General features: G+C 68.7%; 56 protein-coding genes and 2 riboswitches (2 of these 58 running past the window's edge). Of the genes, 23 read left to right on the top strand and 33 right to left on the bottom strand.

Features of this window, described 5'->3' with window-relative positions; all coding sequences use genetic code 11:
- A protein-coding gene (hmpA, locus tag ACU5AP_RS09010; protein WP_128719568.1) for an NO-inducible flavohemoprotein crosses the window boundary here: on the top strand, positions 1-1,188 show its 3' portion. 15 nt of this gene lie to the left of the window's left edge; 1,188 of the gene's 1,203 nt are visible here — the last part of the coding sequence; the start codon falls outside the window, past its left edge; the stop codon is at positions 1,186-1,188.
- A 47-nt stretch (positions 1,189-1,235) separates the two neighbouring features.
- Here hmpA and ACU5AP_RS09005 read toward each other — a convergent pair whose 3' ends face one another.
- The 3 genes from ACU5AP_RS09005 to ispH form a co-directional block, all read right to left on the bottom strand.
- On the bottom strand, positions 1,236-1,475 hold the full coding sequence (locus ACU5AP_RS09005) for a DUF6356 family protein (RefSeq protein ID WP_128719567.1): 240 nt from the start codon (positions 1,473-1,475) through the stop codon (positions 1,236-1,238).
- Positions 1,476-1,585: 110 nt separating this feature from the next.
- Positions 1,586-2,041, bottom strand: coding sequence for an Lrp/AsnC family transcriptional regulator (locus ACU5AP_RS09000; protein ID WP_128719566.1), 456 nt, complete (start codon positions 2,039-2,041; stop codon positions 1,586-1,588).
- A gap of 34 nt (positions 2,042-2,075) precedes the next feature.
- The gene (gene ispH, locus ACU5AP_RS08995) at positions 2,076-3,047 is read right to left on the bottom strand and encodes a 4-hydroxy-3-methylbut-2-enyl diphosphate reductase (RefSeq protein ID WP_278448308.1); all 972 of its coding nucleotides are present in this window, start codon (positions 3,045-3,047) and stop codon (positions 2,076-2,078) included.
- Between the two features lie 159 nt (positions 3,048-3,206).
- On the opposite strand from ispH, the gene ACU5AP_RS08990 reads away from it, so the two are divergent.
- The 4 genes from ACU5AP_RS08990 to ACU5AP_RS08975 all read left to right on the top strand — a co-directional run bounded on the left by ACU5AP_RS08990 (position 3,207) and on the right by ACU5AP_RS08975 (position 8,081).
- Positions 3,207-3,854 carry a hypothetical protein gene (locus ACU5AP_RS08990; protein WP_003163727.1) on the top strand — a complete coding sequence of 216 codons (648 nt, stop codon included), beginning with the start codon at positions 3,207-3,209 and terminating at the stop codon, positions 3,852-3,854.
- A gap of 3 nt (positions 3,855-3,857) precedes the next feature.
- Positions 3,858-5,657: an arginine--tRNA ligase gene (argS, locus tag ACU5AP_RS08985; protein ID WP_128719564.1), complete on the top strand. Its 1,800-nt coding sequence runs from the start codon at positions 3,858-3,860 to the stop codon at positions 5,655-5,657.
- A 39-nt stretch (positions 5,658-5,696) separates the two neighbouring features.
- Positions 5,697-6,707 carry an adenosine deaminase gene (locus tag ACU5AP_RS08980; RefSeq protein WP_312120671.1) on the top strand — a complete coding sequence of 337 codons (1,011 nt, stop codon included), beginning with the start codon at positions 5,697-5,699 and terminating at the stop codon, positions 6,705-6,707.
- Positions 6,708-6,779: 72 nt separating this feature from the next.
- Positions 6,780-8,081, top strand: a complete 1,302-nt coding sequence (locus tag ACU5AP_RS08975; protein ID WP_446681105.1) for a Y-family DNA polymerase — start codon at positions 6,780-6,782, stop codon at positions 8,079-8,081.
- Here ACU5AP_RS08975 and pncA read toward each other — a convergent pair.
- On the bottom strand, positions 8,072-8,710 hold the full coding sequence (pncA, locus tag ACU5AP_RS08970) for a bifunctional nicotinamidase/pyrazinamidase (RefSeq protein WP_446681104.1): 639 nt from the start codon (positions 8,708-8,710) through the stop codon (positions 8,072-8,074). The genes ACU5AP_RS08975 and pncA overlap by 10 nt on opposite strands.
- 4 nt (positions 8,711-8,714) lie before the next feature.
- A complete protein-coding gene (locus tag ACU5AP_RS08965) occupies positions 8,715-9,683 on the bottom strand; it encodes a class 1 fructose-bisphosphatase (RefSeq protein WP_446681103.1) in 969 nt (322 codons plus the stop codon).
- Positions 9,684-9,798: 115 nt separating this feature from the next.
- Positions 9,799-9,895: riboswitch (glycine riboswitch) on the top strand.
- Positions 9,896-10,059: 164 nt separating this feature from the next.
- On the opposite strand from ACU5AP_RS08965, the gene gcvT reads away from it, so the two are divergent.
- From gcvT to ACU5AP_RS08935, 6 genes are all read left to right on the top strand, one after another.
- Positions 10,060-11,172, top strand: a complete 1,113-nt coding sequence (gcvT, locus tag ACU5AP_RS08960) for a glycine cleavage system aminomethyltransferase GcvT (protein WP_312120682.1) — start codon at positions 10,060-10,062, stop codon at positions 11,170-11,172.
- A gap of 14 nt (positions 11,173-11,186) precedes the next feature.
- Positions 11,187-11,552 carry a glycine cleavage system protein GcvH gene (gcvH, locus tag ACU5AP_RS08955; protein ID WP_003163734.1) on the top strand — a complete coding sequence of 122 codons (366 nt, stop codon included), beginning with the start codon at positions 11,187-11,189 and terminating at the stop codon, positions 11,550-11,552.
- A gap of 121 nt (positions 11,553-11,673) precedes the next feature.
- Positions 11,674-13,020: an aminomethyl-transferring glycine dehydrogenase subunit GcvPA gene (gene gcvPA, locus ACU5AP_RS08950; RefSeq protein WP_446681102.1), complete on the top strand. Its 1,347-nt coding sequence runs from the start codon at positions 11,674-11,676 to the stop codon at positions 13,018-13,020.
- Positions 13,021-13,035: 15 nt separating this feature from the next.
- Positions 13,036-14,613: an aminomethyl-transferring glycine dehydrogenase subunit GcvPB gene (gene gcvPB / locus ACU5AP_RS08945; RefSeq protein WP_164917997.1), complete on the top strand. Its 1,578-nt coding sequence runs from the start codon at positions 13,036-13,038 to the stop codon at positions 14,611-14,613.
- Between the two features lie 174 nt (positions 14,614-14,787).
- Entirely contained in the window at positions 14,788-15,192 is a 405-nt protein-coding gene (locus ACU5AP_RS08940) for a PGPGW domain-containing protein (protein ID WP_052747942.1), read from the top strand.
- 118 nt (positions 15,193-15,310) lie between these two features.
- Positions 15,311-15,781 carry a DUF6789 family protein gene (locus ACU5AP_RS08935; protein ID WP_128719558.1) on the top strand — a complete coding sequence of 157 codons (471 nt, stop codon included), beginning with the start codon at positions 15,311-15,313 and terminating at the stop codon, positions 15,779-15,781.
- A 102-nt stretch (positions 15,782-15,883) separates the two neighbouring features.
- Here the strand turns inward: ACU5AP_RS08935 and ACU5AP_RS08930 are convergent, their stop codons facing one another.
- The 10 genes from ACU5AP_RS08930 to ACU5AP_RS08885 all read right to left on the bottom strand — a co-directional run bounded on the left by ACU5AP_RS08930 (position 15,884) and on the right by ACU5AP_RS08885 (position 23,339).
- On the bottom strand, positions 15,884-16,399 hold the full coding sequence (locus ACU5AP_RS08930) for a F0F1 ATP synthase subunit B (RefSeq protein WP_087140837.1): 516 nt from the start codon (positions 16,397-16,399) through the stop codon (positions 15,884-15,886).
- Between the two features lie 2 nt (positions 16,400-16,401).
- On the bottom strand, positions 16,402-17,007 hold the full coding sequence (locus ACU5AP_RS08925) for a F0F1 ATP synthase subunit B family protein (RefSeq protein ID WP_083673914.1): 606 nt from the start codon (positions 17,005-17,007) through the stop codon (positions 16,402-16,404).
- Between the two features lie 74 nt (positions 17,008-17,081).
- Positions 17,082-17,306, bottom strand: a complete 225-nt coding sequence (locus tag ACU5AP_RS08920) for a F0F1 ATP synthase subunit C (RefSeq protein ID WP_046651755.1) — start codon at positions 17,304-17,306, stop codon at positions 17,082-17,084.
- 59 nt (positions 17,307-17,365) lie between these two features.
- On the bottom strand, positions 17,366-18,151 hold the full coding sequence (locus ACU5AP_RS08915; protein WP_046651757.1) for a F0F1 ATP synthase subunit A: 786 nt from the start codon (positions 18,149-18,151) through the stop codon (positions 17,366-17,368).
- 14 nt (positions 18,152-18,165) lie between these two features.
- Positions 18,166-18,531 carry an AtpZ/AtpI family protein gene (locus ACU5AP_RS08910; RefSeq protein WP_046651759.1) on the bottom strand — a complete coding sequence of 122 codons (366 nt, stop codon included), beginning with the start codon at positions 18,529-18,531 and terminating at the stop codon, positions 18,166-18,168.
- A 154-nt stretch (positions 18,532-18,685) separates the two neighbouring features.
- Positions 18,686-19,366, bottom strand: coding sequence for an SMC-Scp complex subunit ScpB (scpB, locus tag ACU5AP_RS08905; protein ID WP_446681101.1), 681 nt, complete (start codon positions 19,364-19,366; stop codon positions 18,686-18,688).
- On the bottom strand, positions 19,363-20,187 hold the full coding sequence (locus tag ACU5AP_RS08900; RefSeq protein ID WP_446681100.1) for a segregation and condensation protein A: 825 nt from the start codon (positions 20,185-20,187) through the stop codon (positions 19,363-19,365). Before ACU5AP_RS08900 ends, scpB begins: the two co-directional genes overlap by 4 nt.
- Positions 20,188-20,203: 16 nt before the next feature.
- Positions 20,204-21,253, bottom strand: a complete 1,050-nt coding sequence (gene nagZ / locus ACU5AP_RS08895) for a beta-N-acetylhexosaminidase (RefSeq protein WP_446681099.1) — start codon at positions 21,251-21,253, stop codon at positions 20,204-20,206.
- 13 nt (positions 21,254-21,266) lie between these two features.
- Positions 21,267-22,064, bottom strand: a complete 798-nt coding sequence (locus tag ACU5AP_RS08890) for an SPOR domain-containing protein (RefSeq protein WP_128719555.1) — start codon at positions 22,062-22,064, stop codon at positions 21,267-21,269.
- Positions 22,065-22,151: 87 nt separating this feature from the next.
- Complete coding sequence (locus ACU5AP_RS08885; RefSeq protein ID WP_128719554.1) at positions 22,152-23,339, bottom strand: deoxyguanosinetriphosphate triphosphohydrolase; 1,188 nt, start codon at positions 23,337-23,339, stop codon at positions 22,152-22,154.
- Between the two features lie 108 nt (positions 23,340-23,447).
- On the opposite strand from ACU5AP_RS08885, the gene ACU5AP_RS08880 reads away from it, so the two are divergent.
- The 3 genes from ACU5AP_RS08880 to ypfJ all read left to right on the top strand — a co-directional run bounded on the left by ACU5AP_RS08880 (position 23,448) and on the right by ypfJ (position 25,173).
- Positions 23,448-23,795 carry a HesB/IscA family protein gene (locus ACU5AP_RS08880; protein ID WP_164918055.1) on the top strand — a complete coding sequence of 116 codons (348 nt, stop codon included), beginning with the start codon at positions 23,448-23,450 and terminating at the stop codon, positions 23,793-23,795.
- Positions 23,796-23,849: 54 nt separating this feature from the next.
- A complete protein-coding gene (locus ACU5AP_RS08875) occupies positions 23,850-24,236 on the top strand; it encodes a hypothetical protein (RefSeq protein WP_223850954.1) in 387 nt (128 codons plus the stop codon).
- Positions 24,237-24,321: 85 nt separating this feature from the next.
- The gene (gene ypfJ / locus ACU5AP_RS08870) at positions 24,322-25,173 is read left to right on the top strand and encodes a KPN_02809 family neutral zinc metallopeptidase (protein WP_128719551.1); all 852 of its coding nucleotides are present in this window, start codon (positions 24,322-24,324) and stop codon (positions 25,171-25,173) included.
- A gap of 22 nt (positions 25,174-25,195) precedes the next feature.
- Here ypfJ and ACU5AP_RS08865 read toward each other — a convergent pair whose 3' ends face one another.
- Together ACU5AP_RS08865 and ACU5AP_RS08860 are read right to left on the bottom strand one after the other, a co-directional pair.
- Entirely contained in the window at positions 25,196-26,500 is a 1,305-nt protein-coding gene (locus ACU5AP_RS08865; RefSeq protein WP_446681098.1) for a DUF418 domain-containing protein, read from the bottom strand.
- A gap of 65 nt (positions 26,501-26,565) precedes the next feature.
- Complete coding sequence (locus ACU5AP_RS08860) at positions 26,566-27,510, bottom strand: aspartyl protease family protein (protein ID WP_164917996.1); 945 nt, start codon at positions 27,508-27,510, stop codon at positions 26,566-26,568.
- A gap of 177 nt (positions 27,511-27,687) precedes the next feature.
- Here ACU5AP_RS08860 and thrC point away from each other — a divergent pair, with 177 nt between their 5' ends.
- The gene (gene thrC / locus ACU5AP_RS08855; RefSeq protein ID WP_128719549.1) at positions 27,688-29,082 is read left to right on the top strand and encodes a threonine synthase; all 1,395 of its coding nucleotides are present in this window, start codon (positions 27,688-27,690) and stop codon (positions 29,080-29,082) included.
- A 22-nt stretch (positions 29,083-29,104) separates the two neighbouring features.
- On the opposite strand, the gene ACU5AP_RS08850 is transcribed toward thrC, so the two are convergent.
- The 3 genes from ACU5AP_RS08850 to ACU5AP_RS08840 form a co-directional block, all read right to left on the bottom strand.
- Positions 29,105-29,572, bottom strand: coding sequence for a hypothetical protein (locus ACU5AP_RS08850; RefSeq protein ID WP_003163752.1), 468 nt, complete (start codon positions 29,570-29,572; stop codon positions 29,105-29,107).
- 115 nt (positions 29,573-29,687) lie between these two features.
- Positions 29,688-30,650 (bottom strand): homoserine kinase, encoded by a 963-nt coding sequence (locus ACU5AP_RS08845; protein WP_128719547.1) that lies wholly within the window; start codon positions 30,648-30,650, stop codon positions 29,688-29,690.
- Between the two features lie 2 nt (positions 30,651-30,652).
- A complete protein-coding gene (locus ACU5AP_RS08840; RefSeq protein ID WP_128719546.1) occupies positions 30,653-32,389 on the bottom strand; it encodes an amino acid kinase family protein in 1,737 nt (578 codons plus the stop codon).
- Positions 32,390-32,842: 453 nt separating this feature from the next.
- Positions 32,843-32,969: riboswitch (SAM riboswitch) on the top strand.
- 76 nt (positions 32,970-33,045) lie between these two features.
- Between ACU5AP_RS08840 and metX the strand changes: the two genes are divergently transcribed.
- Both metX and metB read left to right on the top strand, forming a co-directional pair.
- Positions 33,046-34,155, top strand: a complete 1,110-nt coding sequence (metX, locus tag ACU5AP_RS08835; protein WP_446681097.1) for a homoserine O-succinyltransferase MetX — start codon at positions 33,046-33,048, stop codon at positions 34,153-34,155.
- Positions 34,152-35,330: a cystathionine gamma-synthase gene (gene metB / locus ACU5AP_RS08830; RefSeq protein WP_128719544.1), complete on the top strand. Its 1,179-nt coding sequence runs from the start codon at positions 34,152-34,154 to the stop codon at positions 35,328-35,330. Before metX ends, metB begins: the two co-directional genes overlap by 4 nt.
- A gap of 49 nt (positions 35,331-35,379) precedes the next feature.
- Here the strand turns inward: metB and ACU5AP_RS08825 are convergent, their stop codons facing one another.
- The 3 genes from ACU5AP_RS08825 to dusA all read right to left on the bottom strand — a co-directional run bounded on the left by ACU5AP_RS08825 (position 35,380) and on the right by dusA (position 39,207).
- Positions 35,380-37,203, bottom strand: coding sequence for a methyl-accepting chemotaxis protein (locus ACU5AP_RS08825; protein WP_128719543.1), 1,824 nt, complete (start codon positions 37,201-37,203; stop codon positions 35,380-35,382).
- Positions 37,204-37,301: 98 nt separating this feature from the next.
- A complete protein-coding gene (locus ACU5AP_RS08820; protein ID WP_446681096.1) occupies positions 37,302-38,129 on the bottom strand; it encodes a sulfite exporter TauE/SafE family protein in 828 nt (275 codons plus the stop codon).
- 67 nt (positions 38,130-38,196) lie between these two features.
- The gene (gene dusA / locus ACU5AP_RS08815) at positions 38,197-39,207 is read right to left on the bottom strand and encodes a tRNA dihydrouridine(20/20a) synthase DusA (protein WP_446681095.1); all 1,011 of its coding nucleotides are present in this window, start codon (positions 39,205-39,207) and stop codon (positions 38,197-38,199) included.
- 376 nt (positions 39,208-39,583) lie between these two features.
- Between dusA and ACU5AP_RS08810 the strand changes: the two genes are divergently transcribed.
- Positions 39,584-40,381 (top strand): site-specific integrase, encoded by a 798-nt coding sequence (locus ACU5AP_RS08810; protein ID WP_446681094.1) that lies wholly within the window; start codon positions 39,584-39,586, stop codon positions 40,379-40,381.
- Between the two features lie 465 nt (positions 40,382-40,846).
- Here ACU5AP_RS08810 and ACU5AP_RS08805 read toward each other — a convergent pair whose 3' ends face one another.
- From ACU5AP_RS08805 to ACU5AP_RS08770, 8 genes are all read right to left on the bottom strand, one after another.
- Complete coding sequence (locus ACU5AP_RS08805; protein ID WP_313520959.1) at positions 40,847-41,305, bottom strand: cation diffusion facilitator family transporter; 459 nt, start codon at positions 41,303-41,305, stop codon at positions 40,847-40,849.
- Between the two features lie 111 nt (positions 41,306-41,416).
- Positions 41,417-42,016: a cation transporter gene (locus ACU5AP_RS08800; protein ID WP_021696229.1), complete on the bottom strand. Its 600-nt coding sequence runs from the start codon at positions 42,014-42,016 to the stop codon at positions 41,417-41,419.
- Positions 42,016-45,237, bottom strand: a complete 3,222-nt coding sequence (locus ACU5AP_RS08795) for an efflux RND transporter permease subunit (protein ID WP_305484305.1) — start codon at positions 45,235-45,237, stop codon at positions 42,016-42,018. Before ACU5AP_RS08795 ends, ACU5AP_RS08800 begins: the two co-directional genes overlap by 1 nt.
- A gap of 8 nt (positions 45,238-45,245) precedes the next feature.
- Complete coding sequence (locus ACU5AP_RS08790; protein ID WP_446681093.1) at positions 45,246-46,247, bottom strand: efflux RND transporter periplasmic adaptor subunit; 1,002 nt, start codon at positions 46,245-46,247, stop codon at positions 45,246-45,248.
- Between the two features lie 186 nt (positions 46,248-46,433).
- Positions 46,434-47,690: a TolC family protein gene (locus ACU5AP_RS08785; protein ID WP_446681092.1), complete on the bottom strand. Its 1,257-nt coding sequence runs from the start codon at positions 47,688-47,690 to the stop codon at positions 46,434-46,436.
- 48 nt (positions 47,691-47,738) lie between these two features.
- Positions 47,739-48,068 (bottom strand): hypothetical protein, encoded by a 330-nt coding sequence (locus ACU5AP_RS08780; RefSeq protein WP_446681091.1) that lies wholly within the window; start codon positions 48,066-48,068, stop codon positions 47,739-47,741.
- A 68-nt stretch (positions 48,069-48,136) separates the two neighbouring features.
- Positions 48,137-48,787, bottom strand: coding sequence for a class I SAM-dependent methyltransferase (locus ACU5AP_RS08775; protein ID WP_446681090.1), 651 nt, complete (start codon positions 48,785-48,787; stop codon positions 48,137-48,139).
- Positions 48,784-49,434 (bottom strand): cation transporter, encoded by a 651-nt coding sequence (locus ACU5AP_RS08770; protein WP_021696236.1) that lies wholly within the window; start codon positions 49,432-49,434, stop codon positions 48,784-48,786. The genes ACU5AP_RS08775 and ACU5AP_RS08770 overlap by 4 nt, the downstream gene beginning before the upstream one ends.
- Before the next feature lie 159 nt (positions 49,435-49,593).
- On the opposite strand from ACU5AP_RS08770, the gene lspA reads away from it, so the two are divergent.
- Genes lspA through ACU5AP_RS08750 form a run of 4 tightly spaced genes read left to right on the top strand, consistent with a single transcriptional unit; the run spans position 49,594 to position 53,140 of the window.
- Positions 49,594-50,115 (top strand): signal peptidase II, encoded by a 522-nt coding sequence (gene lspA / locus ACU5AP_RS08765; RefSeq protein ID WP_313520841.1) that lies wholly within the window; start codon positions 49,594-49,596, stop codon positions 50,113-50,115.
- Positions 50,115-50,657, top strand: a complete 543-nt coding sequence (locus ACU5AP_RS08760) for an MAPEG family protein (RefSeq protein ID WP_021696238.1) — start codon at positions 50,115-50,117, stop codon at positions 50,655-50,657. The genes lspA and ACU5AP_RS08760 overlap by 1 nt, the downstream gene beginning before the upstream one ends.
- Before the next feature lie 54 nt (positions 50,658-50,711).
- The gene (locus ACU5AP_RS08755; protein WP_446681089.1) at positions 50,712-51,146 is read left to right on the top strand and encodes a MerR family transcriptional regulator; all 435 of its coding nucleotides are present in this window, start codon (positions 50,712-50,714) and stop codon (positions 51,144-51,146) included.
- A 56-nt stretch (positions 51,147-51,202) separates the two neighbouring features.
- Positions 51,203-53,140: an FTR1 family protein gene (locus ACU5AP_RS08750; protein WP_446681088.1), complete on the top strand. Its 1,938-nt coding sequence runs from the start codon at positions 51,203-51,205 to the stop codon at positions 53,138-53,140.
- A 105-nt stretch (positions 53,141-53,245) separates the two neighbouring features.
- Here the strand turns inward: ACU5AP_RS08750 and ACU5AP_RS08745 are convergent, their stop codons facing one another.
- Both ACU5AP_RS08745 and ACU5AP_RS08740 read right to left on the bottom strand, forming a co-directional pair.
- Entirely contained in the window at positions 53,246-53,449 is a 204-nt protein-coding gene (locus tag ACU5AP_RS08745) for a helix-turn-helix domain-containing protein (RefSeq protein WP_040344536.1), read from the bottom strand.
- Between the two features lie 48 nt (positions 53,450-53,497).
- Positions 53,498-53,719: a helix-turn-helix domain-containing protein gene (locus ACU5AP_RS08740; RefSeq protein WP_313520836.1), complete on the bottom strand. Its 222-nt coding sequence runs from the start codon at positions 53,717-53,719 to the stop codon at positions 53,498-53,500.
- 83 nt (positions 53,720-53,802) lie between these two features.
- Here ACU5AP_RS08740 and ACU5AP_RS08735 point away from each other — a divergent pair, with 83 nt between their 5' ends.
- A protein-coding gene (locus tag ACU5AP_RS08735; protein ID WP_313520834.1) for an RNA polymerase sigma factor crosses the window boundary here: on the top strand, positions 53,803-54,003 show its beginning. 288 nt of this gene lie beyond the right edge of the window; the window shows 201 of its 489 coding nt (coding positions 1-201); it begins with the start codon at positions 53,803-53,805; its stop codon lies off the right edge, out of view.

The raw sequence follows: 54,003 nt of genomic DNA, 5'->3' as shown, positions 1-54,003 counted from the left end.
AGCGAGCGCACGATCGCGCTTGTCAAAGCCACTGTCCCCGCGCTCGAGGCCCACGGCCTCGACATCGTCCGCGAGATGTATTCGCGGATGTTCCAGAACCCCGAGATCCGCGACCTGTTCAACCAGTCGCACCAGGGCGACGTCGGCTCGCAACCGCGCGCCCTGACCGGCGCCATCCTGGCCTACGCCAAGAACATCGACAACCTGAGCGCCCTGGCCGCCGCGGTCGAGCGCATCGCCCAGAAGCACGTCGGCCTGCAGATCCTGCCCGAACACTATCCCCATGTCGGAAACGCCCTGCTGGGCGCCATCGCCCATGTGCTGGGCGAGGCCGCGACCGAAGAGATCATGACCGCCTGGGGCGAGGCCTACTGGTTCCTGGCCGACATCCTGATCACCCGCGAGGCGGCCATCTATGAAGACCTGGCGGCGGCTCACGGCGGCTGGAACGGCTGGCGCGCCTTCGAGGTGGTCGAGGTGCGTCCCGAAAGCTCGGTCATCACCTCCTTCGTGCTGAAGCCCAAGGACGGCGGCCCGGTGCTGCGTCACCGACCGGGCCAGTATCTGACCTTCTGGTTCGATGTTCCCGGCCATGCGCCGATCAAGCGCAACTACTCCATCTCCTGCGCGCCGAACGACGAGACCTATCGCATCTCGGTCAAGCGCGAGGACAAGGGTCTGGCCTCGGGCTGGCTGCACGACAACGCCCGCGTCGGCATGGTGCTGAAGGTCGGGGCTCCGGCGGGCGACTTCTTCCTGCCCGAAACGCCGCAGCGCCCGGTCGTCCTGCTGTCCGGCGGCGTCGGCCTGACGCCCATGGTGTCGATGCTGGAGACGCTGGTGGCGGAGAAGACGGACACCGAGGTCCACTATGTCCACGGCGCCTATGATGCAGGAGCCCACGCCATGGGGCCGCACATCCGCGCCCTGACGGCGGCCCATCCGCGCGCGCGCAGCACCGTCTTCTATGAAGCCCCGGCCAATGACGGCGACGGCCATGATCACGCGGGACGCATCTCTGGCGCCTGGCTGAGCCAGCAGACGCCGATCCAGGAGGCCGACTACTATCTGTGCGGCCCGCGCCCCTTCCTGCGCGCCCTAGTGTCGGACCTGCGCGACGCTGGCGTCCCGGCCGACCGCATCCACTATGAGTTCTTCGGTCCGGCGGACGAAATCCTCGCCGCCTGAGAACTCACGTCGAATCTGGGCCGTCCACGAGGCGGCCCAGGCTTCGCTCAATCCGGCTCGGTCGCCGCCAGACGAGCGGGATCGACGCGGTGCGTCACCATGCGGCGATGCAGATCGGTGATCACCCCGCTGCCCGTCTTGACGCACAGGCCCGGAAACACGGCGTGGACGAAGCATGCCAGCGAGCCGACGAACATGGCCGCGCCGAACGAGGCGGCGACGCCCATGTGCTCCGTATAGCTCTCTCCGACCGAGGCCGGGTGATCGACGAACAGACGCTTGAGCATGAACCCTCCGCTACAGGCGACGGAGGATATCTCGATATTCAGAGAGGATCATTTCTTTTCAATCTCCGAAACCAGCCAGAATAGAGAATATTATTCTCTCCACAGGCCGGTCAGAGCGGCAAGGCCGTCGTAAACTTGATCTGCTCCATGGCGAAGCTGGAGGAGACGTCGTCCAGCGGGGCGATGGCGATCAACCGGCGATAGAAGCGGTCATAGGCGGCGATGTCCTTGACCAGCACCTTGAGCAGATAGTCGACCTCGCCGCTCATCCGGTAGAATTCGACCACCTCGGGCAGGGCGGCGGCCTGCTTGAAGGTCTCCAGCCATTCGGCGTCGTGCCGCCGCGTCTTCACCGAAACGAAGACCACCAGCGGCAGGTCCAGCGCCTCGCGGTCCAGAAGAGCCACGCGCGAGGCGATGATCCCCGTATCCTGAAGCCGCTTCACCCGCTTCCAGCAAGGCGTCTGCGTCAGGCCCACCCGCTCGGCCAGCTCGGCGATGGGCACGGTGGCGTCGTCCTGCAGTATGGCCAGCAGGCGACGGTCGATGGCGTCCAGTCCGCTCATGTCCCGGCCCTCCCCGGCCGTTCCAGGCGCCGCCTCAGGTCGTCAAGGCGCGGGGCAGTTTGAAGGTCACGGTCTCACGGGCGCCGTCGTCCTCGGTCACGGTCACGTCGAAACGGGCGCGCAGGGCGTCGATCACGCCCTGCACCAGCGGTTCGGGCGCCGAGGCCCCGGCGGTCAGGCCCACCGTCTCGACCCCGTCGAACCAGGCCCAGTCCAGATCGCCCGCGTCATCGACCAGCCGCGCGTCCCCGGCCCCGGCCTTCAGCGCCACATCCACCAGCCGCGCCGAGTTGGACGAATTCTTCGACCCGACCACCAGCACCAGGCCGCAACCCTCGCCCAGCCGCTTGACCGCCTCCTGGCGATTGGTGGTGGCGTAGCAGATGTCTTCCTTGTGCGGGTCGGGCAGTTCGGGGAAGCGCCGCTTCAGCGCCGCCAGAATCTCGGCCGTGTCGTCCACCGATAGCGTCGTCTGGGTGGCGTAGGCCAGCGGCTGATCGCCGGGGCGCTGAAAGGCCTCCGCATCCTCGACCGTCTCGACCAGGCTGATGGCCCCGGCGGGCAGCTGCCCCATGGTGCCGACGACCTCGGGGTGGCCCGCATGGCCGATCAGGATGACGTGGCGGCCCGCCGCGAAATTGCGCTCGGCCTCGACGTGGACCTTGGACACCAGCGGGCAGGTGGCGTCCAGAAACAGCATCTCGCGCGAGCGGGCCGTCGCGGGCACCGACTTGGGCACGCCGTGGGCCGAGAAGACGACCGGCCGATCGTCCGGACACTCGTCCAGTTCCTTGACGAAGACGGCGCCCAGCCCCTTCAGCCGGTCGACGACGTGGCGGTTGTGAACGATCTCATGGCGCACATAGACGGGGGCGCCGTATTTCTCGATCGCGCGCTCGACGATCTGGATGGCCCGGTCCACCCCGGCGCAGAACCCCCGTGGCGTCGCCATGCGGACGGACAGGGGGCGGCGTTGAAACTGTGAGGGCGGGACAGGCGCGTTCATGGCCCGGAACCTAGTCCTTCGCGCGCGCTCTCGCCACCTTCATCGCCGGGTGATGCGCGCGCCGTTTGCCGCGCCTCGCTTTAGCCGCTATCACCACCCAGCGTGGCCCGTTCGGGCGTCTGATCGGCCCCGCCTTCATCGACTGCCGGAAAGCTCCTGATGCGTCGCGTCCTGACCGCCCTCGCCGCCCTCTCCCTCACGGCCGCGCTGATCCCTCACGCCGCCGCGGCCCAGAGCGGTCGCCCCCAAGGCGGCCAGCAGGGCGGCCAGAAGGCCGAGCAGGCGCCGTCGCGTCCCATGCGCATTGCGCCGCTGAGCCGTCGCGCCAACGCCGGTCCGTGCCCCTATGTGAAGATTCTCTACGACGCGGCCCGCTTCGTCGAACTGTCCAACTATGAGCAGCCCACGACCAACGGCGTCGGCTTCACCGGCGAGATCGAAGGCGTCAGCTCCGACTGCGTCTATCGCGAGTCCGACCCGATCCGTCTGGACGTCAACCTGCTGTTCAGCCTGGGCAAGGGCCCGCAGGCCGAGGGCGACGCCCGCACCTATCGCTACTGGATCGCCGTGACCGAGCGGAACTCCGCCGTCCTGGCCAAGGAATATTTCGACCTGCCGGTGACCTTCGGCGGCGCCGACCGCACCCAGGCCGAGGCCAGCCAGACCATCGTCATCCCGCGCGCCGACGCCACCACCAGCGGCGGCAATTTCGAAGTCCTGATCGGCTTCGACGTCACGCCCCAGATGGCCGAGTTCAACCGATCCGGCAGCCGATTCCGTCCGACTGCGGGCCAACAGACCAACTAAGACATGACCGACCTCAAGACTTCTCTCAGCGAAGCGGTCGGGTCCGCCTTCGCCGCCGAAGGCGTGGACAAGGCCCTGGCCCGCGTCACCGCGTCCGACCGTCCCGATCTGGCCGACTTCCAGTCGAACGGCGCCCTGGCCGCCGCCAAGGCGCTGAAGGCCAATCCGCGCGAACTAGCCGCCAAGGTGGCCGAGCGTCTGGCCGCCGATCCGCGCCTGTCCTCGGTCGAGGTCGCGGGCCCCGGCTTCATCAACATGAAGCTGTCGAACGCGGCCCTGGCCCAGCGCGCGGCCGAGATCGCGGCGGACGAGGAACTGGCCGGCGCCTCGCGCGTCGAGCCGCGCAAGGTGGTCATCGACTACGGCGGCCCGAACGTGGCCAAGCCCATGCACGTCGGCCACCTGCGCAGCGCCATCATCGGCGAGAGCCTGAAGCGGCTGTTCCGCCTGCGCGGCGACGAAGTCGTCGGCGACGCCCACTTCGGCGACTGGGGCTTCCAGATGGGCCTGCTGATCACCGCCTGCGGCGACGAGGGTCTAGCCGACGCCTTCATGGCCGAGGGCGACGGTCCCTTCCCGGCGCAGACGCCGGTGACGCTGGCCGACCTCGACCGCCTGTATCCGCTGGCGGCGGGCAAGGCCAAGGAAGACCCCGCCTTCCGCGATCGCGCCCGCAAGGCGACCGCCGAACTGCAGGGCGGCCGCCCCGGCTATCGCGCCCTGTGGCAGCATTTCGTCGCCGTCAGCCGCGAGGCGTTGAAGCGCGAGTATGACGACCTGTCGGTCGATTTCGACCTGTGGAACGGCGAAAGCGACGCCGATCCCCTGATGGACGAGATGATCGCCGATCTGAAGGCCAAGGGCCTGCTGGTCGAGGACGACGGCGCCCAAGTGGTCCACGTCGCCCGCGACGGCGAGACGCGCAAGAAGAAGCTGGCCGACGGCTCGGTGATCGAAGCTCCGTCGCCCCCGCCGCTGCTGGTCATCAGCTCGGAAGGCTCGGCCATGTACGGCACGACCGATCTGGCGACGATCCTGGACCGCAAGAAGTCGATCGGCCCGGACCTGATCCTCTACGTCGTCGACGAGCGTCAGGCCGAGCATTTCGAACAGGTCTTCCGCGCCGCCTATCTGGCCGGATACGCGCCCGAGAAGTCGCTGGAGCACCTAGGCTTCGGCACCATGAACGGCGCCGACGGCAAGCCGTTCAAGACCCGTGCGGGCGGCGTCCTGAAGCTGCGCGACCTGATCGATCAGGCGACCGAAAAGGCGCGCGAGCGTCTGCACGAGGCCAAGCTGGGCGACGACCTGCCCGCCGAAGAGTTCGAGGACATCGCGCACAAGGTGGCGGTCGCCGCGCTGAAGTTCTCGGACCTGTCGAACAACCGCACGACCTCTTACGTCTTCGACCTCGACCGCTTCATGAGCTTCGAGGGCAAGACCGGCCCCTATCTGCTGTATCAGGCCGTGCGGGTGAAATCCCTGCTGCGCAAGGCGACGGAACAGGGCGTGGCCCTGGCCCCCATCGTCATCGAGGAAGCCGCCGAGCGCGACCTCGCCCTGACGCTGGACGCCTTCGACGCGGCCACGGCCGACGCCTATGACAAGCGTTCGCCCAACCTGATCGCCGAGCACGCCTATCGGCTGGCGCAGAGCTTCTCGAGGTTCTACGCCGCCTGCCCGATCCTGGTCGCGCCGGACGAGGCGACCAAGGGCTCGCGCCTGGCCCTCGCCGCCGCGACCCTGCACCAGTTGGAGACCGCGCTGCGCCTGCTGGGCATCGAGACGCCCGAGCGGATGTAATGTGATAAGGGGGAGGCGACCGCCAAGGAGCCTCCCCTCATGTCCCTCGACGCCTTCATCGCCGGCCTGCCCAAGGCCGAACTGCACCTGCACATCGAGGGCTCGCTCGAGCCCGAACTGATGTTCGAACTGGCGCAGCGCAACGGCGTCGCCATCCCCTACGACAGCGTCGAGGCCGTGCGCGCGGCCTATGACTTCTCGAACCTGCAGGACTTCCTCGACATCTATTATGCGGGCGCGGCCGTGCTGCTGACCCGTCAGGACTTCGAGGATCTGGCCTTCGCCTATTTCCAGCGCGCCGCCGCCGACAACGTCCGCCACGCCGAGATCTTCTTCGATCCCCAGACCCACACCGACCGGGGCGTGCCCTTCGCCGTCGTCGTTGAAGGCCTGATCGCGGGGATGGACCGCGCCAAGGCGGAGTTGGGCGTAACGTCGGGCCTGATCCTCAGCTTCCTGCGCCACCTCAGCGAAGACGAAGCCTTCGCCACGCTGGAGGCCGCCAAGCCCTATCTGCATCACTTCATCGGCGTCGGACTGGATTCCTCCGAGGTCGGCCACCCGCCGTCGAAGTTCCAACGCGTCTTCGCCGCCGCGCGCGAACTGGGCCTGAAGCTGTGCGCCCACGCGGGCGAGGAAGGCCCGCCCGAATACGTCCGCGAGGCGCTGGACCTGCTGCACATCGACCGCATGGACCACGGCAACCGCTCGATGGAGGACGAGGCCCTGATCGCCCGTCTGGCCGCCGAGCAGATGACCCTGACGGTCTGCCCCCTGTCAAACCTGAAGCTGTGCGTGGTCAAGGATCTGAAGGACCACCCGGTCCCAGAGATGCTGCGCCGCGGCCTGCACGTCACCCTGAACTCGGACGACCCGTCCTATTTCGGCGGCTATGTGAACGCGAACTACAGCCAGTTGGCCGAGGCGGTCAGCCTGACGCGCCAGCAGGTGGTGCAACTGGCCAAGAACAGCTTCGAGGGCAGCTTCCTCAGCGACGCCGACAAGGCCGCGCGGATCGCCGAGGTGGACGCCTACGCGGCGGCGAACTGAGGCGCTCCACTCCCCCCGCCGTCATCCGACATCCGACTCCCACGCGCACAATGTTCCTGATATGTTCCAGACATGGAGCACCTCGGCCGACAGCCTGATGAAGACGCCGCCGGGCTGCGTTGGCTGTTCGTCGACCTGAACGCCTTCTTCGCCAGCGTCGAGCAGCAGCAGAACCCCGACTGGCGCGGCAGGCCCGTCATCGTCCGCCCTGTCGAGAGCGAATATTCCGGCGCCATCGCCGCCAGCTATGAGAGCAAGGCCTTCGGCGTCCGCACCGGGATGCAGGTGGCCGAGGCGCGCCGCCTGTGCCCCGGCCTGATCGTCGCCGAAGCGCGGCCCGACCTCTATGTCCAGATCCACAAGCAGATCATGGCCGAGATCGACCGCCATGTGCCGGTGTGGAAGGTCGGCTCCATCGACGAATGCTCGTGCCAGCTGATCGGGCCTGAGCGGCGCGAGGCGAACGCCGTCGCCCTGGCCCGGCGCATTCAGGCGGGCATCCTTGAGAACGTCGGAGAATGTCTGCGGTCGTCCATTGGACTGGCGCCCTCGCGGTTTCTGGCCAAGACGGCCTGCGGCATGAAGAAGCCCGCCGGGCTGACCATATTGCGCGCCCATGAACTGCCCGGCGCCATCCTGCACCTTCCGCTGTCGCAGTATCCGGGCGTCGGCTCGCGGATGCGCGAGCGGCTGGCGGCGGCGGGCGTCACGGACACGGCAGGCCTGTGGAACATGACGGCCAAGGAGGCGCGGGCGGTCTGGAACAGCATTGAGGGCGAGCGCATCTGGCGCGGCCTGCACGGCTTCGACAGCGAGCCGACGCCGGAAAAGCCGCCCGCCTCCATCAGCCACAGCCATGTGCTGGCGCAGGCCATGCGCAACCCGGACAAGGCGCGGGCGGTCGCGCGGCGCCTGATGGTCAAATGCGGGGCAAGGCTGCGGCGGATGGGGCTGACCGGCGCCGGGATCAGCCTGCATCTCGACATGGGGCCGAAGGGCGCCAAACGCGGCTGGGATGCGACGGGCCTGACCCGCGCCGTCGCCCCGACGCAGGACACCTTCGCCCTGCTGGCCGCGCTGGACGACCTGTGGCGCCGGGTCGAACCGGAGCTGGAGGCCGGGCGGTTGAGCTATGTCGGCGTCGGCGTCCACGGTCTGAAGGCCCGCGACGCCTTTGAGGCCGACTTGTTCGACATCGGCCCGGATCAGGGCGGCGACGCGCCGTCCTTACGCCTGTCGCAGGCGCTGGATGCGCTGAACAAACGCTATGGCAAGGACACGGTCAGCATCGGCCCCAAGGCGGGCCTGCCCGAATACATCGGCGCCAAGATCGCCTTCACCCGCATCCCCGACGAGGCGGACTTCTATGAGTGAGAGATCAGGTCTGCGGCCGCGATCTCGGCGACCTTCAGCGCGCTGAAGCTGGCCTTGGCGGCGGCGGCCGTGTCCGGGGCGATGGCGCGGCAGGCGTCTTCGATGACTACGGCCTCAAAGCCCTCGCGCACCGCGTCCTCGGCGGTGAAACGGACGCAGTAGTCATAGGCCAGACCGCACAGGAAGACGCGCTTCACGCCCAGATCGCGCAGCAGGCCCGCCAGACCGGTCGCCGTTCTGTGGTCGTTCTCATAGAAGCCGGAATAGCTGTCGACCGCCGGGTTGTAGCCCTTGCGGACCACGGCCAGCGCCTTGGTCACGGCAGGCGCCGCGTCGGGGTGGAAATCCGCCCCCTGCGTGCCCTGCACGCAGTGATCCGGCCACAGCATCTGGGGGCCATAGGCGACTTCGATCTGCGTGAAAGGCGCCGCGCCCGCGTGGTTGGAGGCGAAGCTGATCTGGTCCGGCGTGTGCCAGTCCTGGGTGGCGATGACGGTCGTGAACCGCTCGGCCAGCCGGTTGATCAGGGGCATGATCGCCGCCCCGCCCTGAACCGCCAGGGCGCCGCCTTCGCAGAAGTCGTTCTGGGCGTCGATGACCAGAAGGGCGTCAGAAGCGGCGATCTGCATGGCGTCAGGCCGCCGCGATCTGGTCGACTTCGTTGGCCGAGCCGAGAACGACCGGCACCCGCTGGTGCAGTTCGGTGGGGGTCACGTCCATGATGGCCTGTTTACCGTCCGTGGTGGACTTGCCGCCCGCCTGTTCGACCAGGAAGGACATGGGGTTTCCTTCGTACATCAGGCGCAGCTTGCCCGGCTTGTTCGGCTCGCGCTTGTCCCACGGATAGAGGAAGACGCCGCCGCGCATCAGGATGCGGTGCACGTCGGCCACCATGGCGGCGACCCAGCGCATGTTGAAGTTCTTGCCGCGCGGGCCGTCGGCGCCCTTCAGGCAGCCGTCGACATAGCGCTGGACGCTCTCGGCCCAGTGGCGCTGGTTCGACATGTTGATGGCGAACTCTTTCGTATCCGCCGGGATGCGTACGTCCTCATGCGTCATCAGCCAGCGGCCGTCGGGCGCCAGGGTGAAGCCCGCCACCCCCTTGCCCGTCGTCAGCACCAGCATGGCCTGACCGGCGTAGACGGCGTAGAGCGCCGCGACTTGTTGACGGCCGCGTTGCAGGAAGTCGGCCTCGGTCGGCGTGGCCGACGGCGCCTTCAGCACCGAGACGATGGTGCCGACCGGCGCATTGATGTCGATGTTGGACGAGCCGTCCAACGGATCGAACAGCACCAGATACTCACCCGCCGGATTGGTCGCCGGCTGCACCGTGTCCATCTCTTCCGACGCCACGCCCGCCACGGCCGGATTGGCCAGCAGGGTCTCGGTCAGGATGTCGTTCGCGATGACGTCGAGCTTCTTCTGTTCCTCGTCCTGCACATTGACGGCGCCCGACGCGCCCAACGCCCCGACCAGGGCGCCGCCCGCCACCACCTGACGAATCTCGACGCAGGCGGCGGCCGCCGTCGTCAGCGTCGCGACCAGTCCCTGCGGCAGGTCGAGGGAAGCGAGGTGGGCGGCGAGATCGGTGCGGGCGGTCATGACGTCCTTGAAATCCTGTGGGCGAAGCGCGGTTCCACCCCCTCATGGCCGTTCGGATCGATCGCGGCAAGTCCGGCGCCGCTTGACTTCGCGCCGGAGTCGGGGCCTTAGGTCGAACGCTCTCGCGGGAGAGATCGGGTCCGTTCGCGGCGCCCGGAGCCGAAGGCGCAACCGCCCCGGAAACGCTCAGGCAAAAGGACCGCGAAAGCGCACGGACGCTGGAAAGTCGCCGAAGGGTCGTCAAGAATCCGAGGGCGCGCCGACGGAGCAAGGCCGCCCCTTGGGAGGGAACGGTCGGAATCTCTCAGGCTTCAGGACAGCGGGGGCGCGACGACGGCGGAGCTATCGCCGCAACCCGCGACCCGGAGGCGACGCCATGAGCGATCAGGCCCTTAAGACTACCCCCCTCAACGCCGCGCATCGCGCGCTTGGCGCCCGCATGGTCGGCTTCGGCGGCTATGACATGCCGGTCCAGTATGAAGGCGTTCTGGCCGAGCACCGCTGGACCCGCGAGCACGCCGGCCTGTTCGACGTCTCCCACATGGGTCAGGCGCGCATCACCGGCGCCGACGCCATCGCGCAGTTCGAACGCTTCGTGCCCGGCGACTATGCGATCGTGAAGCCCGGCAAGCAGAAATACTCCCTGCTGCTGAACGGCCAGGGCGGGATCATGGACGACCTGATGGCGGGCAAGCCGTTCGAGGACGGCCTCTACGTCGTCGTCAACGCGGGCAACAAGGACGCCGACTTCGCCTTCCTGAACGCCAATCTGTCGGGCGACGCCAAGCTGGAGGTGCTGGACCGCGCCCTGCTGGCCATCCAGGGGCCGGAAGCCGCCGAAGTCATGGCCAAGCACGAACCGGCGCTGGGCGACATGGGCTTCATGGACTGCCGCACCATCAGCCTGTTCGACGAGGACTGCATCGTCTCGCGCTCGGGCTACACCGGCGAGGACGGCTATGAGATTTCGGTTCCGGCCGCCGCCGCAGAGCGCGTGTGGAACCTACTGCTGACCGACGCCCGCGTGAAGCCGGTCGGTCTGGGGGCGCGCGACAGCTTGCGTCTGGAAGCCGGCCTGCCGCTGCACGGCCACGACATCGACGCCGAGACCACCCCGGTCGAGGCCGCCCTGACCTTCGCCCTGTCCAAGTCGCGCAAGGAACGCGCCGACTTCGCCGGGGCTGACGTCATCCTGAAACAACTGGCCGACAGCCCGGCTCGCGTCCGCGTCGGCCTGCACGTCAAGGAAGGCGCCCCCGCCCGCGAAGGCGCCGAGATCGCCGACGCCGACGGCGCCGTGATCGGCAAGATCACCTCGGGCGGCCCCTCGCCGACGCTAGGGCACAACATCGCCATGGGCTATGTGCCGCCGGCCTTCGCCGAGCTGGGCACGACCCTGAAAGTCCTGGTGCGCGGCCGTCCCGCCGCCGCCGAAGTCATCGCCACGCCTTTCGTGGCGACCCGCTATTATCGCAAACCCAAGGCCTGAAGAGGGGTCAGTACATGAAGTTCACCAAGGATCACGAGTGGGTTCGCCTGGACGGCGACGTCGCCACGGTCGGCATCTCCAAGCACGCCGCTGACGCCCTGGGCGACGTGGTGTTCGTCGAGACGCCGGAAGCGGGCAAGACCGTCTCGGTCGGCGACAGCTTCGCCGTCGTGGAATCGGTCAAGGCCGCCTCGGACGTCTACGCCCCCATCGCGGGCGAAGTGATCGAGGGCAACGCCGCCCTGGCCGACGCCCCCGAAACCGTCAACGCCGATCCCGAAGGCGACGGCTGGTTCGCCAAGATCAAGGTGTCCGACGCCTCGGTGCTGGACGGCCTGATGGATCAGGCCGCCTACGACGCCTATCTGACCACCCTCTAAGACCCGCCGTCGTCCCCGGACGGCGCGGCGCGCCGATCCGGGATCGCCGGATTCCCCGCCGCTTGAAGCGCTCCCGGAGCGTCGCCCCGCGCGACCTCCGGGATGCCGCCGAGGACTTGTAATGCGCTACCTCCCCCTGACGCCCGACGACCGTGAGGCCATGCTGGCCGCCATCGGCGCCAAATCCATCGACGACCTGTTCATCGACGTGCCGCAGGCCGCGCGCCGCGACGGCTTCGTCGACCTGCCCCGCGTGGCGGGCGAACTGGAGGTCGAACGCGTCCTCTCGGCCATGGCGAGCAAGAACGCCACGGCGGGAACCGCGCCCTTCTTCTGCGGCGCCGGCGCCTATAAGCACCACATCCCGGCTACCGTGGACCATGTGATCCAGCGGTCGGAGTTCCTGACCAGCTACACCCCCTATCAGCCGGAAATCGCCCAGGGCACGCTGCAGTACCTGTATGAGTTCCAGACCCAGGTCGCGAACCTGACCGGCATGGAAGTCGCCAACGCCTCACTCTATGACGGTTCGACCGCCATGGCCGAAGGCGTGCTGATGGCCACCCGCGTGACCCGCCGCAACAAGGCCGTCATCTCGGGCGGGGTGCATCCCCACTACGTCAAGGCGACCGAGACCGTGGTCCACGCCGTCGGCGTCGAAACCGAAGCCCTGACCGCCGCCGTCGACGCTGAAGACGCCGTCATCGCCGCCATCGACAAGGACACGGCCTGCGTCGTCGTCCAGACCCCCAACGTCTTCGGCACCGCCACCGATGTGACGAAGATCGCCGAAGCCGCCCACGCCGCCGGCGCCCTGCTGATCGTCGTCGTGACGGAAGCCGTGTCGATGGGCCTGCTGAAGTCGCCCGGCGAAATGGGCGCCGACATCGTCGCGGCCGAGGGCCAGTCGATCGGCAACGCCCTGAACTTCGGCGGCCCCTACATCGGCCTGTTCGCCACCCGTGAGAAGCTGCTGCGCCAGACGCCCGGCCGCTACTGCGGCGAAACGGTGGACGCCGAGGGCAAGCGCGGCTTCGTCCTGACCCTGTCGACGCGCGAGCAGCACATCCGCCGCGACAAGGCCACCTCGAACATCTGCACCAACTCGGGCCTGTGCTGCCTGGCGTTCAGCATCCACATGAGCCTGCTGGGCGAGACGGGCCTGCGCCAGCTGGCCCTGCTGAACCACGAGAAGGCGCTCGCCACCCGCGACGCGCTCGCCGCCATTCCGGGCGTCGAGGTGCTGACCCCGCGCTTCTTCAACGAGTTCGCGGTCAAGCTGCCGAAGAACGCCGCTAAGGTGGTGCAGACCATGGCCGACAACGGCATTCTGTGCGGCGTGCCCTACAGCCGTCTGGCGCCCGATGCGGGCCTCGACGACGTCCTGCTGGTCGCCGCCACCGAGACGACGCTGGACGCCGACATCAAGATCCTGGCGGGTGCGCTCGCCAAGGTTCTGGCCGCCTAAGGGGAGATTGGAACCATGAGCACGATGAACACTGTCGGCCGCCCGACCGCCCCGAACGCCGCCTCGGACGCGTCCTACAAGCCCGCCACCCTGACCGGCGGGCGCGGCCTGCTGCAGGACGAGCCGCTGATCTTTGAAGGCGAAGGCTGGGGCAAGACCGGCGTCGACCTGCCGAAACCCGCCGGCAACGGCTCGGACCTGGGCGATCTGGTCCGCAAGGATCCGATCGGCCTGCCCGGCCTCAGCGAGCCCGAGGCCATGCGCCACTATGTGCGCCTGAGCCAGAAGAACCACGCCATCGATCTGGCGCTGTATCCGCTGGGCTCGTGCACGATGAAGCACAACCCGCGCCTGAATGAAAAGATGGCGCGCCTGCCCGGCTTCTCGGACATCCACCCGCTGCAGCCGCAGTCGACGGTGCAGGGCGCGCTGGAGCTGATGGACCAGCTGGCCCACTGGCTGACGACGCTGACGGGGATGCCCGCCGTCGCCCTGTCGCCAAAGGCCGGCGCGCACGGCGAGCTGTGCGGCCTGATGGCCATCCGCGCCGCCCACGAAGCCAAGGGCGAGCATGAGCAGCGCCGCAAGGTGCTGGTCCCGACCTCGGCCCACGGCACCAATCCGGCCACGGCCGCCTTCGTCGGCTATTCGGTGGTCGAAGTGGCCCAGACCGATGACGGCCGCGTCGACGTGGCCGATCTGGCGTCCAAGCTGGGCCCGGACGTGGCGGCCATCATGGTCACCAACCCGAACACCTGCGGCCTGTTCGAACGCGACATTCTGGAAATCAGCCGCCTGACGCACGAAGCAGGCGCCTACTTCTATTGCGACGGCGCCAACTTCAACGCCATCGTCGGCCGGGTGCGCCCCGGCGATCTGGGCGTCGACGCCATGCACATCAACCTGCACAAGACCTTCTCGACGCCGCACGGCGGCGGCGGTCCAGGCGCCGGTCCGGTCGTGCTGTCGGAGGCTCTGGCTCCCTTCGCCCCCGCCCCGTGGGTCGTGAACACCGGCGACGGCTACAAGCTGGTCGAGCGTGAGGAAGACGAGGCCGAACAGGCCTTCGGCCGCCTGTGCGCCTTCCAGGGCCAGATGGGCATGTATGTGCGCGCCCTCAGCTACATGATGTCCCACGGCTCTGACGGCCTGCGTCAGGTCGCCGAGGACGCCGTGCTGAACGCCAACTACATCAAGGCCCGTCTGGAAGACCTGATGAGCCCGGCCTTCCCCGACGGCCCCTGCATGCACGAAGCCCTGTTCGACGACGAATGGCTGAAGGGCACGGATGTCACCACGCTCGACTTCGCCAAGGCGATGATCGACGAGGGCTTCCACCCGATGACCATGTACTTCCCCCTGGTCGTCCACGGCGCCATGCTGATCGAGCCGACCGAGACGGAGTCCAAGGCCGAACTGGACCGCTTCATCGAGGCCATGCGCCTGCTGGCGGGCGCCGCCAAGGCGGGCGACGTGGAACGCTTCAAGGGCGCCCCCTTCCATGCGCCCCTGCGGCGTCTGGACGAGACCCGCGCCGCGCGCTCGCCGCGCCTGCGCTGGGCCGCGCCGGAAGGCTCCAACCGCGCCGGCTGATCCGGTCGGAACAGGCCTGAACACCGGGAACGCCGTGTCTTTCGGGACACGGCGTTCTGCATTTCTGGACCGACTTACGAAAGCGTCATGGCGACGCCGCCTTTCGGCCTTGTCTCGTGCGTTTACTGATCGTCGGCCCTCCTTGGCCGAACCCTTGTTCGAGACGCCGCCCCCGTGACCCTGGTCCTGCCCTCGCTGCGCCCGCCTCCGCCGCCCCGTCCGGGGCTGGCGCGGCGTCTGCGTCGCCTGGCGCTGATGGCGGTCGGTTTCCTCATCATCGTGCTGGGCATATTGATCGCCCCCCTGCCCGGCCCCGGCGGCGTGCCGGTCATCGCCCTGGGCCTCGTCATCGTCCTGCGCAACTCATGGTGGGCCAAGCGGCAATTCATCCGCGCCCAGCGCGCCCGGCCTAAATGGGTCTATCCCTTCCGCCGCCTGATGCGCAAAAAGCCCGAAATCGCCCCTGTCTTCTGGCAGCAGACCCTGCGCGCCGAAAAGATGGTGCTGCGTCGCCGCCGCCGTCCCCTGGCGCGCTTCCGTCGTCGCCTGCGCCGGGCCTGGCGCGCTTTCCGGCGATAAAGGCCAAGCTAAGGCAAACACGGGAATGTGAACGAGGTTCACGCCGCATCCGCGCGGATCGGCGTATGCTCCGCCTTGCGTAGTCTCGAAGTTGAATGCGTTGGGAGGCGCTGTTCACATGATGTCACGCGTAAAAAAGGGAATCATCGCCGGCTTCGTCGCTACGGTCGCGGTTTCCGTGCTTGAAATAGCCAACCTGTTCCTCAATCACATGTTCGATCCCTTTCCGGGGATCATCGCCCAGATGTTCGGCATGCCGGGCAATATGGCGGCCGGTTGGGTGATCCACCTGCTGATGGGCACCTTCGTGCTTGGGTCGCTGTTCGGCGTCGTCTATCCGCGACTGCCCACCGCCACGCCGATCACCAAGGGCATCGTATTCGCCGTCGGCGCCTGGGTGGCGATGATGCTGTTCCTCACCATGGTGGGCGACTATCGGACCTTCACCGGCTCGTCCGGCTTCGGCACCATCGGCTGGCTGCTGGCGCTGCACATGGTCTTCGGCGCCGTCCTGGGCAACGTCTACCATCGCCTGGTCGAGCGCGAGAAACGCGGCGCAGCTCCGATTGGAGCCGCCCCCGCCCACTGACCGTCCTCCGTCCCGACAACAGGATTTCGGACAAGCAAAAAGGCCCCGCCGTCGCCGGCGGGGCCTGATGCTTTTCGGGGCTAAGCCTGTTCGCCGAAGCGATCAGTTCAGCTTGCCGCCAATCTGGGCGATGGCCTGATCGATCAGCGCGTCCGTCTTGGCGCCGGCGATGCGGGCGGCCAGGATCTGGTGCGCGGCCTTGGCGGCCAGGTCGGCGGCCGCAGCCTTGACCTCTTGGGTGGCCTCGGCCTCCGCCTGGGCGATGCGGCGCTCGGCCAGGGCCTGACGGCGGGCGGTCGATTCCTCGATGCGCGCCTTGGCGTCGGCTTCTAGACGCTTAGCGTCCGCTTCGGCTGTGGCCAGCAGGTCGGCGGCCTGGGCTTCAGCCTCGGCCTTCTCCTGACGGATCTGGGCCAACATGGCTTCGGCTTCGGCGCGCAGGCGGGCGGCCTCATCCAGTTCGGATTGGATCTTGGCGGCCTTGCCGTCTAGGGCGCCCGCGACCATGCGCGGAACCTTGGCCAGGACCAGGATGCCGAAGAAGATCAGCAGGCCGACGCCGACCCAGAGTTCGGCGTTGGACAGGTCGTAGAAACTACCGTGCAGGAAGGCGGGCATGGTCAGGCGGCTCCCTTGACGGCGGCGGCGGCTTCATCGGCGCTGGGGGCCTGGCCCGTCAGACGCTCGACGATGGCGCGAGTGGTGTCGGCGGCGATGGCGCCGGCGTGGGCGAGCGCTGCGTCGCGGGTGGCGGCGATGCCGGCTTCGGCCGTGGCGATGCGGGCGGCGACGGCGGCCTCGTCCTCGGCCTGACGGGCCTGGATCTCGGCGGTCACGCGCGCCTTGGCGGCGATCGAAGCGGCGCGAGCGTCGGCGCGGGCCTTTTCGACCTCGGCGCGGGCGGCGTCGGCCTGAGCGGCGGCCTCGGTCTGGACCGAGCGCGCCGTGGCGACGGCCGTGGAAATGGTATCGGCCCGCTCGTCGATCACGCGGCGCAGACGCGGCGCGAAAACCTTGGCGATGAGCAGGTACAGGACGACGAACAGGATCAGCAGGTAAACGACCTGCCCGGCCCAGTGCTGGAACTCGAACTGCGGCAGTCCGCCAGCGTCATGCTCGGCGGCGGCGGCAGCCGCGTTGGCGGGCACGTGCCCGGTTTCGGCCGCGTATTCAACGGCCTGTTCCACCGGCAAGACCGGCGGCGGAGCTGAGGGAGTGGCTGCCATAATGATCCGTCGTGAAAGCAAATGCGGCGGCGCAGCCGCTGATGGGCGCGCCGCCGCAGATCAGGGGTTCGGTATTAGCCGAGCCAGATCAGGATGCCGAGCACGAAGGCCAGGATGCCCAGGGCTTCGGCGAGGGCGGCGCCCACGAACAGGTTGCCGACTTGCGAAGCGGCGGCAGCCGGGTTGCGCAGAGCGCCGGCCAGGAACTGGCCGAAGATGTTGCCGACGGCCAGAGCCGAACCGACCATACCGATGGTGGCGATACCGGCGCCGATGAACTTGGCGGCTTCAGCTTCCATGATGATATTCCTAATTCTTGGAGCGTTTGGAGGGTGGGCTTACTTACTGGTCCGCAGCCTTAGTGGCCATGGCCCAGGTTGACCACATCATTGAGGTAGATGCAGGTCAGAACGGCGAAGACGAACGCCTGGAGGAAGGCCACCAGGAACTCGAAAGCGGTCAGGGCGATCACCATGCCCAGCGACAGGGCGGCGACCGGAAGAGCGAACAGGCCCACGCCGCCGGCGACGGCCAGGGCGCCCAGGGACACCACGAAGCCGGCGAAGATCTTCAGCGCCAGGTGGCCGCCCAGCAGGTTGCCGAACAGACGCAGGGCCAGGGTGAAGGGGCGCAGCAGGAAGGAGAAGAACTCGATCAGGCCGACGACCGGGCGCAGCACCAGCGGCGCGCTGGTCGGCCAGAACAGGCCGAAGAAGCCCAGGCCGTTCTTGGCGATGCCGACGCCGACCACGACCAGGAAGGTCAGCACGCCCAGGGTGGCCGTCACGGCCAGCTGCGAGGTGGCGGTGAAGGTCAGGAACATGCCCAGCAGGTTCATCATCAGGATGAACATGAACAGGGTGAAGACGAAAGGGAAATACTTGCGCGACTCATGGCCGATCGTGGACGCGGCCAGGTTGTCGATCATGCCGAACAAGGTCTCGCCCGCCGCCTGCATCCGGCCCGGCACCACCTTGGCGCCCGAGGTGGCCACGGTCAGGAACAGCACGGCCATACCGAAGGCGATGGTCATCGCCAGGTGCGAATTGGTGAAGGCCAGGCTGACCTCGCCGACCAACGGAAGCGTGACGCTGCCGAAATCCGCCAGAGGCGTAACCTGAAACTGGTGAATCGGATCGGCCACGGGCCTCTCGCTCCTTAGTCTTCTTTTTCGCCGGCCTCGACGTAGGGAACGGCTTCACCCGTCACACCCGCCGCCTTGGCCTGCGCCATCAGCCGGTTGGCTGTGCGGCGCGCCATGTAGATCGCCAGGGCGAAGCCCAGAAGGACTCCCACCAGCAAGCCCCAGGGCGTCGTTCCGAAGAACCGATCCACCCCGAAACCGATAGCCAAACCAACGAAAACACCGCCGAGAAGCTCGGCGATGATCTTATAGGCCTGGCCCGTGACCGCATGCGCGGCGAAATCGGCCGATTGCCCGGCCTGGACCTTCGCCTCCAGTGCGGATGCGCTTTCGTGGAGGCGTTTGATCGCCTCTTCGCGCGATTCCTTCGTCGGGGACATGGGCCTGTTCGCTCAGCGCCCGGCGCAGGGCCGGAACGGGTCTGAATTTCGGCGCGGAACCTATAGGCGAGACGGCCTCAGGTCAAGGCGGCGCGCCTTGGACTTAAGTCCATGACTTTCCGACGCTTCTTGGGGGCGCGACGATCCGTCCCCATCAAGGTTGCGACTCTTCGTCCTCGCTGACGAAATCCTGGGCGAACTCGGGCGCCGCGTCGTCCAGCCCGGTCAGCAGATCCTCGCCTTCGTCGTCGCCTGCACGCGAGGGGTCGGGCACCTCGAAACCGACCGGCATGGACAGATCCAGCAGGCCCGCCGCCTTCATCTCCTGCACGCCCGGCAGGTCATAGAGACTCGCGAGGCTGAAATGCTCAAGGAAGCGGTCGGTCGTGGCGTAAGTCACCGGCCGTCCCGGCGTGCGGCGACGCCCGCGCAGGCGCACGAAGTCCATCTCCAGCAGCAGATCCAGCGTGCCCTTGGACAGGGAGACGCCGCGCACGCTCTCGACTTCGGCGCGGGTGCAGGGCTGGTGGTAGGCGATGATGGCCAGGGTCTCGAGCGCGGCCTTGGACAGGCGGCGCGGCTCCTCGCGCTCCTCGGTCATCAGGAAGCCGAGATCGGGCGCCGTGCGGAACCGCCAGCGCTCGGCCACGCAGTCCAGCTCGACCCCGCGGCCCTGATAGCGTTCCTGAAGCGCGGTCAGCGCCCCGCCGACGTCGGCGCCCTGCGGCAAACGGCGCGCGATCTCGGCCAGCGACAGCGGCGCGGCGGCGGCGAACAGCAGGGCCTCGACCCGGCGTTCGATCTCGAGGTGGCCCGGGGTAAAATCGAGGGTCACGGCGTCAGCTCCAACGGCTGCCCCCGCCCGCGTCGCTTCAGCCACACCGCGTCGAATGGCCGCTCCTGCCGAATATCCATGCCGCCCTCCTTCACCAGCTCCAGACTGGCCGACAGGGTGGAGGCGGTATAGCTGGCCTGGCTGGGGCCTTCCTGCCCCTCCGGCTTCTGGGGCGCCACGCGCTCCAGCGGCGTCCATTCGGCCAGGCGCGGCATGATCTCACGCAGCCAGTCGCGCGCAGCCTCCAGCTGGAAGGCCTCGACCCGCTGGCCGGGGGCGTATTTGCGGCGCTCCTCGCGGCGGCGCTGGGCGACATAGGCGCTCATCAGTTCATAGAGGCTGGCGTCCACCCGGTCAGACGGGATGATGACCGTCGCCTGGGGGTCGCCGCGCGTGAAGACGTCGCGCTTCAGCTGCGGGCGGCGGGTGATGGCCTCCACCGCCGTGCGCATGGCCTCCAGCTTCTGCAGGCGGAAGGCCAGGGCGGCGGCGATCTCTTCGGCCGGCGGCTCCTCCGGCTTGTCCTTTTCGTTGCGCGGGATCAGCAGGCGCGACTTCAGATAGGCCAGCCAGGACGCCATCACCAGATAGTCGGCGGCCAGGGCGAAGTTGCGCCGCCGCGCCTCATGAACGAAGGCCAGATACTGTTCGGCCAGACGGGTGATGGAGAGCTTCAGCAGGTCCACCTTCTGCGTCCGCGCTAGGGCCAGGAGAACGTGCAGAGGGCCTTCATAGCCCTCCAGATCGACGACGAAGGCCTCCTGCGCCTCGACCTGTTCGACGGCGGTGAAGTCGAGATTCGGCTGGAAGGCCTCGCTCATGCGCCCTCCCCGGCGGTCACCCTTGCGCCTCGCCGACGTCCGGCCCCTTGGCGGCGTCGAAGCGGCCGGTCAGGGCCGCCTCCAGCCGCGCGCGGCCCTCGGCGACGTCCAGCGGCTCGGGCATGCGGACAATGCGGTTCAGCGCAGCCTCCGCGCGGCGCTTGGCCTCGCCCTTCAGCTTCTTCGTCGCCTTGGCGACCTCCGCCATCTCCTTCAGGTCGCCGTTGCAGTGGAGCACCACGTCGCAGCCCGCCTTCAGCGATTGTTCGGCGCGCTCGGTCAGCGTGCCCGACAGGGCCTGCATCGACAGATCATCGGACAGGATCAGGCCGGAGAAGCCCAGCCCCTCGCGCATCAGGCGGATGGCCTTCTTCGAGGTGGTGGCCGGGCGTTTGGCGTCGACGGCGGTGAAGACGACGTGGGCCGTCATCGCCATCGGCATGTCCGACAGGGCCTTGAACGGGGCGAAGTCCCAGGCGTCCAGTTCCTCGATCGCCGTCTCGACCACCGGCAGGTCGTGGTGGCTGTCCGAAAAGGCGCGGCCGTGGCCGGGAATGTGCTTGATGATCGGCAAGACGCCGCCGGCCAGCAGCCCCTCGGCGGCGGCGCGGCCCAGCTGGGTCACGGTCGCCGGATCCTGGGCGTAGGCGCGGTCGCCGATGATGTCGTGGGCGCCCGGCACCGGCACGTCCAGCACCGGCACGCAGTCGACGGTAATTCCCAGTTCACGGAGGTCATGGGCGATCAGCCGCGCGCCCAGACGCACCAGCTCGCGCGCCGACGCCGGGTCGTTGGTCGCCCTCAGATAGGCGGCGCCCGGCGGATATTTCGGCCAGTGCGGCGGGCCGAGGCGCTGGACCCGGCCGCCCTCCTGATCGATCAAAACGGGCGCGTCGTCGCGGCCCACGCTGTCGCGCAGTTCGGAGACCAGCGCCTTGACCTGCTCGGGGCTGTCCACATTGCGGCGGAACAGGATGAAGCCCCAGGGCTTGGCCTCGGCGTAGAAGGCGCGTTCCTCCGCCGTCAGCCGGTGGCCGGAACAACCGTAGATGGCGGCGGAGGTCATGCTTGCGCGATCCTTAGCGGACGATGCAGTCGCGGCCCGCAGCCTTCAGCGCATTGCAGAAGGCGACGGCGCGATCACGGCTCATGCCGGTGAAGGTGGTGCGGTAGACGGTCGAGCCGTTAGCGGCGGTGACTTCCTGCACGCGCTTTTCGGCGCCCGAAGCGTACTGGCCGAAGCGGGCGGCGACGGCGGCGTACTCGCGGTCGGCGATGGCGGTCGAGGAGAAGGCGCCGATCTGCACGCCCGACGATCCGCCCGTCGCGGCCGGAGCGGGCGCGGCAGCCGGCGCCGGGGCCTTGGTCGCCGGAGCGGGGGTTGCGGGCGCAGGCGCGGCCGGAGCCTTGGTCGCCGGCGCAGGCGCGGCGGGCGGCAGGGTCGAGGATTCAACCGGCGCGGCCGGGGTCGTCGGCGCGGGACGCGGCAGCACCTCTTCCGGACCGGGGGTGAAGGTCGGCGCGGCGTCGGTCGGGGCGCCGCCGTCGCGATAGACGCGGATGTCCGCTTCCGGGTCGACCGGCTGGGCGTCCAGCGGGGCCTCGACCTTCATGCTCTCGACCGGCGTGCCGACGGCGGGCGGCGCGTCCGTCGAGGAACGCACGCCCGACCGATAGAAGACCACCACCGCCACGATCAGCAGCAGCAGCACGACGGCGCTGATGATCAGGGTGATCGGTGGCGACTTGGCGGCCGGGGCCCGGCGCGGATCATAGCCGCCGCGCGTGAAGGGCAGGTCGTCGTCCGTCGGCGGCGTATAGGCGCCCCGGTCGCGGCCAGCGTTAGGGTTGCCTCGGTGATCGTCGTCGTAGGACATTGGGTCGCGCCTTGATGGTCGTGGGACACGCGCGCGAATCGGCGCGCGTCGGCGCTCAGTCTAACGCGCCGTGAAGCCCTTCTCGAATCACAGATCGAGGGCGAGGTCGAGGCTGAACAGTTTCCTGTGGACCTCGATAGCGTAACGATCTGTCATACCGGCGATGTAGTCGCACACCGCCCGCGCCCGCGCGTCCCGGTCGTCGGTCAGGGCCGAGGCCTGCCATTCCGGCGGCATCACCTCCGGCTCGGCCATGAACAGCTGGAACAGCTGGGCCAGCACCCGGCGCGCCTGACTGCGGGTGCGGTTGACGCGGTAGTGGCGATACATCCGCTCGAACAGGAAACGGCGCAGCACCGCCAGTTCCGCCATCATGCCGCTTGAGAACTGCACCAGGGTCTCGGGCGCGTTGCGGACGTCCTCGACCGTCTCGATGCGGTGCTTGGCCAGACGGGCCTCGGTCTCGGCCAGAACGTCGTCGACCATGACGCCGATCATCCGGCGCACGGCCTCCAGCCGCAGCATCCGCTCGTCGATGTCGGGCCAGTCGGCGCGCGCGCTGGCGATACAGCGTCCGATCAGCGGCACGTCTGCCAGATCCGACAGGCTGAACAGCCCCGCCTGCACCCCGTCGTCCACATCGTGGTTGTTATAGGCGATGTCGTCGGCGATGGCCGCGCACTGGGCCTCCAGCGAGGCGAAGGTGCCCAGACGCAGGTCCCAGTCGGCCGCCCCGCCCGGCGCATAGGCGGCGACCGCCTTCCACGCCGGGTCCGACAGCTGGTGCGCCACCGGACCGTTGTGCTTGACCACGCCCTCGACCGTCTCCCAACTCAGGTTCAGGCCGGGGAAGCCGGGATAGCGGGTCTCCAGCTCGGTCACGACGCGGAAGCTCTGAACGTTGTGGTCGAAGCCGCCGAAGGCCTTCATCTGTTCGTGCAGTTCGTCCTCGCCCGCGTGGCTGAACGGCGGATGGCCCAGGTCGTGGGCCAGCGCGACCGTCTCGGCCAGATCGTCGTCCAGCCGCAGGGCGTGGGCCAGGGAGCGGGCGATCTGCGCCACCTCCAGACTGTGCGTCAGCCGGGTGCGGTAGTGGTCGCCCTCATGAGCCACGAAGACCTGGGTCTTCTCCTTCAAGCGGCGGAAGGCGGTGGCGTGGATGATGCGGTCGCGGTCGCGGGCGAAGGCGGTGCGGGTGCGGCTGGCGGGCTCGAAAACGCGGCGGCCGCGGCTGGCGGCGGGGTTTTCGGCGTAGGGGGCGCGGGTCTGGCTCAAGACGGCGGGACTTCGTGATGGCGACAGGCCTTTGCGAACGCCTGTCAGACCCTCATATAGAGGGCCGTGAGCACCGTCCAATCCACAGAATCAGCCCGCGACCTGTCGCTGTCGGTCGCAACCCGGTCGCCCGAGGGGATCACCCTGGCCGAAAGCGGCGCGCGCCGTCTGGCCCGGCTGTCCGAGGCGGAAGGCAAACCCGTCCTGCTGCGCGTCGCCGTCGACGGCGGCGGCTGCTCGGGCTTCCAGTACCGCTTCGAGCTGGTGGACGGCCCCGAGGCCGACGACCTGGTGGTGCGTCGCGACGGGCAGGCCGTGGTGATCGACCCGGTCTCCATCCCCTTCCTGAAGGATTCCGAGATCGCCTTCGTGGATGAACTGGCAGGCGCCCAGTTCGTGATCCGCAATCCCAACGCCGCCTCCAGCTGCGGCTGCGGCGTCAGCTTCGCGATCTGAGCCGCGATAAAGTCTCGCTTGGCGGCGAGGCGCAACACACCCATCTGTATGGGCATGACGCGCCTGTTCGTCCTAACCCTGTTGCTCTGCGCCGCCCCCTTGTCGGCGCAGGCCCAGACCTGGCCCGGCTGGCCCGGCCCTCCCCCTGCGGGTTACGATCCCCACATCGCCCGTGCTGAGCAGCATACCCAGGCCATGGAGCGTCTGCGCCTTCAGGCCGACCAGCGTGAGGCCGAGGCCGCCCGCATGAGGCTTCAGACCAGTCAGACATTGCAGCGGCTTGAAGCCGCGCGATCGCCGGCCCCAGCGACGCCGCCTGCGACGGCCTATGCGCCGCGCCCGACAACCCTGCCCGCGCCGGCGACCCTGACGCCGCCGCTCGACCAGACCGCGCCCGGCGTGACGGAGATCGACGCCTGGCTGAGCCGTCCGCCGCACTGAACCACAGCGTTACATTTGCATCTCTTCACCTGCGCCCGCGTTTCAGCCTAGCTTCGGAGCAGACGACGAAAGCGGAGAGCTACAGATGCGTTGGCAAGGCGGACGGCGCGGCGGCGGGATCGAAGACCGGCGCGGCATGGGCGGCGGCGCGGTCGCGGGCGGCGGCATCGGCGTGCTGGTGCTGGCGGCCATCGGCTATTTCGTCTTCGGCATCGACCCGAACACCACCCAGCAGTTGGCCAGCCAGTTCGGCGGCGCCGGTCAGGCCGAGCAGCAGGGCCAGATGGGCTCGCCCGAGGATCAGGCCGGCCAGTTCGTCGAGGTCGTCGGCTCCAACATCAACGACGTCTGGCGCACCAAGCTGAAAGGCTACACCGCGCCGACCACCGTCCTGTACGAACAGGGCACCCAGACCGGCTGCGGCTACGGCCAGGCGGCGATGGGGCCGTTCTACTGTCCGGCGGATCAGAAGGTCTATCTGGACCTCAGCTTCTGGCGCGAGATGGAGAGCAAGCTGGGCGCGTCCGGCGCCGACTTCGCCAAGGCCTATGTCATCGCCCATGAGTTCGGCCACCACGTCCAGACCCTGACCGGGGCCAGCCAGCAGGTGCAACAGGCCCAGCGGTCGGCGCGCAGCCAGGCGGAGGGCAACCGCTATTCCGTCGCCCTGGAGCTTCAGGCCGACTGCTACGCCGGGGTCTGGGCCCGCAACGCCGCCGCCGTCTCGAATGGAGAGGTGGCGCTGGAGCCAGGCGATCTGGAGGAGGGCATGAAGACCGCCCAGGCCATCGGCGACGATGCGCTGCAACGCCGCGGCGGCGGGCGCGTCTCGCCGGAAAACTTCACCCACGGCTCCTCGGCCCAGCGGGTCGAATGGCTGCAGCGCGGTTATCAGACCGGCGATCCGGCCGCCTGCGACACCTTCTCCCAGCTCTAGGCCCGGCCGTAGACCTGGGAAGTCAGGCGGCCTTGGTTCGTCTGAGAGGCGAGGGCCGCCCGTAGGCGAACCAGCGCAGCGCCCATTCCAGCGGCCCCATGTTGAAGGCTCGCAGCCAGAGCGCGCTGAAGATCATCTGGACGACCCAGATAGACGCCGCCACGCCCCACAGGCCCCACCAGTCCAGCCTGCCCCACAGGCCCAGACCATAGAACAGCAGGCCCGCGATCGCCGACTGGCCCAGATAGTTGGTCAGGGTCATCCGGCCCAGGCTCCGCAAGGCCCGCCCCACGAAGCCGAGCATGTTCATCTTCCAAAGCGACAGCAGCAGGCCGACATGGCCCAGCGTCATGGCGCAACGCCCCAATTCATAGCTGGTCTGCGCCGCCCAGGATTCGGACGAGAACTGGCTGTTCCACAGCATGACGGCCTGTCCGCCGTTGACCGCCAGCCCGAGGGCGTAACCGCCGCCCGCCAGGGCCAGGTAGAAGCCCAGCGACCGCGCCCCGCCCAGAACGCCCAGCTTGAACAACGCCATGCCCAGCAGCATGAAGGCGACCGATTCAATCACCAGGGTGATGGTGTAGCTGGAGGCGGCGTAGTCCAGCCAGGTCCGCACGCTCCACTTCAGCAGGCCCAGGGCGTTTCCCGTGCGTACGGCGGTTTCCTCGACGGCGGTCTCCGGCGACAGGCTCTGCGCCTCCTGAGCGCGGACGTAGGCTTTCAAGGCTTCGGCGTCGGCGGGCGAAAGGGCCGCGCCCGTCTCCGCCTGGCTGGCCAGATCCGCCCCCTGTCGCGCCTCCATCGCCTGATAGGCCCCGACCACCGTCGACTCGGCCGTCAGCAGCAGAAGCAGGGCCGCCGACAGGGCGATCAGCGTGCGCGGCCGCGCGGTGCGGAACACGAACAGCAGGAATCCCGACAGGCCGTAGACATAGAGGATGTCCCCCGGAAACAGCAGGATGGTGGCGTTGAACACGCCCAGAGCCAGAAGCGCCATGCAGCGTCGGAAATAGACGTCAGCCGCCTGGATCGTGCCACGTCCGTCTTCTCCGCGCAGGGTGATCAGCAACATCCCCGCCCCGAACAGCAGGGTGAACAGGCCCCGCATCGAGCCCTGCACGAACAGGTGCTGGATGATCCACGCCGACCAGTCGGGATTGGCCAGGGTCGGCGGCAACTCCGGATGATACTGCCCCCAGAGTCCGCCCATCATCATGATGTTGACCAACAGGATGCCGCACAGGGCGAACCCGCGCAGGAGATCCAGGCTCTCCAGACGTTGATTGGGCGACACTGATGTCATGCGAGGCGGCAGGGCGGTCATACGGGCCGCTTATCCCCCTTCAGACCGCGGATGAAACGGATTTTTCAGATGGAAACCTATCAAAACTAAACAATGGTCACATCCATCAACGGCGCGAGGTGCAGCCGTCCGTCGCCCAAGTTCAAAATAACGTTCCGCCCCGCGAAAGCCTCCATGCCCAGCAGGGCCTCGGGGTAGTTGGGCAGCGCCCGGCCGGTATAGACGGCGGTCGCCACATTGCGCCACGCCTCGCCGCCCAGCGCCACGCTTTGCGCCCGGACCATCCGCGTCCTGGCCACCCCGCCCAGGACGATGCTGGACCCCGACTGCTCGGGCCGTCCGTCCAGCAGACCCGCGGTGCGCGCCGCCTCGTCGCTGAGCGCCAGAAGCGAAGACGAGCCGGTGTCCACCACCGCCCTGACCGGCGCGCCCTCGACCACGACCTCGGCGATCAGAGCCGTGCCCGAGCGCCGAACGGGCAAGGGCCGATAGGCGGGCGCCAGCGCCGTCCGGGCCTCGTCGAGCAGCCGCAACCGCCGTCGACGCAGGTCCATCTCCAGCGCCGCCTCCATCAGCAGATCCTGGCCCAGGATCAGCGGCGCGCCCAATCCCTCGTCGCCCCCCAACGGTCCCAGGTCCAGTATGCCCGCGCGTAGACGCCCCACGCGCGCCGTCCCTACCGCCAGATCCAGCGTCACGCCTCGCCCCATCTGGGGGCGCCCGTCCACGCCATAGGCGATCAGCGGCATGTCGAAGAGGTCGTCCAGCCCCAGCTCCGCCACCAGCCGTCGATCGATCACCGAATACTGCGCCCCGCTGTCGATCAGGGCGGTCAACTCCCGCCCCGCCAGCCGCACCCGCACCGTCGGCAACAGGGTCCGTGGCGCGACGAAACCCAACCAGCCGCTCGTCCCGTCTGCGCCGAAGGTCACGCTGGGTCGCCGCCACAGCACATGATCTTTCAGCCACAGCCCGCCGCCGACGGCGGCGGCGACGGCCCCGGCGCGAATGAGAAGGGTACGGCGGTTCATTCGCCTGACATGAACCGGGCGGCCGCGCGACGCCAGCCCCTTTTCCGGCGCCGCGTGATCAAGGCGCACGCCCGTCGTCGACTGAGCCAGGTTGTTGCGTCACCGCACGAAAATTCCTTTCGCATGCGCAAAATAATCATGACGAAGCGCTGGATCGCGGATAGAAACGACCCCGATATGACGACCTCCCCTGATCGCTACATCTCGACGCGCGGCGACGCCGCTCCCACCCGCTTCAGCGACGCCCTGTTGCGCGGCATCGCGCCGGACGGCGGCCTCTACATGCCGCAGGCCTGGCCCTCCCTGCCCGCCGACGCGACACGTCCCGGCCGCGGCTACGCCGAGATCGCCAAGGCGGCGATGGCGCCCTTCATCGGCGACGCCCTGCCTGCGGGCGCGCTGGACCGCGCTCTGGAACGCCTGACCAAGGGCTTCGACCATCCGCTGGTGACGCCCCTGGTCGAGCTGAAGCCGGGCCTGTTCGTACTGGAGCTGTTCCACGGCCCCACGGCGGCGTTCAAGGATCTGGCGATGCAGCTGGTGGCCGCCCTGTCGGACGAGGCCCTGGCCGCGACGGGCGAGACCCTGACCCTTCTGACCGCCACCAGCGGCGACACCGGCGCCGCCGCCGTGCGCGCCTTCGCGGGCGCTGAGCGCATCAAGCTGATCGTCCTGCACCCGCTGGACCGCGTCTCACCGGTGCAGCGCAAGCAGATGACGACGGTCCAGGCCGACAACGTCCTGAACCTGGCCGTGCGCGGCGACTTCGACGACTGCCAGCGTCTGGTGAAGGGACTGCTGGCCGAGGAATCCTTGCGCGAACAGGGCCGCCTGTCCTCGGTCAACTCGATCAACTGGGGCCGTCTGGCGGGCCAGATTCCCTATTACGTCTCGGCCACCGCCCAGCTGGGCCAGGCCGCGACCTTCGTGGTGCCGACCGGCAATTTCGGCGACGCCTTCGCCGGGATCGCCGCCAGGAAGATGGGCCTGCCCGCCGCCGGTTTCGTCGCCGCCGTCAACCAGAACGACGCCCTGGCCCGCGCCATCAACGACGGCGTCTACGCCCGCCGCCCGGCGGTCGAGAGCGGCAGCGTCTCGATGGACGTGCAGGCGCCGTCCAATTTTGAACGGCTGGTCTATGAAGCCTCCGGCCGCGACGCCGAGACGACCCGCGCCGTATTCGAGACCTTCGCTCGTGAAGGCGCCGTCACCCTGCCCGCCGACCTGCTGGCCGCCCTGCGCGCCGAAGTGTCGGCCGTCTCGGTCGACGAAGCGACGACCAAGGCCGAGATCGCCCACGCCCACGCCGCCTGGGGCCGCGTCGTCTGCCCGCACACGGCGGTCGCCCTGGCCGCCGCACGCCGCCTGGACCGCAACGGCGCGCCGATCGTCGCCCTGTCCACCGCCCACCCGTCCAAGTTCGGCGCCTTCGTCTCGAACGTCATCGGCGTCGAGCCGGAACCGGCCCCCGTCATCCGCGCCCTCGGCGACCGGCCGGAGCGCCTGACGGTGATCGAGAACACGCCCGAAGCGGCCCTGGCGGCGGTGAAGGGGTTTGTGAAGACGGGCTGATCCCCGCCCTCTACCGTTAAAGTCAACGATCGCCGGTCGAGCGCGTGATCGCGGCCCTCATGCCCTCGGCGTGCAAGGCGCCGGACGGGGCGATCTTATCATTAGGCGTGTCCGCCGGGCCTGTGTTGGTCGTGCGGTTTTCCGGAATGCCGTCGTGCATTTTCTCGGCCTTGCGCGCGACGGCGGCTTTCAGGTTACGGGTCGCCGTCGTCGATGCACGACGGCGCTTCTGCTCCGCGACCGCGCGTTCGATCCCCTCGGAAAGCTGCGCCTTCTTCTCTCGAGCGCCGGTGTCGATGTTGACCTGACCCTCGCGATTGGCCTGACGGGTGCGGGTGCGTATCAGGCGCTGGGCGCGGTCGCGCCGCTCACGCAGTCGTCGTAACAGATCGGTCAACTGCGCATCAGTCAGTTGCGCCGCCGCACGGCTCATTTCGACCCATCCCGCCTCATTGCGATCCAGGGCGCGATTTGTGTCGGCTGCGGTCATGCTCGTCCTCCATCCTGAGATATGAAGGAAGCGCACAAATCGACATGGCTGTTCCTGCTTGCGACGCCGTGTCCCGGTCGCAGAATTCTGCGCCGAAGACCCTGCCTAGTAGACCCTAGGCCGGCTCCGCCGCCTTCCAGTAGTCCAGCCGCCGGAAGAAGGGCGCCGGATTCTTGGGCGTGACCAGGTTGGAAGGGTCGTGGAACAGGCGGTCGTGCAGGCGCGTCAGGGTGAAGCGCACCGCCGCCGCCGCGCCGAGTTCCGGCAGGGCCTGGCGCTCGGCGTCCGACAGGGGGCGCACCGACTCATAGCCCTTCTGGAAGGCGCGCAGGGCCGAGGGCATGGGCCGCCCCTCGGCGTCGAACCCCCAGGCGCTCAGCGCGATGGCGAGGTCATAGGCCAGCACGTCGACGCAGGCGAAATAGAAGTCGATCACCCCGCCCACATCCGTCGCCCCATGCTCGTTGGTCGCGAACAGGACGTTGTCGGGAAAGTAGTCGGCGTGGATCGGCCCGCGCGGCAGCGAAGGGTCGCTCCACGGCCGGGCCAGATCGGGCAGCAGGCGCTGCATCTGCTCCAGCATCCGGCGGTCCTCGCCTCTGGCCACCGTATCGCAGCGCGCGGCCAGGTCCGCCCAGGCGCGCGGCCCGACCGGGTTCTCGCGCACGCCGTCATAGTCGGCCGCGTCCAGATGCAGCAGGGCCAGCACCTGACCGGCGCGATACTGATCCTTGTCCGTCGGCTGGCGCTTCCAGGCGCCGGGCGTCCATTCGACGATGGCGGCCGCGCGATCGTTCAGACGGCCGATCACCTGGCCTCGATGATCCGCGACGGGCGCGGGCGTCGGAAAGCCCTGCGTCGCCAACCGCCCGGTCAGGCCCAGGCAGAACGGCAGGGCCGAGGCCTCGGTCCGCCCCTCGAACAGGGTCAGGACATAGGCGCCCTTCTCCGTCACCAGACGATAGTTGGTGTTCTCGACCCCCTCGGCGATCGGGGTCAGTTCGACCAGCCCGCCGAGAGGGTAGCGCATGAGATAGTCGTCGGCCTGTTGCGGCGTGACGGGCGTGAAGACGGCCATGACTAGACAAGCTCCGCAGCGGCGCGGCGGGCGCGCATGACATCGGCCACATCGGCCAGGACGCTCTCGGTCGTGGCCCAGCGCCCGGCGCCGCGCCCCTTGCACGTCCACACCCGGCCGTCCTGACCATAGACCTTCAAGGCGTTGCGCTCTCCGTTCAGCGACAGGAAGAGCGCGTCTTCCAGTTCGCCGTCAAGACGCACATAGGGGTCCAGTTCGCCGTCGCGCTCGAAACAGGCGCCGATCTGACGCACCGGGCGGTCGCCCAGCACCGTCTCCGCCGCCAGCACGTCGCGCGGCAGATCGTCGGGCGAGCGGCCGAACGCCTCGAACGACAGCAGCTTGACCTTGGCCGCGGCGTCGAAGCCTTCCAGATCGGACGAGGGATCTTCTTCGGCGAAGCCGGCGGCGCGCGCGTCGGCCAGGGCGTCCGAGAAGGTCGCCCCCTCGCCCAGACGTTGCAGCATGAAGTTGACCGTGCCGTTCAGCACCGCCTCGAAACCGGCCACCGGACCGGCAGCGCGGGCGGCGCGCAGCGTCTCAATCATCGGCGAGCCGCCGCCGACCGAGGCCGACCAGGCGACGCGACAGCCGTTGGCGTCGGCCAGGGCCTGAAGCCCCTTGGGATCACGGGCGACCGCCTGTTTGTTAGCGCTGACCACGTCGCAGCCCGCCTCCAGCGCACGGCGGATCAGGGCGTGGCCCGCCTCGCCCTCGGACAGGGCCTCCAGCACCAGATCCGGCTTCTTGGCCAGCAGGGCTTCGACGTCATTGGTGAACAGTTCGGCGGGCGCCGAGACGTCGCGCTTTTTCAACGGGTTGCGCACCAGGACGCCGACCACTTCAAAGCGGTCGTCCGGCAGCAGGCGGCTGAGCAGGCCGCCGCCCACGACCCCGCAGCCGGCCACGGCGACCTTCAACGGCGCCGCCGCCTGCACTGGGCCCGGAGGCGCCCCGCGTTCGCCGACGATCGTGCCCTCGGCGCGGCCCAGGGCGGCGACCTCGATATCGACGCCGCGCGCCTCGGCCAGGTCGATCGCATCGTGCTGGACCAGGGCGCCGCCGACCTGACGCGCCGTGTCCCAGCTGGCCCGGCGATAGCGCAGCGGCGTGCCCGTTTCCGAGGCCGGATCGCGGTCGTAGAGGCCGTCGACGTCCTTCACCAGACGCACCCGCTTCAGGCCCAGTTCAGCGGCCAGAACCACCGCCGTCAGGTCCGATCCGCCGCGGCCCAGCAGGGCCACCCGGCCGTTCGAACGCACCGCGCCGAAGCCCGGAACCACCACCACCTCATGCTCGGCCAGGGCCTGATGCAGACGCTCGCCCTTCAGCGACACGGGACGGGCGTGCTGGGCCGGGCCTTCGGCGACGATGCCCAGTTCGCGCACCGACAGGCCGACGGCGTCCAGTCCCACCCGATCGCAGGCGACGGCGACCAGGGCGGCGGCTTTTTCCTCGCCCAGCACGACATAGGCGGGCAACAACTCGTTCTCGTGATCCAGACCCAGGCTGCGGGCGTCGGCCAGCAGCTGATCCGTCTGTCCGGCCAGGGCCGAGACCACCGCCACAACCTTACGGCCGGCGCGGACGTGGCCGTAGATTTCGCTGGCGACCGCAGGGGCCTGGGACGCGTCGCGCAGGACCGAGGAGCCGAACTTCAGCACCACCACTTCGGCGGCGGAAGCGAGGGCTTCGACCGGTTTCGACTGATCGGCGACGAGGGCGAGAGAGGCGGGCATGGGCGGTTTCCTGAAGGCTGGGTCTGGGAGGATTTCGGGAGGGGTGGGGGGTGATCGAGGTGGGTTCGGGCCAATAAAAAACCCGCCCGGAGGTCCGGGCGGGTGATCGGTTTTTGCGTTTTCTCGCCTAGACGGCGCGCATCATCCGGTCCCCGCCCGCAAGGGCATGGTGGTGGTACCGGTGGTCGTAATCATGGACGCGAAGAGGCCCGTCGCCGAGGCGGCGATCGCGGTCGTCTTCATGTTGGCGAGGCGGTAAGGCACAGGCGGCGTCCGGTTGAAAATCGTGCCTTAGGGTGAGCCAGGGCGCCGCGCCGCGTCAACCCCGTCTCGAAAGAATTTTTCACAACACCGCCACCAGGCGCCGTTTTCGCCACCGACATGTGCCACCAGCGACGAAATGGGGTGAAATTTTTCGCTTGACCGGCGCTCTTCGCAACCGCACCGTAAGCTCACTCATCAAGACCGGCTGAGGGATTAGGCCCTTTGACGCCGGGGCAACCATCGGGTTCCGCCCGAAACGGTGCCAACTCCTGCGGGGTTCTTCGGGCTTGCCTGAAAGGACCGCGAGAGATGGGTGGAGCGTCGATAAGGCGACGCGCCACAGGTCTGTCACGCATGGGTTTCGCCGGTGAGCCGAACCTTTGAGTGATGCGATGACCCTGGCCCTGATTTCCACCGAAACCTCCGAAGAGCCTTCCTGTAAGGCCTCCGCCGCTGCGCCTGCGCCCAAGGGCGGCGCCCAGATCGGCGTGAAGGCCGCGCGCCGTCCGTCGGAGCTGCTTCAGCGCGACGGCGCCCATGACGTCGCGGTTGCGATCCCCGACGACTTCGAACTGGATTTCGGCGGAACCCTGACCCAGAAGCGGGTCATCGGGCGCCTGCACGGCAAGGCCAACGCCCCGCTGATCGTGGTCGCGGGCGGCATTTCCGCCGACCGCTACGTCCACCGCACCGAGACCAAGGGGCTGGGCTGGTGGTCCGGCGCCGTGGGCGTGCGCGCGCCGATCGACCTGACCCGTTTCCGCGTTCTGGCCTTTGATTTCGCTCCAGAATTCGGCGAAGGCGTCAAGGACGCCAAGACCCCTCTGACCATCACTACCCAGGATCAGGCGCGGCTGCTGGCCCTGCTGCTGGACCATCTGGGCGTCGAGAAGGTCGCCGCCTTCATCGGCTGTTCCTACGGCGGCATGATCGCCCTGGCCTTCGGCGAGCTGTTTCCCGACTGGGCCGAGCAGCTGGTGGTGGTGTCCGCCGCCCACCGCCCGCACCCGCTGGCCACGGCCTGGCGCGGCATCCAGCGCCGCATCCTGCAACTGGGTCTTGAGACCGGCCGCATCGATCAGGCCGTCGGCCTGGCGCGCGAACTGGCCATGACCACCTACCGCACCCAGGAAGAATTCGGCGACCGCTTCGATTCCGAAGCCCCCAGCCATGCGGGCCAGGCCTATCCGGTGTGCGACTATCTGCAGGCGCGCGGCCGGGCCTATCGCGACCGCACCACCCCCTCGCGCTGGCTCAGCCTGTCGGACTCCATCGACCGCCACCGTGTCGAGCCCGAGGCCATCACCGCCCCCGTCACCCTGATCGGCTTCACCACCGACCGCCTGTTCCCGATCGAGGACATGAGGGAGCTGGCCGACCGCCTGCCCAACCTCTGGCGCTTTGAACAACACGCCTCCGTCTACGGCCACGACGCCTTCCTGAAGGAAGACAAGTTGGTCGCCGACATCCTGACCTCCGTACTGAAGGACATCGACCAATGAGCCGCGCCCGTCCCGCCGATCCCCGCACCATCGCCGCCCGCTCGGGCGTCGATACGGACACGGCTCACGGCGCGGTCATGCCGGCGCTGTATCTGTCGTCCAACTATTCCTTCGCCGCCTTCGGCCAGCCGCGCAAATACGACTATTCGCGCTCGGGCAATCCGACCCGCGACGTGCTGGCCGAGACCCTGGCCGAGTTGGAAGGCGGCGCGGGCGCCGTCATCACCGCCACCGGCATGGCGGCGGTCGACCTGCCCCTGTCCTTGCTGGAACCGGACGACCTGCTGATCGCCCCGCATGACTGTTACGGCGGCACCCACCGCCTGCTGACCGCCCGCGCCAAAAAAGGCCACTTCCGCGTCGCCTTCGTCGACCAGAACGACGGCGCCGCCCTGGACGCCGCCCTGGCCGACGGGTGCAAGCTGGTGCTGGTCGAGACGCCGTCCAACCCTCTGCTGCGCGTCACCGACATCGCCGATGTCTGTCGCCGCGCCCATGCCGCGGGGGCCAAGGTGGCGTGCGACAACACCTTCCTGTCGCCCGCCCTGCAACGGCCGCTGGAGCTGGGCGCCGACATCGTGGTCCACTCGACCACCAAATACATCAACGGCCATTCCGACGTGGTCGGCGGCGCCGTGGTCGCAGCCGATCCGGCCGATCATGAAAAGCTGGCCTGGTGGGCCAACTGCCTGGGCGTCACCGGCTCGCCGTTCGACGCCTATCAGACCCTGCGCGGCCTGCGGACCCTGTTCACCCGCATCGAGCGCCAGCAGGCGACGGCCGGCCTGGTCGCGGCGGTGCTGGAGCTGCACCCGGCGGTCAAGGCCGTCCACTATCCGGGCCTGACCAGCCATCCTGGCCACGACCTGGCGGCGCGGCAACAGTCGGGGCCGGGCGCCATGCTCAGCTTCGAACTGAACGGCGGGACCGAGGCGGTGCGCCAGGTGATCGAACGGCTGGAGGTCTTCACCCTGGCCGAATCCCTGGGCGGGGTCGAAAGCCTGGTCGCCCACCCGGCCACCATGACCCACGCCGCCATGACGCCCGAGGCCCGCGTGACGGCCGGCATCACCGACGGCCTGCTGCGCCTGTCGGTCGGGCTGGAGCATCAGGACGACATCCTGGCCGACCTGACCCAGGCCCTGGACGCGGTGACGCTGAAGGCGGCCGCGTAAGCGCGAGGCGCGCTTCTCCCTCCCATGATCGGGAGGGAGAATTCCGCGCTTAAGCCACGGCTCGCGCCAGGGCTTCCATCCGTCCGCGCGCATCCAGGTCGCGCGCATCGTCCAGAGCGAACTGACCCATCATGCGGTCCAGCTCGACCGCGTCGGAGGCCAGGGCGTGGCTGGCGGCGGTCGATTCCTCGACCATGGCCGCATTCTGCTGCGTCACCTGATCCATCTGGTTCACGGCGATGTTGACCTGCTGCAGGCCGCTGGACTGCTCGTGCGAGGAAGCGGCGATCTCTTCGGCGATGACGGTCAGGCGCTGGATCTGACCGGCGATCCGTTCCAGCGCATGGCCGGTGTCGCCGACCAGGGCCACGCCCGCGCCGACCTGACGACCCGACTCGGTGATCAGGGTCTTGATCTCCTTGGCGGCCGAGGCCGAACGCTGAGCCAGGGCGCGAACCTCCGACGCCACCACGGCGAAGCCGCGCCCCGCGTCGCCCGCCCGCGCCGCCTCGACGCCCGCGTTCAGCGCCAGCAGGTTGGTCTGGAAGGCGATCTCGTCGATCACGCCGATGATGGCGCCGATCTCGGAGGAAGAGCGTTCGATCTCGCCCATGGCGGCGATGGCGCGGCCCACCACGGCCTGTCCTTCGACGGCTTCAGACTGGGCGCCGCGCACCACGCCGCCCGCCTCAATCGCCCCTTCGGCCGAACGGGCCACGGTGGCGGTGATCTGCTCCAGGGCGGCGGCGGTTTCCTCCAGGCTGGCGGCCTGCTGTTCGGTGCGGCGCGACAGGTCGTCGGACGCCTGTGAAATCTCACGAGCGCTGGCGCCGATGGCGGCGGCGCGCTCGACGATCACCCGCATCACGCCCTGCAGCTTGTCCATCGCCGCGTTGAAGTCGGCGCGCAGCCCTTCATACTCAGGCGCGAACGGGTCGTTGAGACGGAAGGCCAGTTGGCCGTGCGACAGCCGGTCCAGACCCTTGGCCACGCCCTCGACCACGCGGGCCTGCTGGCGGGCGGCCTCGGCGTCGCGCTCGGCCTGGGCCTGGCGTTCGATTTCGGCGGCCGCGCGCGCGGCCTCGGCCTCGGCTTCCAGCCGCACCTTCTCCTCGGCGTTTTGCTTGAAGGTCAGGACGGCGTCGGCCATGCGGCCGATCTCGTCGCGACGGCCGATCGCCGGAATGGCGACGTTCAGATCGCCGCCGGCCAGACGGGTCATGGCGCGCGTCATGGCCTCGACCGGGCGGCTCAACGCCCCGATCAGCCACAGGGCCGCGCCCACGGCGATGCCCAGGGCCAGCACCCCGCCCACAGCGAAGGCGACATAGGCCTCAGTGAAGGCGAAGGCCTTGGCCTCGGCGCGAGCCTGGGCGTGAACGGCCTCCTTGTCGCGGATCGAACCGACCGCCTGGCGAATGTCCGACAGGCGCGCCGCCGTGGCCAATTGAGCCAGAGCCTCCTGATGCGTCGCCGGGTCGCGCGCCAGGGCCATGACGCCTTCCGCGCTCTTCTCGAAGTCGGCCGTGGCGGCGATCAGCGCCGTCTGTTCGGCGGCGTAGGCGCCCTCGACATCGGACGCAGCCAGGTCCGCCATCCGCGACTTCACGTCGGCGCCGCCCTGGTTGAAGGACTCGATGAAGCCGGGATCGCGGCTGGCGACATAGCCGCGCATGGCGTTCTGCTGCTCTACGGCGGCGGCCATCAGGCGGTCCGACGCCTTCATCACCTCGCGCGAGGCCGTGTCCGCCGCATCGGCGCGCTGCAGGGACGCCACGCACCACAGGACGATCAGGGTCGCCGCCCCGCACGCCGCGATCACCGCCATGAAGGACAGGATCAGCTTCTTGGGGACCGACAGGTTCTGCAACATGACTCTAAGGCTCGGGGAGAGAGGTTCAGCCTCGCTCCTAGCCCGCGCTTGTTCGACAAAGTGTTAGCGCCCGCCTGCGGGCATCTACTTAATCGTGGTCACAGCGCCTTCAGCACCACCGACAGGGCCGTCAGCAGCAGATAGACCGCAAAGGCCCGGCGCAGCATCTTCCGATCCAGCCGATGCGCCAGCCGCGCGCCATAGGGCGCCGTCAACGCCGTCAACAGCCCCATGATCACCGCCGCCGGCACATTGACGTAGCCCAGCGACAGCGGCGGCCGCCCCGGCGCGTCCCAGCCGAAGACGGCGAATCCCAGAGCCGCCGCCGCGCCGATGGCCAAGCCGAAGCCCGAGGCCGTCGCCACCGCCTGATGGATCGGCCGCCCGCACAGGGTCATGGTCATGCCGCCGAAACTGCCGCCTCCGACGCCCATCATGGCCGACAGCAGGCCGATGCCCGTGCCCACGCCGCGCCGCCCCCAGCCGGTCGGCATATCCTTTCGCAAGGCGAACCGTTCGGGCAGCAGCCCCATCTGCGCCGCGATCAGCAGCAGGCAGACGCCATAGACGACCGCCAGCCCCTCCATGGAGGTGAAGCCCGCGACCGCCGCCCCGATCAGACCGCCGAACGCCACCCAGGGCGTCCAGGTCTTCAACACCTGTTCGTCCACCGCCCCATGCGCGCGGTGCGTCGCCAGCGAACGCAACGAGGTGGCGACGATGGTCAGCAGCGAGGTGCCGATGGCGACGTGCAGATTGCTCTCGCCCCCCACGCCCAGCACCGAGAAGGCGTAGAACAGCGCCGGCACCAGAACCGTCCCGCCGCCCACGCCGAACAGGCCGCCGATCACCCCCGCGACCGCCCCCGCCCCGACCAGGGCGGCGAGCATCAGGGCGAGTTCGGACAGGGGCAGGGGCAGGGTCATGAGCCATGGCTTAGCCGTCCGCCGTCGCGCCGTCAGCCCCTTCGCCGAGATGAGCGGAGGCGAGCAGTCAGGCCGCCTTGCGCGCCTCGGCCTCGCGCACGGCTTCGACTGCGCGATCGACGACCTCCAGCCCCGCGCCGGGCTTCACGCCCTCGACCGTCAGGATGCGGCGGAAGGCGCGCGCCCCCGCCCGGCCGTGCATCAGGCCCAGCATGTGCCGGGTCATGCCGGCCAGGTTCGCACCCTCCTCCAGCCGCGCGGCCATATAGGGTCGGTAACGCTCAAGCGCCTCGAACACATCCACGTCCGGCGTCGTCTCGCCGAAGATGCGCCGATCGACCTGCCCCATCAGGGCGGGCTCATGATAGGCGGCGCGGCCCAGCATGACGCCGTCCAGCTGCACGCCGTCGTCGGCCCTCAGATGCGCCTCAGCCTGATCCAGATCGCCGATGCCCCCGTTGATGCTGATGGACAGATGCGGCCGCTCGCGCTTCAGCCGCCGCACCAGCGCATAGTCCAGCGGCGGCACGTCGCGGTTCTCCTTGGGCGACAATCCCTTCAGCCACGCCTTGCGCGCGTGAATGATGAAGCTGTCGATGCCGACGGCGGCCGAGGCGTCGACCGTGGCGAACAGGCTGATCTCAGGGTCTTGATCGTCCACGCCGATGCGGCATTTGACGGTGGCCGGGACACTGACCGCCTCCTTGATCGCCGCCATGCAGTCGGCCACCAGTTCAGGCTCGCGCATCAGGCAGGCGCCGAACTTGCCCGACTGCACCCGATCCGAAGGGCAGCCGACGTTCAGATTGATCTCGTCATAGCCATAGGCCTCGCCGATCTTCGCCGCCTCGGCCAATTGGGCCGGGTCCGACCCGCCCAGTTGCAGCGCCACAGGATGCTCCACCGCGTCAAAGCCCAGCAGGCGGTCGCGGTCGCCGTGGATCACCGCCGGGGCCGTCACCATCTCCGTATAGAGCAGGGCGCGCGTGCTCAGGGCGCGGTGAAACGCCCGGCAATTGCGGTCGGTCCAGTCCATCATGGGTGCCACGGACAGCCTATAAGCTTGATTTATCGGCATTTTTTCAGTAAGATCAAAAAGTTGGTAGGCGGCGTGTGCACTCGAATTTGCGACGTGTTGCGACGTTTTTTCCGGGTTTTCGACACCTCAGTGCACACAGAGCGCACACGAAATGGCGACGTACTCGAAACTCCCGTCAGGAACGTGGCGGGTCCAGGTGAGACGGAAGGGTCGCTATATAAGCGAGACCTTCCTCAAACGCGATGACGCGCGCCGGTGGGCCACCGAAGCCGAGGGGCGGATCGATCGCGGCGAGGTCCCTACACCCTCTCGGTCAGCGCGGCTTCGCACGTTCGGCGAACTTATCGACATCCACATCGCGGACATGAAATCCGTCGGGAAGGCGCCCAGGCGGTCGAAAGCGGCGACGCTCAAAATGCTCAAGACGCGCCTGGGCGGGAAGAAGATCGCCGAACTAGATCGACAGCTGTTTATCGACTTCGGTCGGATGCGCGCGACCGAAGGCGCCGGCCCCATGACGTTGAGCATCGATATCGGTGCGATCAAACTCATCCTCTCACACGCCGCGGCGGTTCACGGCCTGACAGTCTCGGTCGAGGCCATCGACATGGCCCGCCTCGCCCTCAAGCGCCTTGGCCTGATTGGCAAGGGCGTCGAGCGAGATCGCCGACCCAGCGATGAAGAACTGGAGCGCTTGATCCGCCACTTCGACGACAAGCCGCGTCAAACTATACCCATGGGCGCCGTCGTTCGCTTCGCGGTCGCGACAGCGATGCGCCAGGAAGAGATCTTCAAAGTCGTATGGGATGACTACGCAGCGAGGACCAAGATGCTGACCATTCGCGATCGAAAGGATCCTCGCGAAAACGCGGGAAATGATCAGCGTATCCCCCTGCTGTCAGTCTCTGGTTTCGATCCCGTCGCATTGATCGAAGGTCAGCGCCCTGCCCGCTCGAATGCAGACCTGCGCATCTTCCCATTCAATCACCGATCAGCCGGCACAGCGTTCACGCGGGCGTGCAAAAGCCTCGGGATCACGGACCTGCATTTTCACGACCTTCGCCATGAAGGGACCAGCCGCCTGTTCGAGGCTGGCTTTCAGATCCAGCAGGTTGCTCTCGTCACCGGTCACAAGGATTGGAAGATGCTCCGTCGGTACACCCACCTGAGACCAGAATCCCTTCACGTGATCGCTTCCGGATTTGCCGCCTAAAAACTGCCGCCTTTCCGAAGGGCGTAGTCTTGCTAAGGCGGCTAATGTCAGCAACGCGCCAGCAGCGGACATTCACAGGGTGCCGGAGATTGGATGTTCATACGCCAACTCGACTGACAGGCGACACCCATTGACGACGGGTGCCTATGAGCCGATCAAGGCGCGGCAGCCTCCGGGAGATCAGAATGACCCTCAAAATCGCCGCCGCGGCAGCAGCCATCCTCGTCCTCAGCGCCGGTGCCGTACTCGCGGCGGACGCCTGCGCCTGCTGCAAGGACATGGCCCCCGGCGCCGGGATGGATTGCTGCGACGAAATGGAGGCTCCCGCCCCGGGCTTAGACGCCGCTCCGGCACCGGCACCGGCTCCAGCCCCCAAGACCCGGCAGGGCGGCGCCCACGCCGGTCCTACGCCCGGCTGAGCCGCGCAGAGCAGGATCCAGGTCCGAGGCAGGACCCAGAGGCCGATCAGGATGGCCGCGACGGGGTCCACCAGCGCCAGTCGGTGACGGTGATGACGATGGCCGCGACGATGACGTCAAGCGACCCGGGCATGGCGGCCCAGACCTCGAGATAGGCGCCCTTGATGTTGAGGCTCTTGTCCTTGCCGACCGCCGGGGCCCGCATGGCGATAAGATTGTCGACAAGGCCGATGCCGGCGATCCCGAGCATGCCGAGCGAGCCGACAGGCTCCGGATCGAAGATGCTCTCGCAGAGGACATAGCCCGCCACGGCGAACAGCAGGACCACGTTGAAGGCCGCGGCCAAGATCTCGAAGCGGCGGTAGCCGAAGGAGCGCTCGTCGTCGGCCGGGGCGCTGGCCGATCCTGATCGCCTCCAGGGCGGTGGCGAGCGCCGCGGCGTCGGTGACATGTGGGCCGCGTCGGACAACAGCGCCAGGCTGTTGAACATCAGGCCGCCGATCACCTCGGCGACGAGGAAGGTCTCGGTCAGGATCAGGGCGATGGTCAGCTGCCGGGCATTGGCCCCGGCCGTGTGGTCATGGGCGTGGCCGCCATGGTGGGAATGCGCCGCCGCTCAGACCTTCTCCGCCGGTCTCGCCTCGGCCCGGGCGTCCCGGAGGATATCGACGCCGCCCTTCACGGCGATCGCGGCCACGATCAGGCCCACGACCAGATCCGGCCAGGCCTGGTCCAGCCACAGAACCAGGCCGCCCGCGATCAGGATGCCGCCGTTGGAGGCGAAATCATTGAAGCTGAAGGTCTCGGCGGCCTTCATGTTCACGTCGTCGCTGCGTTGGCGCCTGATCAGTTCGAGGCACACGAGATTCACGACGGCGGCCACCACCGCCATGCCCATCATCGTCCAGCCGATCGGTTCCGTGCCCATCAGCGTCCGTCTCAGCACGTCGAGCAGGACGCCCGCCGCGAAGATCAGCAGCAGAATCCCGGAGGCCCGGGCGGCGCGGGTCTTCCAGATCAGGGCGCGGCCCACAGCCAGGAAGCTGATCAGGTAGACGGCGGAGTCCGACGCATTGTCCAGGGCGTTGGCCAGCAGGGCGCTGGAATTGGCGAGCAGACCGCCGATCCCAAGCCCGACAAACAGGGCGGCGTTGAGGATCAGCACCACCAGCAGGATGCGGCGCTGGATGCCCTCCGCCTCGTCTCGTTCGCTCATCAGTCCTCGATCCCTTCCGCCTTGCGATGCTTCACCGCCTTGGCGGCGAAGGTGGGCAACACCAGCAGGGTCAACGCCGTCGCCGTCAAAAGGCCCCCGATGACCACCGTCGCCAGGGGTTTCTGGACCTCGGCCCCGGCCCCATGCGCTATGGCCATGGGGATGAAGCCGACGATGGCCACCAGGGCGGTGGTCAGGACCGCCCGCAGACGACTGGAGGCGCCTTCGATCGCGGCCTCGCGCGGCGCCAGGCCCGCGGTCAGACGCTCCCGGACCGCCTGCATGAGCACCAGGCCATTCAAGGTCGCCACCCCCGAAACGGCGATGAAGCCAACGGCCGCCGAGACCGAGAACGGCATGCCGCGCAAGAGCAGCGCCAGGGCCCCGCCGACCAGGGCGAGCGGGACGCAGGCAAACACCAGACCGGCTTCGGCGAACGACCCGAGGGCCATGAACAGCAGCACCCCGATGAGGATGAAGACGATCGGAACGACGAGCCCCAGGCGCTGTTCGGCGCGCTTGAGGTTCTCGAACTGACCGCCCCAGTCGAGCCGGACGCCGGGCGGAAGGTCGATCTGTTCCACTCGCGTCTGCGCATCGGCGACGAAGCCGCCCAGATCCCGGCCGCGGACGTTGGCCTGCACCACCATGCGCCGGCTGCCGTTGTCGCGGCTGATCTGGTTCGGGCCTTCGGCTGTCTGGATCCGCGCCACCGAGGACAGGGGCACGACCACGCCGGTCGAGGAGACGATCGGCAAGGCGGCTAGGCTGGCGGGATCGTTACGGGCCGCCTCGGGCAGGCGGACGACGACGTCGAAGCGCCGATCGCCCTCGAAGATGCGGCCCGCTTCTGTGCCGCCGATGGCCGTGGAGACTGCCTCCGAGACGTCCGCGGCCGACAGGCCGTAGTTGGCGGCCGCGAAGCGATCGACGCTGACCGTCAGCGTGGGCAGCCCCGACGTCAGTTCGACCCGCACGTCGGCGGAACCCGGCGTTTCCTCCAGGGCGCGGGCGACCTGGTTGCCCACGCGCTGCAGGGTGTCGAAGTCATCGCCATAGACGAGAACCGCCAGATCGGTCCGGACGCCGGAGATCAGCTCGTTGAAGCGTAGTTCGATCGGCTGGCTGAACTCGAAATTATTCCCGATCTGCTGACCCGCCGCCTCCTCGATGCGTTCGATGAGCGCTTCCTTCTCGAGGCCGGGATCCGGCCACTCGCCGCGGTCCTTGAGGATGATCACGCTGTCCGAGATGTTGCGTGGCATGGGATCGACGGCCGCCTCCGCCGTGCCGGTGCGCGAGAACACCGTCTCGACCTCGGGCTGCGCCTTGATGACCCGCTCGAGCGCCATCTGCATGGCCAGGGACTGATCCAGCGAAGCGGACGGCACGCGCAGGGCCTGCATGGCGATGTCGCCCTCGTCCAGGGTGGGAATGAACTCCCGACCCAGGGTGGTGAAGGCCAGGCCGCCGACGACCAGGGCGCCCAGGGCCGAGACGAGCACGATCCTGGGCTTGTCCACTGCGGCGCGGATCGCCGGCTCGATCCAGCGGCGGGCGAAGCGCAGGACGCGGGTCTCATGCTCCTGCACTTGGCCCTCGGCGTCGACGTGAACGCTCTTGGGATCGCGCACCAACAGCGCGGTCATGGCCGGTACGAAGGTGAAGGAGAAGATGAAGGCACCGACCAGGGCGAGCATGACCGTCGCCCCCATGGGGATGAAGGTCTTGCCTTCCACGCCTTCCAGCATCAGCAGCGGCGTGAAGACCAGCAGGATGATCAGCTGGCCGAAAGCGGCCGGCTTCACCATCTGGCGGGCGGCGGCCATGGCGACGCCCAGCCGTTCGTGACGGCTGAGCATCCGACCCAGCTGGGCGCGGCGCTGGGTCATCATCAGCAGGGTGTTCTCCACCACCACGACCGCGCCATCGACCATCAGGCCGAAGTCGAGGGCGCCGAGGCTCATCAGGTTTCCGCTGATGCCGAAGCGGTTCATGCCGATGACGGCGAACAGGAAGCTGATCGGGATCATCAGGGCGGTGATGCTCGCCGCCCGCAGGTTCCCCAGAAGCAGGAACAGCACCAGGATCACCAGCAGGGCGCCCTCGGTCAGATTGCGCGCCACCGTGCCGATGGTGGAGTTCACCAAGGCGCTTCGGTCGAGCACGGTCACCGCCTCGATCCCGGGCGGGAGGGTCTCGCGCACCTCTTCGAGGCGCTCGCCGGCGGCCTGGGCCACGGTACGGCTGTTCCCGCCGGCGATCATCAAGGCCGTACCGAGCACAGCCTCGTGGCCGTCGCGGCTGGCGCCGCCCAGCCGCGGCGCCTGCCCGATCTCGACCGTCGCCACATCCGCGACCCGCACCACCAGGCCGCTCCGGTTGACGACCGGAGCCTGGGCGAGGTCCTCGACGGTCGAGGCCAGGGCGTCGGTCCGGACGGTCAGGGCCTCGCCGCCGCGCTGGACGTAGCCGGCTCCGGCTTGGGTGTTGGCCCGCTCCAAGGCCGTGACGAGATCGCCGAGACCGAGGCCATAGGCCGACAGGCGAGCGGCGTCGGGGCGAACGGCGTATTCCTTGACGTAGCCGCCGATGGTGTCGACGCCGGCGAGGCCGGGCGTGGTCCGCATCTGCGGCGCGACGATCCAGTCCTGCACGGTGCGCAGGTAGGTGGCGCGGGCCTCGGGCGTGGTCAGCCGCTCGCCTTCGGGCGTCAGATAGACGCCGCCTGGCTGCCAGCCCGGTTGTCCCGGCCGGGCCAGGTTGCGGCTGTTGAACGGCAGATAGTCCACGGTCCACATCAGCACCTCGCCGAGGCCGGTGGTGATCGGGGCCAGAACCGGCTCGACGCCCTCGGGCATGCTTTCGCGGGCCTGGGCGAGCCGCTCGGCCACCTGTTGTCGGGCGAAATAGATGTCCGTCTGGTCGGTGAAGATGACCGATATCTGGCTGAAGCCGTTGCGGCTCAGCGAGCGGGTGCTGGTCAGTCCGGGAATGCCGGCCATGGCCGTCTCGAGCGGATAGGTGACCTGCCGTTCGATCTGCTCCGGCGCCAGCGCCGGGGCGACGGTGGTGATCTGGACCTGCCGGTTGGTGATGTCCGGAACGGCGTCGATCGGCAGCTTGGTCAGTTCGAACAGACCGAGCGCGGCGACCAGCGCCGTCGCCAGGACGACGAACCAGCGGAAGCGGACCGAGGCTTCGATGATGAATCTGAACATACCGCGCCTCAGTCGTCGTCGCCGGCTTCGCCCTTGGCGAACTCGGCTTTCAGCAGGAAGGCGTTGGCGGCGGCGATGCGTTCGTCTCCGTCCAGACCGCGCAGGATCTCCGTTCGGCCTCCGGCCTGACGCCCGGCCAGCACCGGGACGGCCCGGAAGTCGCCCTGGACCTGGACGAACACCACCGTCGCGCCTTCGATGGTCTGCACGGCTTCGCTGGGGACCGTCAGACCGCCGGTAGTGGGTTCACCGGTGACGATGGCGCCGGTGACGGCGGACCCCGCCGGCGGCAGCGACGCGCCCACAGGCCGGGCGCGAATGATCGTGGCCCCGCTGTCGGCGCCGGCGCCCGGCGCCACGCCGGTGACGACGGCGTCGAACTCCCCGTTGGGTCCTGTCGCTTTCATGCGGGATCCCGCGCGGACCTGGACGGCCAAGGCCGGCGGCGCATTGAAGACCAGCTCGATCCGGGCGGGATTGGTCACCTCGGCGACCACGCCGCCCTGCGGCACGAAGCCCCCGGGACCGACCTGCACCGAGGTGATCACGCCCGAGATCGGGCTAGCCACGCTCAGCCGTCCCGATGCGTTCGGCGATCCGGCCGCCGCGGCCCGCGCGCGGGCGGCGCGCGCCGCCGCCTCGGCGCTGAGAGATTGGGCGCGGGAGGCTTCGACCTCCTGCCGGGCCACCACGCCTTGGTCGGCGAGGTTGCGATCGCGCTGATAGGCCTGCCGCGCGGCCTCGGCCTGCGCCGCCGCCGCGTCCGCATCGGCGCGGAAGGTCGCAGCGTCGCCGCTGACCAGTGTGGCGAGGGCCTGACCGGCGCGCACGGACTGCCCGGGCGCGACCTGCACGCGCTCGACCCGGCCGCCCACCGAGGCGGCCACGGCGGCGCGCGCGTCGACCATGGGCTCGACGCGTCCGGCCAGCCGCGTCTCGGATCCGCCGCCGCCGCCGACGCTGACGACGCCGATGCCGGCGGCGCGGATCTGATCGGCGGTGAGCGGCACGACGCCTGCGGGGGCCTCGGCTCCCTCGCCTTCCGCCTGCCCCTCTTCTTCCGCTTGAGCGGCCTCCCCCTCCGCCGCCGGCGGCGCGTCAGAGCCATTGAGGGCCAGGAACAGCCCGCCGCCTCCGAGCAGGACGAGGGCGGCGGCGGCGCCGATGAGCAGTTCTGTTGGCTTGCAGCTTGCGCATTATTGGGCCCCTCCAAAGGGCGCGCGGCCGTGCAGGCGCGCGAGATCGATTTCGGCGCGGACGCGCGCCAGGCGGGCGTCGACGGCGGCGTTGCGGGCGGTGATCAGGGCGGCGCGGGTTCCGCGCAGCTCCAGTTGCGAGATGCGCCCGGCCTCGAAGCCGATCCGGGACAGACGATAGGCTTCCTGCGACGCGGTCACCCCGGCGTCGGCCGCCGAGACGCGGCTCACCGACGCGTTGAGCCGGGCGACGGCCGCCTGGCGGTCGGCCTCCGCGTCCTGCCGGGCTCCGGCCAGACGCGCGTCCGCGGCGCGGAACTCCGCCTGTGCGGCGTCGATATTGCCCCGGTTCCGATCGAACAGCGGCAGCGGCATGCTGATGCCGAAGGTTAGGGCCGTGGCGTCCTCGGCTTCGTATCGCCGGACGCCGACGCTGGCGCTGACATCCGGCCGCGCGCGCACCCGCTCGACGGCGATCCGCCGCTTGGCCGCCTCGCGTTCGGCCTCGGCGACGCGCACCGCCGGCGCCCCCGGGGCGGCTTCGAGGGGCGTCCGCAGCGGCGCATCGTCCAGCAGGCTGTCGGCGATCGACGTCGCCGGCGTGGGCAACATGGCGACCGCCGTCAGGCGGGCGAAGGCCGCGTCGCGTTCCGCCTGCGCCTCGTCCCGGGTGGCGCGGGCGGCCGCCGCCTCGCTCTCGGCCTGGATGCCGCGCAGCAGGGGCTCGCGCCCCTCCTCCACGAGCACGAGGGCCGCGCGGGCGTCCGCGATGGTCAGGCCGAGCGCCTCCTCGGCCAAGGCGAAGCGCCGCTCGGCGGCCTCGGCTTCAGCATAGACGAGCGCCAGCCGTCCGGCGGCGTCGACGACCGCCTGATCGCGACGCAGCGCGGCCGTTCCGGCCTCCGCCCGCGCCACCTCGACCCGGGCGCCGCGACGGCCCCATAGTTCGAGGTCCTGCGTGAGTGAGAGCGTGGTCTCGGCGTTGTCGTAGCCGGAGAAGGGGCCGCTGCCGAACGCATTCTCCGCTTCCAGGGCCGCGGTCGGATTGGGCCGCACGCGGGCCTGACGCACCCGGGCCTCCGCCGCCTCGAGGAGGGCGTCGGCTTCAGCTGCGGACGGGCTGGCCCCGATCCGCTCGAGCAGGGTCTGGAACGATGGCGCGGGGTCGGCCCAAGCGGGGCGGGGCAGTACGGTGGTCAGCGCGACCAGAGCGCAGCCGATCGCCAGGGGCGGCAGGCGGCGAATAGGGGATGGCATGTCTCATGTCCCAGAAGGTTGACGTGAAGGCGCGCAAGCGCGGTCACGTCAGGCTCTGGGCGGGCGCTTGGGTCCGGCGGGGCTGCGGGAGGCCGGCGCTTGGTCGAGCGACGGTGCCAGGGGCGCGCGATCGAGAGCCGCGGACTTCATGTCGTTGACAGCGGGCGGAACCGTGACGCCGCTGTGATGGCAGTGACCGTGGGCGCAGGCGACAGGATCCGCCGCGCCCTCACCTTTACCGTGGCCCGCGTCTGACACGACGACCAGGCCCGATGCCGCCACGCCTTGCGAGCTTCCACCTTCGGGCGCGCAGGCGGCGGCGTCGACGGCGGAGACCAGGACGAACAGGGCCAGGAACGACGCAAGCAGCGCCGCCATCCAACCCTGCCTGGCCGAAGGGAATCCCATGCCGTCCCATATCACGGCTCGCCGCGACATCAATCGCCTCATCGTCGCACCGCCCGGTAGAGAGAGATGGATCCGGTCGCGGTCGGGATGAGGTCGATCTCCCGAACCTGCCCGAAACCGACCTCGGCCATCAGCGTCGGCAGGACGCCGTCGGCGTTCGGCTGGGTGTTTTCGTAGCCGTCCAGCAACTGCACCAGGCGGAACAGAAGGCGCATCACGCCCGTCTGCCGGCCATAGTCGGCGACATGCAGTGTTCCGCCCAGCCTGAGCGCCCGTCGGCTCGCGGCCAGACCCGCCCGCTTCTCCGCCATGGGCAGTTGATGGAAGACCAGGCTCGAGACGACCTTGTTGGCGAGGCCCTCGCCCAGAAGCGTGGCGGCGTCGCGCGCGAAGCCCTGGACGAAACGGACGGTCCCACCTTCGCGGTCGGCCTTCGCCGCCGCGCGCGCCAGGATGTCGGCATCCGGGTCCAGACCGATGATCCGGGCCTCCGGGGCCCGGCGGGCCATGGCGAGCGCGAGGGAGCCGGTCCCGCAGCCGAGGTCGGTGATCGTCTCGCCGGGAGACGGAGCGACCTCATCAAGCAGCCGTGCGCGCCACAACCGTTCGCGCGTCAGCAGGGCAATCGCCGGATCATAGAGGCCGCTCAGAGCCGCATGGCCGAGCGCGGGGGTGAAGCTGGCGGTCACGCCGCGGCCTTCAGTTCATCGCGCGACTGTTTCAGGATCGACCAGGCGGAGTGCAGGAAGACCACCGCCAGGATCGCGCCCGCGATCAGGTCGGGCCAGCGGGAGGCGGTCAGCCACACCGCCAGACCTGTGGCTGCAACCACCAAGCTCTGGATCAGGTCGTTGCGCGTGCATAGCCAGACCGAGCGGACATTGGCGTCGCCCTCGCGATGACGGACCAGCAGGAGCGCGGCCAGGGCGTTGGCGACGAAGCCGAGGGCACCCAGTCCGGTGATGACGAAGCCTTCGGGGGGCGCCCCGGAGGTGGCCCGCCAGACCGCATAGGCGAGGATGAACAGCGCCAGCGCCGCGAGACTGGTGCCCTTGACCATGGCCGCCCCGGATCGCACGGCGACCGAGCGTCCGATCACGGCCAGGCTGATGCCGTAGGTGGCCGCGTCGGCCAGGAAGTCGAGCGCATTGGCGCCCAAGGAGGCCGAGCCCTGCAGGGCCGCGCCGCCGGCGATGGCCAGGAAGGCGGCGCCGTTGATGGCGATCACCGCCATCAGGATGCGGCGGTACGCCGGGGTGGCGCCGTCGAACTTCACGGCCGTGCCGCAGCCGCAGCCGGAAGCCGCCGGTTCAGAGGATAAGGGACGTTCGGTCATGGATCTCCACCTGTCACCGTTGAGGATGCATCCTCCAGTCGCTCGAGGATCAAGATGAAAAATGCATCGCTTGGCGAAAGGACGGCCATGCCGGAAAACACGCCTTGATCCTCTAGTGGCTAGAGGGCTCATAAAGGCAGGAGATTCACAGGAGACCTCATGATCACAGTGCTCCCTACGCGGCGCGGCCCCGGCCGGCTTCAGGCGACGGCGTTCGGGCTGGCCGCGACGGTCGCGGGCCTGGATCAGGTCGCCAAGACGCTCGCCCGCAGCGGCCTTGAGACCGCGATCGATCTCACGCCCTTCCTGGCTCTTCGGCTCGGCTTTAATCCCGGCGTCACCTTTGGCTTGTTTGCCGACTCCGGCCCGATGGGGCGCTGGGTGTTGAGCGGCGTGACGATCCTGATCATCGGGGCGTTGCTGGCGTGGATCTGGCGGACACGAAGCGCCATGACGGGGGCGGCCGCTAGCCTCGTCGTCGGCGGAGCGGCCGGAAACCTGATAGATCGCCTGCGCTTCGGCGCGGTGACCGATTTTATCGACCTCCATTGGGGCGAGGCGCACTGGCCAACCTTCAACTTGGCCGATGCAGCCATCGTCTGCGGCGTAGGGTTGCTGTTGCTGGCCGCCCGGGAACCGAAGGCCCCGGCGGCGTCGGCGAACCTGAAGCGCGCGTCCTGATGACGTTGTCCGCCGAACAGACGGCGATCGCCATCCGGTCCGCGCTGGCGGTCGCCATAACCGTCGCTGCCGTGGTCGCGGCCTGGCTCTGGCTGCCGCCTTCGCTTCTGGGCGCCGCGGCGGACCTGACGACAGCCGATCGATTTGCCTATGCGCTCAGGACGGACCTGTTGATCCTCCTGTGGCTTGCGGGCTGCGTGAGGGTCGTCGCCAGCATCCGGTTCCGCTCCGAGGCCGACCGGCCGGGCTCCGCCTATGCGGCGCCTAGCTCCAGGCTCGCCGTGCCGGCCGCCGTGCTTCAAAATTCTCTCGAACAGACGGTCCTGGCGGTCGGCGCCCACCTGGTTCTGGCCACCGTGCTGCGCGGGGAGGAGATGATCCTGCTGCCGGTGCTGGTTGCGCTCTATCTGGTCGGCCGGGTGTTCTTCGCCCTCGGTTACGCCCGGGGCGCGGCCGCGCGCGCCTTCGGCATGGCCCTCACCGGCGCCTCCACGATCGGCGCCTTCGGCATCGCCATTGTCCTTATCGGGCTGGGCCGATGATCCCTCCTGCCCCGACGCTCTTCGGCCTTCAGCTCTCCAATCCGGGATGACGCGATGACCCTGCTCTCTTCCGCTTCGTCGGGCCTGCGCCCCATCGGCAAGCTGGCGGCCGCCACCGGGGTCAAGGTCCCGACCATCCGCTTCTATGAGGAGATCGGCCTCCTTCCCGCGCCGCCGCGCACCGCCAGCGACCGGCGCATGTATGACGACGCAGCGGAGCGCCGACTGTCGTTCATCCGGCATGCCCGCCAGCTGGGGTTCGATCTGGTCTCGATCCGCTCCCTGCTGGATCTGTCCGATCACCCGGACCGCCCGTGCGCCGAGGCGAACGTCATCGCCGAACGCCACCTGGCCGAGGTGAAGCAGAAGATCGCCCAGCTCAGGGTCCTGAAGGGCGAGCTCTCGCGGATGACGGCCGAATGCGCGGGCGGCCGGGTCTCCGCCTGCAAGGTGATCGAAGCCCTGCACGATCATTCGGCGTCGCTTTAAGCGCGACAGTCTCGCGGTCCGAATGCTAATGCGAGCCGCTCACAACTAGGTTTCCCATGCGTCCTCTGCTCCGCCTGCTCGCCCTGCTGTTCGCCATGGGATTGGCCAGCCCGGCCTTGGCCCAGTCGCCGTCCACTTCAGAGGCCCAGGTCGCCTGGCGGCTGCTGGACTATGTGGCGGTCGACTACGCCGGCGCGGTGGCCAACGGCGAGGTCGTCAACCCGGCCGAATACGGCGAGATGATCGAGTTCAGCAGCCAGATCCGGACCCGTCTGGACGCCCTGCCGGCCAACCCGGCCAAGGCCGGCTTGGTCCGGGACGCCGAGACCCTGCAGGCCGCCATTCGGAACAAGGCGGACCCGCGCGTCGTCGGCGACCAGGCCAAGGCCTTGGCCGGCGCGGTGCTCACGGCCTATCCGAGCCCGCTCGCCCCATCGTTCCCGCCCGATCTGAGCCGGGGCGCGACGCTCTATGCGGAACAATGCGCGGTGTGCCATGGCGCCACCGGCCAGGCCGACGGTCCCGGCGCCGAGGGACTCGACCCGCCCGCGATCGCCTTCGCCGACGTGGAGCGCGCCCGTCAGCGCAGCGTGTTCGGCCTCTATCAGGTGATCGATCAGGGCCTGGAGGGCACGGCCATGGCCAGCTTCGCCCATCTGCCGGCCGAGGACCGCTGGGCCCTAGCCTTCTACGTGGGCCGCTTCGCCTTCACCGACGCCGAGGCCGCCGAAGGCGAGCGCCTCTGGAAGGGCGATCCCACGATCCGCGCCGCCTATCCCGATCTGGCCGCCGTCACCCAGGCCACGCCGGCGGAGTTGGCGAGCCGGATCGGCGAGACCAAGGCGCGGGCGGTCACCGCCTATCTGCGCCGCCACCCGGAGGCGGCCGCCCGCCCGCAGGGATCGACCTTGACCCTGGCCCGGACGCGCTTGGCGGAGAGCGAGGCCGCCTATCGCCGGGGCGACCGCAAGACCGCCACCGACCTGGCCCTGTCGGCCTATCTAGACGGCTTCGAGCCGCTGGAGCCGGCGCTCGGCGCCCGCGACGGCGCGTTGCTGCGTCGGGTCGAGACGGCCATGACCGACCTGCGCGTCTCGATCAGCCGAGGCGCGCCCGTCCAGGAGGTCGAGGACCGGGTCTCCCGCGCGAACGCCTTGCTGGACACGGCCGAACGCGCCCTTGCGCCCCAGGAGGCGGACAATCTCGCCAGCTTCCTCGGTGCCTTCACCATCCTGCTCCGCGAAGGTCTGGAAGCCCTGCTGATCGTGGTGGCGATGATCGCCCTCCTCAGGAAGGCCGAACGGCCGGAGGTGTTGCGCTACGTCCACGGCGGCTGGATCGCCGCGCTGGTCGCCGGCGGGGCCACCTGGGCGGCCGCCACCTTCTTCATCTCCATCAGCGGCGCCAGCCGGGAGCTCACCGAGGGGTTTGGCTCGCTTCTGGCGGCGGTCGTGCTCGTCTCCGTCGGCATCTGGATGCACGGCAAGTCGCATGCCGACGCCTGGCAGGCCTATATACGCGACAAGCTCTCCAAGGCGCTCTCGAAGGGTTCAGCTTGGTTCCTGTTCCTGCTGGTCTTCGTGGTGGTCTACCGGGAGGTGTTCGAGACCATCCTGTTCTATGCGGCGATCTGGACCCAAGGGGGCCATGCGGGCATGCTGGCTGGCGCCCTGACAGCGGTGGCGATCCTGGCCGTGGTGGCCTGGGCCATGCTGGCCTACAGCAAGCGCCTGCCGATCGGCAGGTTCTTCTCCTTGAGCTCAATCCTGATGGCCATTCTGTCGGTCGTGCTCATCGGCAAGGGGGTGGCGGCGCTACAGGAGGCCGGCTGGCTCGATGTCCATCCGCTCGCCTGGGTCCCCCGCATCGAAATCCTCGGCCTCTATCCGACGGTCGAGGGAGTGGCCGTCCAACTGGTCACGATCGCCATTCTCGTGATCGGGTTCGCTCGAACCTCGGTACCCAAGGCAGCTCGCCCAGATGCAGGCACATAGGGCCCAGAGCGGACGCTCCAAACCCTTGCTATGAGTCACAAGCGCGCGTAGCGCTGGCTAAAGAACTCCTGCAAATCAGGATATCCGGCCATGCGCCCGGCAGCGCTATTCCAGAAGCCGGCTCGGCGGCACCCCTAGCGCAGCAGCAATGCGTCCTAGCGCCCTGACGCTAGGATTTCTCGTGCCGCGCTCGAGATCGCTGAGATAACTTCGCTTCATACCAGCCCGGAAGGCCAGTTCCTCCTGCGAGAGGTCTGCAGCTGTCCTTAGAACACGCACGTTGCGGCCTAGAAGGGCTACGACGTCCATGGGCACAGGAGACCGGCCGAGCTCGAACTTGGCTGCCCACCAGACGTGTCAATTGCAGTGGCGATCCGGCTCGAGCAGAATGCGTGGATCAACCCCCAAAGCGATCGCAAGCCGCTCTAAAGCTTCAACGCTTGGTTTTCGACTGCCGAGCTCAATGCCGCTCACATAGCTCCGCTTCATGTCAGCACGGAACGCGAGCTCTTCCTGAGAAATGCCTAGGGCGTTTCGATGACGCCTTATATTTCTGCCCAATAGGGCGACGAGGGACATCCAGACAATTGAGCGCCACCGGACTCTTTAATCTGTCCCCTAATCGTGTCATTTTGCCTCCTGAACGTGTCATTGAGGGACTGATGACTGATCAGGCCGCGATCAGGCATAGAAGCAACACATCAGGTCTAAGAGACCTGTACCTTCGGCATGCCCGCTGGCTCTCAGCCCGCCTCCGCCAGCTTGGCGTCGAGAGCCCCGAGGACGTTGTCCAGGAGACCTACCTCCGCATCGCGCCGTATCAGGCCCGAGGCGAGGTCCGTTACCCCAAGTCCCTCCTCCTC

This window comes from Brevundimonas sp. RM1 (assembly GCF_052907225.1).
Note: the sequence above shows the minus strand (reverse complement) of the source record. Positions and strands in the feature narration are given on the sequence as shown.

What these genes read in the sequence shown, in the direction of transcription:
- ACU5AP_RS09005 (WP_128719567.1), bottom strand. Translation starts at nt 1,475, where the DNA reads ATGCTCAAGCGTCTGTTCGTCGATCACCCGGCCTCGGTCGGAGAGAGC.
- ACU5AP_RS09000 (WP_128719566.1), bottom strand. Translation starts at nt 2,041, where the DNA reads ATGAGCGGACTGGACGCCATCGACCGTCGCCTGCTGGCCATACTGCAG.
- ispH (WP_278448308.1), bottom strand. Translation starts at nt 3,047, where the DNA reads ATGAACGCGCCTGTCCCGCCCTCACAGTTTCAACGCCGCCCCCTGTCC.
- ACU5AP_RS08990 (WP_003163727.1), top strand. Translation starts at nt 3,207, where the DNA reads ATGCGTCGCGTCCTGACCGCCCTCGCCGCCCTCTCCCTCACGGCCGCG.
- argS (WP_128719564.1), top strand. Translation starts at nt 3,858, where the DNA reads ATGACCGACCTCAAGACTTCTCTCAGCGAAGCGGTCGGGTCCGCCTTC.
- ACU5AP_RS08980 (WP_312120671.1), top strand. Translation starts at nt 5,697, where the DNA reads ATGTCCCTCGACGCCTTCATCGCCGGCCTGCCCAAGGCCGAACTGCAC.
- ACU5AP_RS08975 (WP_446681105.1), top strand. Translation starts at nt 6,780, where the DNA reads ATGGAGCACCTCGGCCGACAGCCTGATGAAGACGCCGCCGGGCTGCGT.
- pncA (WP_446681104.1), bottom strand. Translation starts at nt 8,710, where the DNA reads ATGCAGATCGCCGCTTCTGACGCCCTTCTGGTCATCGACGCCCAGAAC.
- ACU5AP_RS08965 (WP_446681103.1), bottom strand. Translation starts at nt 9,683, where the DNA reads ATGACCGCCCGCACCGATCTCGCCGCCCACCTCGCTTCCCTCGACCTG.
- gcvT (WP_312120682.1), top strand. Translation starts at nt 10,060, where the DNA reads ATGAGCGATCAGGCCCTTAAGACTACCCCCCTCAACGCCGCGCATCGC.
- gcvH (WP_003163734.1), top strand. Translation starts at nt 11,187, where the DNA reads ATGAAGTTCACCAAGGATCACGAGTGGGTTCGCCTGGACGGCGACGTC.
- gcvPA (WP_446681102.1), top strand. Translation starts at nt 11,674, where the DNA reads ATGCGCTACCTCCCCCTGACGCCCGACGACCGTGAGGCCATGCTGGCC.
- gcvPB (WP_164917997.1), top strand. Translation starts at nt 13,036, where the DNA reads ATGAGCACGATGAACACTGTCGGCCGCCCGACCGCCCCGAACGCCGCC.
- ACU5AP_RS08935 (WP_128719558.1), top strand. Translation starts at nt 15,311, where the DNA reads ATGATGTCACGCGTAAAAAAGGGAATCATCGCCGGCTTCGTCGCTACG.
- ACU5AP_RS08930 (WP_087140837.1), bottom strand. Translation starts at nt 16,399, where the DNA reads ATGCCCGCCTTCCTGCACGGTAGTTTCTACGACCTGTCCAACGCCGAA.
- ACU5AP_RS08925 (WP_083673914.1), bottom strand. Translation starts at nt 17,007, where the DNA reads ATGGCAGCCACTCCCTCAGCTCCGCCGCCGGTCTTGCCGGTGGAACAG.
- ACU5AP_RS08920 (WP_046651755.1), bottom strand. Translation starts at nt 17,306, where the DNA reads ATGGAAGCTGAAGCCGCCAAGTTCATCGGCGCCGGTATCGCCACCATC.
- ACU5AP_RS08910 (WP_046651759.1), bottom strand. Translation starts at nt 18,531, where the DNA reads ATGTCCCCGACGAAGGAATCGCGCGAAGAGGCGATCAAACGCCTCCAC.
- ACU5AP_RS08900 (WP_446681100.1), bottom strand. Translation starts at nt 20,187, where the DNA reads ATGAGCGAGGCCTTCCAGCCGAATCTCGACTTCACCGCCGTCGAACAG.
- nagZ (WP_446681099.1), bottom strand. Translation starts at nt 21,253, where the DNA reads ATGACCTCCGCCGCCATCTACGGTTGTTCCGGCCACCGGCTGACGGCG.
- ACU5AP_RS08890 (WP_128719555.1), bottom strand. Translation starts at nt 22,064, where the DNA reads ATGTCCTACGACGACGATCACCGAGGCAACCCTAACGCTGGCCGCGAC.
- ACU5AP_RS08875 (WP_223850954.1), top strand. Translation starts at nt 23,850, where the DNA reads ATGACGCGCCTGTTCGTCCTAACCCTGTTGCTCTGCGCCGCCCCCTTG.
- ypfJ (WP_128719551.1), top strand. Translation starts at nt 24,322, where the DNA reads ATGCGTTGGCAAGGCGGACGGCGCGGCGGCGGGATCGAAGACCGGCGC.
- ACU5AP_RS08865 (WP_446681098.1), bottom strand. Translation starts at nt 26,500, where the DNA reads ATGACCGCCCTGCCGCCTCGCATGACATCAGTGTCGCCCAATCAACGT.
- ACU5AP_RS08860 (WP_164917996.1), bottom strand. Translation starts at nt 27,510, where the DNA reads ATGAACCGCCGTACCCTTCTCATTCGCGCCGGGGCCGTCGCCGCCGCC.
- thrC (WP_128719549.1), top strand. Translation starts at nt 27,688, where the DNA reads ATGACGACCTCCCCTGATCGCTACATCTCGACGCGCGGCGACGCCGCT.
- ACU5AP_RS08850 (WP_003163752.1), bottom strand. Translation starts at nt 29,572, where the DNA reads ATGACCGCAGCCGACACAAATCGCGCCCTGGATCGCAATGAGGCGGGA.
- ACU5AP_RS08845 (WP_128719547.1), bottom strand. Translation starts at nt 30,650, where the DNA reads ATGGCCGTCTTCACGCCCGTCACGCCGCAACAGGCCGACGACTATCTC.
- ACU5AP_RS08840 (WP_128719546.1), bottom strand. Translation starts at nt 32,389, where the DNA reads ATGCCCGCCTCTCTCGCCCTCGTCGCCGATCAGTCGAAACCGGTCGAA.
- metX (WP_446681097.1), top strand. Translation starts at nt 33,046, where the DNA reads ATGACCCTGGCCCTGATTTCCACCGAAACCTCCGAAGAGCCTTCCTGT.
- metB (WP_128719544.1), top strand. Translation starts at nt 34,152, where the DNA reads ATGAGCCGCGCCCGTCCCGCCGATCCCCGCACCATCGCCGCCCGCTCG.
- ACU5AP_RS08825 (WP_128719543.1), bottom strand. Translation starts at nt 37,203, where the DNA reads ATGTTGCAGAACCTGTCGGTCCCCAAGAAGCTGATCCTGTCCTTCATG.
- ACU5AP_RS08820 (WP_446681096.1), bottom strand. Translation starts at nt 38,129, where the DNA reads ATGACCCTGCCCCTGCCCCTGTCCGAACTCGCCCTGATGCTCGCCGCC.
- dusA (WP_446681095.1), bottom strand. Translation starts at nt 39,207, where the DNA reads ATGCCGATAAATCAAGCTTATAGGCTGTCCGTGGCACCCATGATGGAC.
- ACU5AP_RS08810 (WP_446681094.1), top strand. Translation starts at nt 39,584, where the DNA reads ATGCTCAAGACGCGCCTGGGCGGGAAGAAGATCGCCGAACTAGATCGA.
- ACU5AP_RS08800 (WP_021696229.1), bottom strand. Translation starts at nt 42,016, where the DNA reads ATGAGCGAACGAGACGAGGCGGAGGGCATCCAGCGCCGCATCCTGCTG.
- ACU5AP_RS08795 (WP_305484305.1), bottom strand. Translation starts at nt 45,237, where the DNA reads ATGTTCAGATTCATCATCGAAGCCTCGGTCCGCTTCCGCTGGTTCGTC.
- ACU5AP_RS08785 (WP_446681092.1), bottom strand. Translation starts at nt 47,690, where the DNA reads ATGCCATCCCCTATTCGCCGCCTGCCGCCCCTGGCGATCGGCTGCGCT.
- ACU5AP_RS08780 (WP_446681091.1), bottom strand. Translation starts at nt 48,068, where the DNA reads ATGGCGGCGCTGCTTGCGTCGTTCCTGGCCCTGTTCGTCCTGGTCTCC.
- ACU5AP_RS08770 (WP_021696236.1), bottom strand. Translation starts at nt 49,434, where the DNA reads ATGACCGAACGTCCCTTATCCTCTGAACCGGCGGCTTCCGGCTGCGGC.
- lspA (WP_313520841.1), top strand. Translation starts at nt 49,594, where the DNA reads ATGATCACAGTGCTCCCTACGCGGCGCGGCCCCGGCCGGCTTCAGGCG.
- ACU5AP_RS08760 (WP_021696238.1), top strand. Translation starts at nt 50,115, where the DNA reads ATGACGTTGTCCGCCGAACAGACGGCGATCGCCATCCGGTCCGCGCTG.
- ACU5AP_RS08755 (WP_446681089.1), top strand. Translation starts at nt 50,712, where the DNA reads ATGACCCTGCTCTCTTCCGCTTCGTCGGGCCTGCGCCCCATCGGCAAG.
- ACU5AP_RS08750 (WP_446681088.1), top strand. Translation starts at nt 51,203, where the DNA reads ATGCGTCCTCTGCTCCGCCTGCTCGCCCTGCTGTTCGCCATGGGATTG.
- ACU5AP_RS08745 (WP_040344536.1), bottom strand. Translation starts at nt 53,449, where the DNA reads ATGGACGTCGTAGCCCTTCTAGGCCGCAACGTGCGTGTTCTAAGGACA.
- ACU5AP_RS08740 (WP_313520836.1), bottom strand. Translation starts at nt 53,719, where the DNA reads ATGTCCCTCGTCGCCCTATTGGGCAGAAATATAAGGCGTCATCGAAAC.